Origin of the sequence: Pedobacter sp. (assembly GCF_041662865.1) — a bacterium.
In the GTDB taxonomy this organism is placed as follows: Bacteria; Bacteroidota; Bacteroidia; order Sphingobacteriales; family Sphingobacteriaceae; genus Pedobacter.
This window is the reverse complement of the sequence record NZ_JBAZRL010000018.1, coordinates 1-57671: the sequence shown is the minus strand read 5'-3', so window position 1 is coordinate 57671 and position 57671 is coordinate 1. Positions and strand designations below refer to the sequence as shown.

The window sequence follows — 57671 nt, the reverse complement described above, 5'->3', positions numbered from 1 at the left end:
GCGAGAGTACATTCATGGTAGAAATGAATGAAACGGCCAGTATTTTAAATAACATATCGGATAGAAGCTTAATTTTGTTAGATGAAATTGGTCGCGGTACAAGTACTTATGATGGTATTTCTATAGCTTGGGCAATTGCAGAGTTTTTACATGAACATCCAACTGCACGACCAAAAACTTTGTTTGCGACGCATTATCATGAGTTAAATGAGTTGGAAAATACCATGAGCCGCATTAAAAACTTTAATGTGACGATTAAAGAGATGAACAATAAAGTAATCTTCTTGCGTAAATTAGTGCCAGGTGGTAGTGAACATAGTTTTGGAATTCATGTAGCTAAAATGGCGGGAATGCCGTCGAAATTAATTAATCGCGCTAACGAAATATTAAAACGTTTAGAGATTGATAGAACTGAAGGGCAAAGTATTAAGGATAGCATTAAGAAGGTGCAAAATCAGGCATATCAGTTACAAATGTTTGCCATTGATGACCCAGTGTTAGTAAAAATACGAGATACCTTAAATAACCTAGACGTAAATTTGTTAACGCCAGTTGAAGCTTTACTGAAATTGGATGAAATACAACGGTTAATTAAAACATAGGTATGAAAAGCTGCAATTTTAAACTCTATAGCTTTATTTTAGTCTTAGTGTTGATTTTATCATCATGTGGTACTAGAAAATATACGGTTAAGCCTAGTGAAAAAGCAGCGAAAGCAGCTGATGCAATGGCTGCATTAAAAAGTAAAGATCTATATCGTTTTATTACCGATTGGACAGGTGTTAAATATCGCTTAGGTGGAATGGATAAAAGTGGAATAGATTGCTCTGGTTTTGCTTTGCTGTTAGAAAAGAATATTTATGGGCATACTTTGCCAAGGCGATCAAAAGATCAGGCAGAGGCTATAAAAAAGAAAAACAAGGGAAATTTAGAAGAAGGTGATCTTATCTTTTTCTCTTTTGGAGGCAATGAAGTAGACCATGTTGGCGTTTATTTGAATAACAATTTTTTTGTACATGCTTCTACTACCAGAGGTGTTGTAGTTGATGATCTGAATATGCCTGTTTATCAGAATGCAATTGTAAAAACAGGAACTTTAAAATAATAATATGCGTAGAATAATTAGCTCTCTTTGTTTAATAATTGGTTTAACATCGGCTGTATATGCCCAAAAAACGTTAAAAGTTGGTGAGGTATTGCCTAATCTGGCTTTGTTAAGTACCAAGGGAAATGTGTATGATTTAAAAGCCCAAAAAACTGCGAAAGGTTTTATTTTAGTTTTTATGACGCCAACCTGCGATCATTGTATAGCCTATGAGCCTAGAATTATGGCTTTAGATAAGAAATATAAAGTTAAAGGTTTTCCTGTAGTAGCAATCGGTCCTTATGGTGATGATCCGATTAAATATCCGCTAGATGCGATGGCTGAAATGAAGAAATTGGCAATAAACAAGAAGTTTACATTTCCTTACTTATCCGATGATAATTTTAAATATACTTGGTTATTGGGCATAAAAGAAACGCCAACAGCTGTGGTATTACAGAAAAAACTGAATGGATTTTTAATTAAATACATAGGCAGAATTGACGATGAACAAAATCAAAAATTAGTTCCTAAACACAAATTTGTAGAACAAGAGGTTAAGAAGTTGTTGACTAAATAAATCTAGTCTAATGAAATATTTGCTGATTTTATTTTTGCTAACATTAACTTTTGCAGTAAACGCTCAAGTTAAATTAGTATCATTAAATGAGCTAGATAAAAGATTTGCCAAGGGAAAAGATACAACCTATGTACTAAACTTTTGGGCAACTTGGTGTGGACCATGCGTTGAGGAATTGCCACATTTTGAGAATTTAAAGACCGAATATTTCAAAAAACCTATAAAAGTGATTTTGGTTAGTATGGATTTTAAATCTAAATTAAAATCTAATGTTATTCCATTTGTTAAAAAACATAAATTGAAATCGGAAGTTTATGTAATTAATGAGCCCAATCAACAAGCATTTATAGACAATGTAGATAAAAAATGGTCGGGTGCTTTACCAGCTACATTGATTGTAATAAATAATAGACGAACATTTTTCGAGAAAGAATTTACCGGTACAGAATTAGAAGATTTAGTAAAAAATATAGGTCACGGAGATTATAAACCTTAAAAAAATGAAAAAGATTTTATTTGCTTGTTTAATGATGCTAGGCATTACAATTAATAGTTAAATACCTACCTTTATCTTGAAATAAAATTCGGGATTTTTTATGGCTACTCCTAAGCACGATTATTCTTTTTGGACGAAATACAAACGTTTTGCTACGACAGAAATTCTGATGTATTTAATTATGATTATCGGTATTGGTCTCGGGATTATTTTTTTAAGTTAAATACCAATTTTAGGTGATCTGCAGTATTTACATCAGCTATAAATTTAAAAAATGCTGCATAACTCTCTGCTGGAAATGTACCATCATTCATTACAAATTTCCGATAGTATATTAATTTATTTCCCTCTAATATAGTTTTTGAAACGTACGAACCAAATTCACTAGAAATGTTTGTATTACTTGGTTCGATAAGTGGAATTACATTTTCAGGTAGGGTGTAAGCGATAGTGTCTATATCAGTGTAACCGCGATTTAAATAAACAGGTAATGTTCTGTTTTTAGAATCAGGTATAGTTGCTTTTATGTTAAAGGCATTTAATAATAGAAACATTTTTCCATTATTTATTGATGCGTAGTTTCTAATATTTAAAGCTAAATTTTCTGTGAGTTCTGGTTCAATATTTTTCTTTTGACTGTATTCAATTTTATCGAAATTGATATTATCAATGTCGTAGACCTCTTTTAAAAGCTTCAGTTGCTCTGTTAAAGGTTTGTCGACAATTTCTTCGTGATTATCATATTGTGCACCAGAAAATATTGTTTTTAAATTCCCAGTTACATTTCCATCTTTATCTATACTTAAATCTGCTTTACTTATTTGAAGATTTTTTGATGTAATTAATTTTGGTGTGCGCAATAATTTACCTCCATCTGCTGTGCAAGCTAATACATATCTATCATCTGTAAAATCACTTAAAAAACCGAAAGGAATTTTCTGACTAGTACATTCTAACCAGGTTGTATCGCCCTTAAGTGGCATACATAAAATAACATGGTTTCCTTGATTCATACTTGCATATGTAGGATCTAAACTCTTTTTCTGACTGCCAGCTTGTACAATACAATAATATGATTCGATACCAGCCACATCTAACAGGCTTTGCATATAGTTAACCAATGCTTTACAATCGCCATAACCCAATCGGTCTACATCTGCAGCGGTAACAGGCTGAAAACCTCCAATGCCTATTTGCACACTAATGTAACGTGTTTTATTTTGTAGGTATTGATATATTTTTCTAGCCTTTTCTTTATCGGTGGTTTCATTTTTAACTAAATCTGTAATGGCTTGAATAGTTGCAGGTAAAAGTGTTTTACGATTTTTTAATAAATTATCATATTCCCATTTTCCTAACTCCTGCCAATTAGTGTAATCGCCTTTATAGTTGAAATAATTAAAATTTTGAGGTGCAATTTTAACACTAGTTTGATAGTTTTCTCTATCGGGACTATAAGGTTCAGGTTTTACACCTACTAGATTATTTACAGTCCATACTAAACTTTTCTGCTTATCAGTTACAGTTTCTACAGCCTTGTTAGCTAAATTTTGAGTTTTAATACGAAATTGATCAGTTGGCTTACAAATAAAAGTATAACTGCTTATCTCTACAGAAACATCGTTTGCAGGCTTTGGCGCCCAATCCGGGATAATCAGATTTTGCTTATAACGTATTTCATACGTATAAACTATGGTATATGGATAAGTGTTTACGGAAGGTAGGTAATGTTTTACACGACTATCCTCAAACAAAGAGAAATCTTGTACAGCACTTTCATCTTTAAAATCGCTTTGCGAAAATTTACCACTTAGTTTACCAACTTCGTTATAAATTTCGCCTTTAATGCTTTTGATGGAAGTATTTTTGTCATAAAATAGAACTAAACGAGCACTATTCTCACCATTTTTATTTAAAACAGTAATGGCTTGTTTAACAGAATAAACTACATTATCTGGCATACGCATGTCTACAACAGTTTCTTCATTCCTGATGGTTGCATTTGCTCTGTTTCGAAGTGTAGCGGGTATTAATTCAGCATCATAATTGTCTTGTGCAAAACCTATAAAAAAACTTAGAAACATTATAAGAAATAGGGATGTAACTTTCATTAATCAGCTTTTTTTAATAATAAATCTGCTTTTTGATTTTGGATGATTTTGCTGTAAAACTCTTTAAGATAAAGATATTCCTCCGGACCGTAAATGGCTTTGTTAAACTGCAAAACTTGATTTAATATCAGATTATTATCTGTTAATGTAGTTTGTAATAAATAGCGACCTCCTGTTGCTGGTAAAGCTAAACCCATGTCTTGTGGTTTTTCTTGTACAACATAATTTTCTGGTAAACTGATGGTTATTGAAATTCGTTCATCAGATGCAGAACCTAAATCTACTGGATACGTTCTTTCGTTCAAATTAAAAGGGTTTTTTGAAATACGATTAATAAAGAAAGGGTTAATGTAGAGTTGATTTTTACTTGAACCATCATGAGCTGCAAATTCAACTTCATATGTTTCTACAAGAGGTTTTTCTACACTATCAATATTTAAGATCTCTTGTTTTAAGATACTTAATTTTGCCAGTCCTTCATCCAGTTTCTCCACATATTCATCAGTAGAATTATATTTTTTAATGTCTTTTCGTTTATTAAAAGCCGCATAGCCAAAGGTGGTAGTTATAATTGTACCTGTAATTTTTCCATCTGGATTTAATTTCCCAGTTAACGAATAATTTGTAACACTTTTCTGAGCTGCTTTTAAATCTATCCAATACGATGGTTTTTTAAGATTAATTACTCTACCTTGATCATTTATACAACGTAAAGGCAATAATCCGAAAGGTAATAAGGGTTCTGTAGCATCTAATAAATAACTTTTTTCTCCAATATTAACTTTAGCCACCACATAATTAAAATCACTTATAATAGGGAATAATTTATTTACATTTCCATTATCTCGTGTAGAAATAATAACTGCTTCAGCATCTAAATCTGCTGCAGACAGTGCTGCAATTAAACTTAAATTTATGCCAGCTGCATTGCCAGATCTACTTTCAAGAACAGTTTTAATATTTTCCTCACTATATTTTCCATAATAATTATTCCATTTTATTTGTTTCTTGATATAATCATAAATCGCTTTGGCTTTGCTTAAATCGTCTGTAGTTTTTTTTAAAATGGATGGCATTAAATCTTTAAAAACATCTTTACGCTTCATGTGCGAACCAAAATTCTTATCAGATGTTAATTCGAAATCAACATCCTTCCATGCTTTTGTAAAGCTCTGTTTGCTTCCATTGGTCATTTGCATATCTGAAAGCTCAAAATAAATTGCCGACTTAAAATTACTAGCAGCTGTCATATAATCTTCTTCCAAAAATGCAGGCACATTTTTCATATTATAAGTCATTTTTGAGCAGTCTATCGCAACCCCATTTAATCGTAAGCATTCTCGACTCAGTTCGGCTTTTTGATCGCTTAATTTATTAAATCCACGAAGTGTTACATTGTAATTAAAGTTTGCTGGTATATAAGCTACATATTCGCTAAAAACCTTAGGAATATCTGATTGGAATTCCCATGTTTTAAAATTAAAATAGTTTGGAGATTGCAAATGATAACTATATTCTATAATAGAGCCATCTTTAATATTTGGTAAAGTGAATTTGGTTAATGAAGTGTATTTAGATCTATTTTCTGTAAATACTGCTTTCTTGTCCATTGCAGTTTCTACAAATTTACCATCAACATAATTAAAAGTAGAAGCTTTAAGATTTTGAATTAGCTCTTCTCTTGTGTCATCTTTATAAGTAGGAATGACAATATTAGCCTGACTAAATCCTTCTTTATTGTAAATTTTAATTTTTACATGGTAATCAAACATTAACATAAGCCTTCCAGTAGCATCGTCAATTTGTAAGGTTGCAGTTCCAAATTCTTTTAAAACCACGGCATTTGCATTACTATCTAATGTTCTTTTGTTAAATTCATAATCATCGTATGTAATTGCTCCAAAGTTAAAGTTCTGGGCATGAGCAGATAAGAGTGTAAAATAAAAGCAGGTTAAGGCTAAAATTTTCTTCATAAAGAGGTCAGTTAATTTATAGCAATTTAATTTTACTAATTAACAATATGAAATAAATCTCAACTAAAATTTTAGCTGAATAGTACAGAACTAACCAAACCTTTTTAGCATTTTTGAAAAAGAAACATTTATCATACTAGCAATACCTCAATATATATTAAAATAAAATGAAATTAAATTTAAAACGGCCTTTAGCCTTTTTCGATTTAGAAGCCACAGGGATAAACGTTGGCGCAGATCGAATTGTAGAAATTGCTATACTAAAGGCGATGCCTGATGGATCTGAAGAGATTTTAACAAAGCGGATTAATCCTGAAATGGCAATTCCTTTAATTACTTCATTGATACATGGTATTTATGATGAGGATATCAAAAACGAACCTACATTTGGTGCCATTGCAAAAGAAATTGCAACCTTTATTGGTGATGCAGATTTAGCTGGATACAACTCTAATAAATTTGATATACCAATGTTGTTAGAAGAATTCTTAAGAGTTGGTGTTGATTTCGATATGAGTGATCGAAAATTTGTCGATGTGCAAAATATCTTCCATCAAATGGAACAGCGTACATTAAAAGCTGCTTATAAATTTTATTGCGAAAAAGATATCATTAATGCACATTCTGCAGAGGCTGATATTAAAGCGACTTATGAGGTTTTATTAGCGCAGCTTGATAAATATCAAGATATTGAATTTGAAGATAAGCAAGGGAACAAATCGAAGCCTGTACAAAATGATGTAGATCTATTGCACAGTTTTACCAACATGAATAAGGTGGTAGATTTTGCAGGTAGAATGGTTTATAATGAAAACGGAGAAGAGACGATTAATTTCGGTAAGCATAAAGGTAAAACTGTTGAACAAGTTTTTGATGCAGAACCAAGTTATTACGCATGGATGAAGCAGGGTGATTTTCCTTTATACACAAAAAAGAAATTAGAGGAGATTTGGGTGAGATGGAATAAAAAGAAAGAAGAACAAAAAGCCGCCAGGGCGCAAACTCACGTGCCAAAAACTGAAGTTACGGCCACAAAACCTCAACAAAAAGAAAAACCTGCTGCACCAATTAATAATGATATGTTGGAGCAGTTAAAAATGAAGTTTGGCAAATAAACTCTTTTAATACCTATAACTTAATATGAAAATAAAATTATTCTGCATTCTATTCTTGGCGAGTTTATATGCAAAAGCTCAACTTCCAATTCAACTTCCAATGGGACAAGTTTTTCAACAAACTTACCAGAAAGGAACACGTGATGTTAGTGGAGCGCCAGGAGCAAAATATTGGCAAAATACTGCTAATTATAACCTTAAAATAGATTTTAATCCTGAAACAAGAGTAGTAAAGGGAACTGTAGAAATTCAATATATCAACAATAGTCCAGATGTTTTAGAAGAAATCTGGTTTAAATTGTATCCAAACCTTTATAAAAAAGGAGTTGTTAGAAAATCTAAATTGAATGAACGAGATTTAGGTGATGGTGTTAAAATCACAAGTGTTTTGTTAAATAATCAAGCTAAAGATACCTCAACTTTAGTAATTGATGGAACGAATATGCATACTAAAGTTCCTGCATTGGCGCCAGGTAAAACGATGAATTTTAAAATTGAGTACAGCTATATGTTAAATAAAGGCTCTCACCAAAGAACGGGTCAAGTAGATGAAGGCGCACATTTTATTGCTTATTTCTTCCCTAGAATTGCAGTTTATGATGATGTAGATGGTTGGAATAAAATCCCATACAGTGGAGCTGAGGAGTTTTACAATGATTTTTGCAATTTTAAAGCAGCCATTACTGTTCCAAAAGATTATACAGTTTGGGCAACAGGCGATTTATCAAATGGTGCTGAATTATTTGCAAAAAACATTTACAAAAAATATCAATTAGCTAATAAAAGTGATGAAACAATTAATGTGATTGATAGCGCCGAATTAGCGCAAAATAAAGTAACTGCTCAGAAACCTTTCAATACTTTTAAATTCGATGCTAAAAATGTGGTAGACTTTGCCTTTGCAACCAGTAACCATTACTTGTGGAAATCTAATAGTTTGGTTGTAGATCCAAAAACAGGTAGAAGAACTAGAGTTGATGCGGTATTCAATCAAAAACATAAAGATTATTATGAAGTAATTGATTTTGCTCGTAAAACAGTTCACGCCATGAGTTATGTATTTCCAAAATGGCCTTTTCCGTATAGTCATGAAACAGTATTTGATGGATTAGATCAAATGGAATATCCAATGATGGTAAATGATAATCCAACTCAAAATAAATTTGATGCCATTACGCTAACCGATCATGAAATTTTTCATACTATGTTCCCATTTTACATGGGTATAAATGAAACCAAATACGGCTGGATGGATGAAGGTTGGGCAACAATAGGCGAGTGGTTAATTTCACCAATGATTGATAGCACAATCGTAGATGATTATGGCGTTGCACCAACAGGAAGTTCTTCGGGTACTAAAGATGATAGTCCAATTGTAACATTAACTACCGAATTAAAAGGTTCTGGTTCATTCACAAATTCTTACCCTAAGCCAGGGTTTGGTTATCTTTTTGTTAAAGATTATTTAGGTGATGAATTGTTTACTAAGGCTTTACATAATTATATTACACAGTGGAATGGTAAACATCCAATGCCTTACGATTTCTTTTATAGCATGAATACTGGCGCTGGTAAAGATATGAATTGGTTTTGGAAACGTTGGTTTTTTGATGAAGGTGTAACTGATATGGCAATTAAATCAGTAAATAAAACCAATGCTGGATATGATATTGAAATCGAAAATAAAAGCAATAAACCTTTGCCAATAGATTTAACAATTACGTATAGTGATAACTCAATCGAAAAAGTACATCATACTATTGGTGTTTGGGAAAAGGAGAATAAAACCTTTATATCATCCCTAAAAACCAACAAACAAATTAGCAAAGTAGTGATGAAAAGTGATCATGTACCAGATAAAAACAGGAGTGATAATACATTTGTTATAAGGAACTAGAAAAGTTCCAAAGGAGTTCCATTGAACAGATACAGAAGCCCGATTAATGTTAGTCGGGCTTTTTGCTTTAGTTCGTGTTCGCTTTAATCTTGTTTATTTAACAAAAGATTGAAAAAATAAATCATCATTCCCAACTTGATCCGATAGCTATCGGATGGGAATCTTAACGCATCTTGATTGCTAAACACCTTTCGATTCCCGTTTTCACGAGAATGACGATAGGATAATTATTGGTATGCTGTAATTGGGTAATATGCTTTTTCAATCACACCCTCATCACTTAATAAGTGATTTAAATTTGGATCTGCTAAAATTTTAGCTATGGTAGTTTTTTTACCGTTTACCAGTACTTTATTTTGAATTAGCCGAATTCCGTGACTATAATCTGCCCAAGTATTGGTGTGTTTATTATAAAGTGGTTGTATCGCTTTTCCATCTAATTTATGCCAGCCATAAATAACTACTTTTGGAGTTTTTTCAGTATAAATTTTATTACTGATAATAACATCTTTTTTATTTCCAGCTGTTAATTCACTGTTATTGTGCTGAATAGAATAAGGTGTCAACTGTGTTTTAACCAATTCATTATGAGTTATAAAAACAGGAACAGTTGTCATTGCTTTAGTTGGAGGAATAGGTTGTGGCTCTAGTTTTATACTTGCATTTTGATAAATTAAATCGACCATTTTTCTTGTCGGTAAGGTACATTTTAATAGATTAGCAACACGTTGAGCTAAAATTGGCGTCATTGGCATATACATATAATCATCATTACTACCAATTGCCACATAATCTGGTAATACAAAAAAATCTATCGAATATTCTTGATTATTTATTTTTGAAGTATAACTGACCTTTTTCAGTTTTCTTAAAAAATCAGGGATATTACCACTCTTAATTTCCTTGTAAATACTATTTTCTCGATCTACCAAACTTAAATTGCTATCAATAATTGTGTTGACAAAAGCTTTGGCTCCTAATGCATCGGCTTTGCGAGTTTTTAATTTTAATTCTTGTGCAGTTGCATTTTGAAAGAAAATTGAAACTACGAAGAGAATGAATATTTGCTTCATATTAGATTTGATATAAAAAATCAATATTTCGTTTTAACCCTGTAAACTTTGTTCTTTTAACTGCTGAACCTTTAAACACTTGTTTGAAGACCTCTTCTGTCATTTCAATAAGTTCAGTTTTATTCAGTTGTAATAACTCAAGAGCGGGTTTAAATGCTGGCTCTTGGTGTGGTATTGCAAATCGATTCCAAGGACAAACATCCTGACAAATGTCACATCCAAATGCCCAGTTTTCCATTTTATGCTTAAACTCGTTAGGAATTTCATTTTTCAACTCAATGGTTAAATAAGAAATGCATTTGCTACCATCAACTACATAGGGAGCCATAATTGCATCTGTGGGACAAGCATCAATGCAACGTGTGCAAGAACCACAGTGATCAGCTGCAAAAGGAGCGTCATATTCCAGCTCTAAATCGATAATCAGCTCTGCTAAAAAGAAAAATGATCCAGCATCTTTACTAATTAAATTTGAGTTTTTACCACGCCAACCCAAACCTGATTTTTGCGCCCAAGCTTTATCCATTACAGGTGCAGAATCAACAAAGCATCGCCCAGAAACTTCACCAATATTGGCTTTAATAAAAGCTAAGAGTTCTTTAAGCTTTTCTTTTATTACCGTATGATAATCAGTTCCATACGCATATTTAGAAATCTTAGGAGCATTGGTATCTAACTGTTTATCTTCTGTAAAATAATTTCAGGTAAACGAAACTACAGACTTTGCATCATCAACCAATAATGTTGGATTTAAACGTTTATCGAAATGATTTTCCATGTACGTCATTTCGCCATGGTGACTATTTTTTAACCAATTCTCTAAACGAGGTGCTTCATCTTCTAGAAATTCTGCCTTAGCAATTCCGCATGCCATAAAACCAAGTCGTAAAGCCTCGGTTTTAATCATTTGACTATATTTTGCAGAATTATTGAACATAGATTTGCAAAGATAGGCTTTTGCCTTAAAAACCTTTTATGCTTTACATTTGTTAATTGGTGGATTGGAATTATCCTTTCACAGAAAACTAAACTACAAAATCATGGAAAATTCAACGCCAAATCATACCGAAGACCCAAATAAATCAGCTCCGCCAGTTGAAACGAATTATGAAGCTCATAAAGATAATCCTGGACCAGCGCCAACAGTAAATGAACCAGATAATAAAGGTGCTGGACAAGCAATGAAATGGATTATTCCAATTATAGTTGTCGTATTGCTCATTGTCTATTTTATATTCTTTAGAAACAATGTCACAAAATAACAGAATTGCCATTCTGAGTTACTCAAATTACAGCAATTCAGAATGGTAATATTCTTTAGGATTTTAATAACCTAACTTCATATAAGTCTTTTCGTCTGTCTTTTAGTATCTTAACAGTACCAAAATGATGAAGTTCATCTAAAAGATGTAAATCAACATCAACCACCAACATCATCTCTGTATTAGGCGTAGTTTCTGCTTTAACTGCATTAGTAGGAAAGGCAAAGTCTGACGGTGTAAATACAGCAGATTGAGCAAATTGAATATCCATATTATTTACTTTTGGCAAATTTCCAACGCAACCCGCAATGGCCACATAACATTCATTTTCTATTGCTCTTGCTTGTGCACATCTTCTTACTCTAGTGTATCCATTTTGTGTGTCAGTTAAAAATGGTACGAATAAAATTTGCATTCCTTGGTCTGCATAAATTCTGCTCAGTTCAGGAAACTCAACATCATAACAGATTAAAATCCCAATTTTACCGCAATCCGTATCGAAAACACCAATTTTATCTCCACCAGACATTCCATAATATTTTTGTTCGTTAGGAGTGATATGTATTTTTCTGTAATCTTCTGTTAATCCATTCCTATGACATAAATAGGTAGCATTGTACAGCTTTCCGTTTTCTATAATTGGCATGCTGCCAGAAATGATATTTACGTTATAAGAAACAGCGTATTCTTGAATTTTTTTAACTATTTCAGCTGTGCTTTCTGCCAGTTTTCTCATAGCTTCCATTTCTGGTAAATGGTTATAAGGCTCTAGCAAAGGAGTATTGAAAAACTCTGGAAACATGATGAAATCCGATTTATAACCGCTTACTGCATCTACAAAGAATTTAACTTGCTCATAAAATGCATCAATATCAGGGAACAAACGCATTTGCCATTGAACTAAACCCAATCTAATTATTTTAGCAGACCTAGCAGAAACATTATCCTGATAATAAATATTGTTCCATTCTATAAGTGTTGCAAACTCTTTTGACTCTAAATCGCCTGGTAAATAGTTTTTTAAGACTTTCCGAACGTGAAAATCATTTGAGATTTGGAAAGTTAGTGTTGGATCATAAATTTCTTTTGACTTCACCTTATCGATGTATTGCCTTGGACTTAATTTGTCTGCAAACTCGTGATATCCAGGAATTCTACCGCCTGCAATTATACTTTCTAAGTTCAACGTTTCACACAGTTCTTTTCTAGCTTCATATAACCTTCTGGCCAAACGCAATCCACGATATTCTGGATGGACAAAAACTTCTATACCATATAATACATTACCACTGGCTGTATGAGTAGAGAATGTGTATTTACCAGTTATATCTTCGTATGTATGACTATCTCCAAAAATATCATAATCTACAATTATAGAGAGAGAACAAGCAACTACTTTATCGTCTACTGCGATACATTGTTGTCCTTCTGGAAAAATATTCAACAAATTTTGAATGTTAGCTTTACTCCAAATTCCATTTCCACTTGTATCGTAAGCTTGCACCATCGATTCGCGTAAATCCTTGTAATCCTCTATTGTGAGTTTTCTTATTTCTATATTCATAAAACAGGGTAAAAGGTAGGAAAGAAAATTTCTACCTAATGTTAGAAAAATTTATTTGTATAAATAACAGTAAGAAGACTAAAAAAGTTTGCCTGTCTGACCTATTTTAATACGATTAAGGTGTTTATATGCTGCTTCCGTTACTTCTCTACCACGTGCAGTACGCATTAAATACCCTTCCTGAATAAGGAAAGGTTCATAAACTTCTTCAATTGTTCCATCATCCTCACCAACCGCTGTTGCAATGGTTTTTAGTCCAACTGGGCCACCTTTAAATTTATCGATAATGGCCAATAGAATTTTATTGTCCATTTCATCCAAACCATGCTCATCAACATTTAAAGCTGTTAAGGCATAACGAGCAATTTCAGTATCAATGCTTCCAGTTCCTTTTATTTGAGCGAAATCTCTGGTTCGACGCAAAAGTGCATTTGCAATACGAGGTGTACCACGACTACGACGAGCTATTTCATAAGCGCCTTCATCTGTAATTGGAGTTTTTAAGATTTCTGATGAGCGTAAAACGATGGTAGTTAATATTTTAGCGTCGTAATAGGCTAAACGGGAATTTATTCCAAAACGAGCTCTTAATGGCGCAGTTAATAAACCAGAACGAGTTGTAGCGCCAACTAAAGTAAAAGGATTTAAACTGATTTGTACAGAACGAGCATTTGGACCACTTTCAAGCATAATATCAATCTTGAAATCTTCCATTGCTGAGTATAAATATTCCTCAACCAAAGGTGATAAACGATGGATTTCATCAATGAAAAGAATATCGCCAGTTTCAAGATTGGTTAGTAATCCCGCTAAATCACCTGGTTTATCTAATACAGGACCAGATGTTACTTTGATATTAACACCCATTTCGTTGGCAATAATATAAGAAAGGGTTGTTTTTCCTAATCCTGGAGGACCATGCAATAAAACATGATCTAAAGCCTCACCGCGTAATTTGGCAGCTTTAACGAAAATTTTAAGATTTTCTAAAATCTTTTCCTGTCCTGTAAAATCCTCAAATTCTTGTGGGCGTAATACTTTTTCAATATCACGTTCAATAGGAGATAAGTTATCTGAAGAAGGATCAAGATTTTCGTTCATTTGGTAAAGATAATAGTTTAACCTCTAAATCCTCTAAAAGTGATTTCCTTTTATGATGCAATATTTTTGCTCGCTTTTAGGCTCCTTTACGGGTTTTAGATAAACTTAGCTGCAACTTTAGCTTCTTTAACACCGTTACTATAATCATAAAAACCTTCGCCAGATTTTACACCTTTTTTGCCTGCCATTACCATATTTGCTAATAATGGACATGGTGCATATTTCGGATTTCCAAAACCTTGATGTAGAACATTTAATATGGCTAAACATACATCCAATCCAATAAAATCTGCTAATTGTAATGGGCCCATTGGATGAGCCATGCCTAATTTCATCACTGTATCGATTTCATTTACACCAGCTACGCCTTCATACAACGTATAAATGGCTTCGTTTATCATTGGCATTAAAATTCTATTAGCTACAAAACCTGGATAATCATTCACTTCGACAGGAGTTTTATCTAACTTTTTTGAAAGTTCCATTACCAAATTAGTGGTTTCATCGCTTGTAGCGTAACCTCTAATTACTTCAACCAATTTCATTACAGGAACTGGATTCATAAAATGCATCCCTATGACCTTATCACCACGAGTAGTGACTGAAGCAATTTTAGTAATGGAAATAGAAGAGGTATTACTCGCTAAAATCGCCTCGGGTTTAGCGAATTGATTTAAGTCTTTAAATATTTTGAGTTTTAATTCGATATTTTCAGTAGCAGCTTCTACAATTAAATCAGCATTTTCTACACCAGCTTGTAAGTCTGTAACTGTGGTAATATTAGCTAGAGTTGAATTTTTTTCCTCTTCAGTTAATGTTCCTTTAGCGATTTGCCTTTCTAAATTCTTGGTAATAGTTGCCATTGCTTTTCCTAGAGCATCTATATTAATGTCGACTAAATTTACTTGGTAACCAAACTGCGCAAATGTATGTGCAATTCCATTTCCCATGGTTCCTGAACCTATTACTGTTATGTTTTTCATTTCATCATTTTGATTAAACAAATCTAGAGGAATAAGGATGATAAAGCAAGTTTAAAAACAACAAGGTTTTACGTTTACTAATGGGTTTTATTAAATTGTTAGGCTTAAATGTTGAAAACTTTATAAAATGAAATTTAGAATAATAAAAAACGATTTAGTCAGTTTTTTTGGCAAAAAATAATTTATAACAATTACGATTATGAATTTGTTTGTAAAAAAAATGTTGCAAATATGTTGCAACATTGTTACACTACTTGTATATTGCATGTTATAACAATAATTATTTCACATTAAAATTAACGTAAATGAAACAAAAATTACTTAAATTATTTGTTTTGGCATTGCTGACCATTAGTACAGCATTTGCACAGAACAAAAATGTTACGGGTAAGGTTACAGGTGCAGACGATGGTCTCCCTATTCCTGGTGTATCTGTAAAAATTAAAGGAACAAACAATGCTGTTCAAACTAACACAAACGGTAATTTTACCATTTCTGTACCTAGTTCAACAACAGTTTTGGTTTTCTCTTCTCTAGGATTTGAGCGAGTTGAAAGAACAATAGGCACTCAATCCGTAATTAACATAATACTTACATCTTCAACAAGTACATTAAATCAGGTGGTTGTTGTAGCGTATGGTACTCAAAAAAGAGAAGCAATTACAGGTTCAGTAGCAACTATTGGCTCAGCTGACATCGAAAGACGTACAGTAACTAATGCAACTCAGTTGTTGCAAGGTTCTTCTCCAGGTATTGCTACTACTTCAGGTAATGGCCAACCAGGAGCTAGTACTACTATTCGTTTACGTGGTTTTGGATCATTTGCTGCATCTAGCAGTCCTTTAATCATCTTAGACGGCTCTCAGTATGATGGTAGTATTGGTGACATTAATGTTAACGATATTGACAACATCTCGATCTTAAAAGATGCATCTTCATCAGCACTTTATGGAGCAAGAGCTGCAAATGGTGTAATTATTATTACTACAAAACGTGGTAAAAATTTAGGTTCTTCTACGATTAATGCAACAGTTAATCAAGGATTTTCAGAAAGAGGTACACCTGAATATGATAGACTTGATGCTTATCAATATTACCCAGCATATTGGCAAGCAATCAAAAACAACTTGATGTTCTCGGCATCACCAGCCCAATCTGAGGCCGTTGCATCACAAAATGCAACAAACACAGTCGCAACCAACCTGGTTTACAATCCATTTAATGTACCTAATAATGCAATTGTTGGTACTGATGGAAAGCTTAATCCTAATGCATCTTTACTATATGATGATTTCAATTGGTATGCTCCATTACAAAGAACTGGTAAAAGACTTGATGTAAACACGAGTTTCTCTGGTAAAACAGAAAAGGCAGATTATTTTGTATCACTTGGTTATTTGAAGGACAATGGATATATCTTGAAATCTGATTTACAAAGATTCAATGCTCGTATGAATGTAAATGGTCAAATTAAACCATGGTTAAAAACGGGATTGAACTTATCTGCATCATTTAGTGATTTAACTAATGCACAAGATGCAGGAAGTGGTAGTGGAAGTAGTATTATCAATCCGTTTCTCTTTGCTAGAAATATGGGCCCTATTTACCCTGTATTTGCAAGAGATGCTGCTGGAAATAAGATCTTGAATCCTGCTACCGGTGAATTTTATTACGATTATGGGCAGCATCCAGGATCTATTAACCGTCCAACTGGAGCTTTACCAGGTCGTAATGTTGTGTATGAAACAATCTTAAATGACAACTTAGCGAGAAGAAATAATATTGGTGGTAGAACTTACTTTGAAGTTAAATTCTTAAAAGACTTCACTTTTGTTCCTGCGATTAATATTGATATTAGAAATAATGTATCTAGTACTTATCAAAATCCAACTGTTGGTGATGGTGCTTCAGTAGGAGGTGCTGCATCTAATAGTTCAACAACAATTAGATCTTATACATTTAATCAATTACTAAATTATAGGAAAACAATTGGTAACCATAATATCGCGGCAACAATTGGCCATGAGACGTATGATTTCACCACAAGAAACTTCAACGCTTCTAAAACATCTTTAATTTTACAAGGTAATACTGAGTTTGGTAACTTTGTTACACCTAATAGTGTTGGTGGTGCAAGAGATAAAGAAACAATCGAGTCTTATCTTTCTAGAGCAACTTACAATTACAAAGAAAAATATTTTGTTGAAGGATCACTTAGAAGAGACGGAAGCTCAAGATTTGCCCCTCAAAGTAGATGGGGTACATTTTTCTCTGCAGGTGCTTCATGGAGCGTTATTAAAGAAGATTTCATGAAAAGTGTTAACTGGATTAGTGATTTAAGATTGAAAGCTTCTTATGGTGAAGTTGGAAATAACTCACTGTCTAGTTATTATGATTACCAAGCATTTTATGATCTTGGATGGAACAACGGTACAGAACCTGGTGCTTTATTATCTACTGTTGCAACACCTGATTTGCAATGGGAAACTAGTAAAACTTTAAACTTAGGTTTGTCGTTTGGTTTCTTCAAAAATAGATTGACTGGTGAATTAGAGTATTTCAAAAGAGGTTCAGACAAATTACTTTTTAGTGTGCCAAGGCCATTATCTAATTCAGTAACCTCTGTGCTTCAAAATATCGGTTCGATGGAAAATAGGGGATGGGAGCTACAGATAGGTGGTGACGTGTTGAGAGCTAATGATTTTAAATGGAATTTAGTAACAAATTGGACAATTTTCAAAAATGAAATTACCAAATTACCAGCTGAAACCCCAACCATTATTTCTGGAACTAAAAGAAGAGAAGTCGGTAAAGATTTTTATGCTTTTTATTTAAGACAATATGCGGGTGTTGATCCAAGTGATGGTTCTTCATTATACATTCCTGCCGATGGAACTGCAGCAGGAAGTATGAGAACTGTTAATGGTGTACAATATGTAACTAATCAGACTTTAGCTAAATTTGATTATTCTGGAACTGCGATTCCTGATTTAGTTGGTTCATTTACTAATACATTTAGTTATAAAGATTTATCGTTATCATTCTTAGTAAATTATCAAATTGGTGGTAAGTTTTATGATAGTGTTTATCAAGGTTTAATGAGTGTTAGCTATGGTGCTTCATTACATGCAGATGCTGCTAACTCTTGGTCAACTACTAATAAGACAAGTCAAATCCCTCGTTTAGATGTTGGTAACACTACAAACATTAATGCTACTTCAAGTAGATGGTTGATTGATGCTTCTTATATTAGTTTTTCTAACGTAAATTTATCATATCGTTTGCCTAAAGCCTGGTTAAACAAAGTTGATGTTTCTGGTGCAAGAATTTTTGTTACTGGAGAAAACTTAGGAACAATTTCAAAAAGAAGAGGTTTAGATCCTAGAGAGTCATTCGATGGGGTAAATAGTACAACATATTTACCTAGCAGAATCTATAGCTTCGGTTTAAGTCTTTCACTATAACTAGTAATAATAAAAGAGATGAAAAAAATAATTATATTTTCAAGTGTGGTTGTATTATTAGCTGCTTCTAGCTGTAAAAAAGACTACCTTAACGTATCGCCAACTGATAAGATTGACGATTCAGCTGTATTTACCAGTACTTCAAATGCGAATATTGCATTAAATGGTATTTATAGATATATGTTCGAAAGAACTACAACGACTTCAAGTAATGCTCAAGGCAAACCAGGTGTTGGCGGTATTTTGCTAGCAGTTGATTTTATGGGAGAAGATTTGCATCAAGCAACTGCAACATGGTTTACCTCTACAGGTGAGGGTAATTATGTTGCTCCTAGAACTGACACTCATCCTTCTAACGTTTGGGTATTCAGAACTTTCTTCAGAATGATTGGTAATGCCAACGCAATAATTGATAATATTGATAATGCAAGCGGAACTCAATCTGAAAAAAACAGAATCAAAGCAGAGGCTCTAACATTAAGAGCATACGCATATTCTTACCTAGTACAATTCTATGGCAAAAGATATGATGCAACAGCAAAACCTAATAATCAATTAGCCGTACCTATGCCGTTAAAATCTACAGATAGCCAAATGCCTAGAGTAAGTGTTGAGACTGTTTATACACAAATCAATGCAGATCTTGATGCAGCAATTGCTTTAAATGTAACAACCAAAGTAAACAAGAGTCATGCTGACGTTTGGGTTGCTAAAGGATTGAAAGCAAGAGTTGCCTTAACTATGCAAGATTATCCAACTGCGATTACATACGCTAAGCAAGTAATTGATGGTGGTGCTTATCCATTAATGGATGCAACCGCTTACCAATCTGGTTTTAACAATGCTCCTGCCTTATCTGAGGTAATGTGGGCAATGATGCCAACGTTTGAGCAAGGTGATACTTTTGGTTCATTCTTTGCACAGATTGCTTATAATGCAAATACCTCTTACGAAAGAGGTACTCCAAAAAGAATTAACTCTGCATTATATGCACAAATTCCTGCAACAGATGTTAGAGCAAAAATGTGGGAGCCAGCACCAACAACTGCTAACTTCCCGTTGCCATTAACTTCTTTTGTTAGACAACCTTATATGAGCAGAAAATATTCCGTTAAAACTGTAGGTGACCCTTCTTTAGGAGATGTTCCATTAATGAGGTCTTCTGAAATGTATTTAATTTTAGCTGAAGCTTATGCGAAATCTGCTGTGCCACAAACAGCTTTGGCTCAAGCAACTTTATTTACATTGAATTTCAAAAGAAATCCAAGTTATGTGTTATCAACAAGTGTTGGTGCTACATTAATCAACGAGATATTATTCAGTAGAAGAATTGAGCTTTGGGGTGAAGGTTTCAGATACTTAGATTTGAAACGTTTAAACCTACCATTAGACAGAACAGTAGCAAATGTTCCTAACTATGTTGCTGCATCTGTTGCTAACTTCTTAACGCTACCAGCTGGTGATGTAAGATGGGAATGGTACATTCCAAGAGATGAGATTAATGCAAATCCAAACATTGGTCCGCAGAACCCATAATTAATTAATAAATTAACACTCAACAAAAAACCCGCATTATGCGGGTTTTTTGTTTTAAGGAGCTAAACGATTAGTTTGCCATTTGCCATTTATTAAATCGTACTTAATTCTATCGTGTAAACGGCTTGTTCTACCTTGCCAAAATTCTATAGATGTTGGTTTAACAATATATCCACCCCAATGCGCTGGTTTAGGAATTGTTTTATCTTGATAAGTTGCGGTTAATTCTTCAACCTTAGCCTCTAATAGTTGTCTATCTGTTATAACTTGACTTTGAGGAGAAACGATGGCGCCAATCTGACTTCCCTTTGGACGCGAATGGAAATACTTTTCTGAAGCTTCTTTACTTAGTTTTTCAACTTTTCCTTCAATCCGAACTTGACGTTCTAATTCCGCCCAAAAGAAAACTAAACAAGCTTGTGGGTTTTTCTTCAATTCCTTACCCTTTGTACTTAAATAGTTGGTGTAAAAACTAAACCCATTTTCATCAAATCCTTTTAGTAAAACAATACGAGCGTTTGGTTTGCCAGATTTATCAGCTGTTGCCAAAGTCATTGCATTGGGTTCAAATATTTCGGCAGTCAAAGCCTCAGAAAACCATTTCTCAAATTGTTTAATTGGACTTTTATTGATGTCATTATCGTTTAGTTGTTCAGAACGATAATCTTGCCTTAAATTTTCTAGTGTTTCTTTAGTAACCTCCATATTACAAAAATAGTGTAAACTAGTTGAAAGGTTGTAATGTTTTAATGTTTAAATGTTTTGCAACATCCATACTAAATATGATTGAACATTACAACTTTCTAACTTTGCAACATTGAAACTTTTAGCTAAATTTCGCAAATGTTAAGTAAAATTGTCCCTTCTGCTGGAAAATTGCTGATTTCTGAACCGTTTTTAAATGATCCAAATTTTAAACGTTCAGTTATACTAATGGCTGAGCATGGAGAAGAAGGCACGCTTGGTTTTATTTTAAATCAGCCCAGTAGTTTACTATTAAAAGATTTAGTACCTGATTTAGGACAAGCTGATTACCCAATTTTTATTGGTGGACCTGTTGAGGTTGATACTATTCATTTTATTCATCGCTGTTACGATAAATTAAATAGTGGGGAAGAAATTGCCAACGGAATTTATTGGGGAGGAAATTTCGAAACACTTAAGATATTGGTGAATAACAATAGCATTTCTGAAAATGAAGTGAAATTTTTCTTAGGTTATTCTGGATGGGGGCAAGAACAATTGGAAGAAGAGATTAACACCAATACATGGATTGTATCTGGTAAATATCATCAAGATATTGTCTTTTCACATAACGAAGAAGAGTTATGGAGAAAAGTAATTGTTAATCTAGGTCCAAAATACGCTCATGTTAGCAATTTCCCAAGTGATCCTAGCCTTAATTAAGCTCTAACTCGTCATTGCCAACTCGATTGGCAATCGTAATACAACAAATTAATAATTACAGCTTTTAAAGATTTCCGCCTACGCGGGAATGACGCAAACATAAGAGACTACATTTACATTTCAGCAGCGCTTTCCTCAACTTTTTTCTTTAAATCATCCTTATATGCTTGCATTTTTTGAGTGATTGAATCATCGGCAGTTGCCAGAATTTGAACAGCTAATAAACCAGCATTCTTAGCGGCATTTAAAGCAACTGTAGCTACTGGAATACCATTAGGCATTTGAAGAATTGATAAGATAGAATCCCAACCATCAATAGAGTTTGAAGATTTAACAGGAACACCAATTACAGGCAAAGTTGTGATAGAAGCAACCATTCCAGGTAAGTGAGCTGCACCACCTGCACCAGCAATTATTACTTTTAAACCTCTATTAGCTGCGTCTTTTGCGTAGGTAAACATGCGTTCTGGTGTACGATGTGCAGAAACAACGGTCATCTCAAACTCAACACCAAATTCTTTACAGATATCAGCAGCATCTTGCATCACGTTTAAATCAGATTTGCTGCCCATAATTATACCTACTTTTGCACTCATATTGTCTACTTTTAATATTTGTTTCTTAAGAAATTACTTTTAAGGTTTGTTGGATATATCTTGCTTTTTCTATTGCATTTTCTCGATTTTGATCTACAATAGTAACATGCCCCATTTTGCGGAAAGGCTTAGTATATTTTTTACCATATAAATGTACATAAACCCCATCAATAGCCATTATTTTTTCTAAACCATCGTATTTCGCTAAACCATCATGTCCTTTTTCGCCTAATAAATTTATCATTACGGCATTACTAATTGAACGAGTATCGCCCAATGGCAAATTGAAAATTGAACGTAGATGTTGTTCGAATTGTGAAACATAGTTTCCTTCAATCGTTTGGTGACCGCTATTGTGTGGACGAGGAGCTAATTCATTCACTAAAATGTTTCCATCTTTAGTCACAAACATTTCTACGGCCAATATTCCGGTAATATTCAAAGCTGATGCAATGTTTAATGCAATTTTTTCAGCTCTATTTTGAATATCCTCTGGGTAGGTTGATGGTGAAATTAGAAATTCTACCAAATTAGCTTCGGTATTAAATTCCATTTCCACCATTGGAAAAGTTTTCATGTTGCCATTGGCATTTCTAGCTACAATTACTGCTATTTCCTTATCAAAATCTACTAATTCCTCTATTAAGGATGGTACTTCAAAAGCATTTTCTATATCAGCAAGGTTGTTAATTTTCATTACACCTTTGCCATCATAGCCATCTTTACGTTGCTTTAAAATGTATGGAAAAGCAAAGTTTCCATTCGTTAAATCATCTTTCGAATTTACTAATTGAAAATGAGCTGTTGGAATATCATTCTCTTTAAAAAACTGTTTTTGTACACCTTTATCTTGAATTAATCGAATAACTCGAGATTGTGGAAATACCAATTTTCCTTCTTTTTCTAATTGTTCTAATGCCTCAATATTTACTTTTTCGATTTCAATAGTAATGATATCAGCTTTTTTGCCAAAGTTGTAAACCGTGTCAAAATCTGTAATTGAACCGCATTCAAATTTATTAGCAATGTGTTTACAAGGTGCGTCAGGATCAGGATCTAAAACCAAGGTGGTTAAATTGTAATTGATTGCCTCTTGTATCAACATTCTGCCGAGTTGTCCACCGCCTAATATCCCTAATTTTAGCTCGCTTATCTGTTTTGCCATTATCGAATATAAATTTATGCTTATTTTGCACAAAAATAACAATATAAACCAATTGATGGATGCAGATGCGATAATTATTGGAGCTGGTGCTTGCGGATTGATGTGTGCTGTGCAGGCTGGTTTCTTAGGAAAAAAAGTTATTGTACTCGAAAAGAACAGTAAGCCAGGAGCTAAAATCTTAATTTCTGGAGGCGGCAGATGTAATTTTACCAATCAATGGGCAACTACAGAACAGTTTATTTCTGCAAATCCACATTTCTTAAAATCTTCCTTTAATCAATGGACAGTTGAAGATACGATTAGCTTTTTCGAAACTTATGGCATTGTAGGAAAAGAAAAAACATTAGGTCAATTATTTCCTCATCAAAAAAATGCAAGAGATGTTGTCGAAGTTTTTACATCGCTTTGCGAAGAAATGGACCAAGAAATTTCGTGCAATATTGAGGTGAAAGATATTGAGCAAACAGCGAGCGGATTTATCGTAAATTATGCCATATGCGATAAAATTAAAACTATCTCTGCACCAAAGGTTGTAATTGCAAGTGGCGGATTGCCAATTCCGAAAATGGGGGCAACTGATTTCGCCTTGCGTTTTGCACGTAAAAATGGATTGAAAATTATAGAAACTGCACCTGCATTGGTTCCTTTAACCATTACTGGAAAAGATGAAGATTGGTACGCACAACTTTCGGGAAATTCTGTTTTTTGTGAAGTAAGTAACGATGAAATTTCTTTTGAAGAAAATATGCTATTCACCCATTGGGGGTTAAGTGGACCAGCAATTTTGCAAATTTCATCGTATTGGCGTAGAGGCGAGGTTTTCAATGTTAATTTATTGCCTTATCAAAATATAAGAGAATTGATTGAAGAGGAGCGTAAAGCGAATGGTAAAACACTGCTATCAACGTTGTTGAACCGTTTTTATGCAAAGAAATTTACAGATGCATTAGGCAAATTTCTACCATTAACTAAAACAGTAGCAGATTTAAGCAAAGCTGAAATGGAGTTGATTTATCAGACTATTCACGAGTTTAAAGTTAAGCCAGCGGGTGATAAGGGCTACGATAAAGCAGAGGTAATGCGTGGTGGAATTGATACCAATGAAATTTCTTCTAAAACATTAGAATGCAAAAAGATACCAGGCTTGTATTTTGGGGGAGAATGTATGGATGTAACAGGCTGGCTTGGTGGTTACAACTTTCAGTGGGCTTGGGCAAGTGGTTTTGTAATTGCACAGAATTTGTAGCTTTTTACTTGCGTCATTGCGAGGCACGAAGCAATCTTAAAGCGATAGAAAGGAAACCAACCCTTATTTAAAGTTATTGCTCGGTGCTTGCATAAATACTATTAAGACGTAAGATAAACGAAGGATGAACGTAATATGAACGAAGGATGACAATAACTTACTTAGTGTATGACACTACTAATTCATAATCTTAATTGTATTTTTGTAAAAACAATCCTTTGAAAAGCGACCTTCTTTTAATTACCCCACCATTTACACAACTGAATACTCCGTATCCTGCAACTGCGTATATAAAAGGTTTTCTAAATACGAAGAACATTTCTTCAACTCAAGCCGATTTAGGGATCGAAGTGATTTTGGAATTGTTCTCTAAAAAAGGATTATATGATTTATTTATTCACGCTGAGCTAAACAAAAGAGAATTATCTTTTAATGTGCAACGCATCCTTGCTTTAAAAGAAGACTATCTCAAAACCATTGATGCTGTAATTGCTTTTTTGCAAGGAAAAAATCCGACATTAGCTTTACAGGTTTGTCAGGAAGATTTTTTGCCAGAAGCTTCTCGTGTAGCACAATTAGAAGTACTAGACTGGGCTTTTGGCGCCATGGGAACGCAAGATAAAGCGAAACATTTAGCCACACTTTATTTAGAAGATATCTCTGATTTTATTGTAGAATGCATCGATCCAAATTTTGGATTTAGTCGATACGCAGAGCGATTAGGACGAAGTGCTAATTCATTTGATGAATTGTATGAGGCTTTAAGTCAAGAACCTACATATGTAGATAAAATTTTAATCAATATTCTTAAAAAAAGATTAGAAGAAGTTCAACCCAAACTATTTCTAATTTCTGTTCCTTTCCCTGGTAATTTATATTCAGCTTTCCGCTGTGCGCAATATGTAAAACAGAACTATCCGAATATTAAAATATCAATGGGTGGTGGTTTTCCAAATACAGAACTACGTTCATTATCTGATAAAAGGGTATTCGAATTTTTCGATTATATCACACTAGACGATGGAGAATTGCCAATTGAATTATTATGTAGTGCACTTATAAAAGGTGGTGAATTTAATCTATATAAAAGAACATTTTTACTAGAGAACGGAGAAGTTACTTATAGAAATGACTCCTTAAGAAGCGATTATAAACAAGCTGATGTAGGTACTCCTGATTATGCTGATTTACAATTAGACAACTATATTTCTGTGATTGAAATTGTAAATCCAATGCATAGAATGTGGAGCGATGGTAGATGGAATAAACTAACAATGGCGCATGGCTGTTATTGGGGAAAATGTACATTTTGCGATATATCATTAGATTATATTAAAGTTTATGAACCTGTTGCAGCAAAGTTAATTGTAGATCGGATTGAAGAATTGTCCAAAAAAACGGGTGAAAATGGTTTTCACTTTGTGGATGAGGCTGCACCGCCAGCATTAATGCGTGAGGTAGCCCTAGAGATTTTAAGAAGAAAAATTTCAGTTACGTGGTGGACGAATATCCGCTTTGAAAAGAGTTTTACACAAGATTTATGCTTGTTGTTAAAAGCATCGGGTTGTATTGCCGTTTCTGGTGGATTAGAAGTTGCATCTGATAGACTATTAAAGCTAATTGATAAAGGTGTAACGGTTGAACAAGTGGCTAAAGTCACCCGAAATTTTACTGAAGCTGGAATTATGGTTCATGCCTATTTAATGTATGGTTATCCAACGCAAACTATTCAAGAAACAGTTGATAGTTTAGAAATGGTTCGCCAATTATTTGAAGCTGGGGTTTTACAATCTGGCTTTTGGCACCAATTTGCAATGACAGCACATAGTCCAGTTGGTTTATATCCTGAGAAATTCGGTGTGGTAAAAGAAACCGAAGCGATTGGAACTTTTGCCAATAACGATATCAATTACACCGATAAAACTGGAATTGATCATACTAAATTTAGTTTCGGGCTGAAAAAATCACTTTTCAATTTTATGCATGGCATTTGCTTTGATTACAAGCTACAAGATTGGTTTGATTTCAAAATCCCTAGAACTACAATTCCATCTAATTTTATTAATAGGGCATTAAATAACGATGATAGTTTTACTATTAAGCCAACTGCCAAAATAGTTTGGTTAGGAGGGAAGCCCACAATGGAAACCTTTACTAAATCTAAAAAGGGCAATTCGTGGGAAATAATGACTTTAAATTTCCATAGTAAAAAGGAGAGTTTTACTATCCAAACCAAAAAAAAAGAAGGAGAGTGGTTGGTTTCTATATTAGAGAAAATTTCAGTTTCAAATGAAAAAAAGTACACTTTTCAAGAAATCAAAACTGATTTCGAAAACACAATAGAACATTTCGAGTTGTTCTGGTATTCTAAACCAATACATACTTTAAGGGAATTTGGTTTATTGGTGCTTTAGACAGTTTTGTCATTCAGGGCGAAGCGAAGAATCTAAAAGTTAAATTCAACTCCTAGATTCCTCCAAAGTCGGAATGACACTCAAGTATTGATTACAAATTCTTTTTCAGCAATTTTTTTAACTACTCTATTTCTCTCAGTTAACAAAGCAATCATATAATTCTTAAGGATAATTCTATTGAACAACTTTCCAAATATTCCATACGGAACGCCATAAGCAAATACATCCTTCATTTCTGTTACACCGTTGGTTTCTTCAAAAAAATGGTCGCGCTTAATGAAACTAAAAGCCCCTTTTAACATACAATCCTGAAAATAATAAGGAGCTTTTAGTTTGGTTATTTTGGAACTTAAAGTTTGATAAATTCCAAAATGTTTGGCTTTCCAAGTTACTTCATCGCCCAATTCGCACAAACCACTTGTTCTACCCGAAATTGCCTTTTCATTAGTTTTTGCAGTAGATAATTGATGTATATCTATACTTCTAGCGCAATCGAAAACAATTTGAATTGGAGCATTGATAGAAGTTAAAAGAACTATTTCAGTTCCATCTTCTCTTTTACCTTTTCCATCATCCATTTATTCTAGTCGCAGTTTGGTACTGTAAAAGTCCAAGTATCTGATAGTCTATAAGGAATTGTAAATGCTACGCCTTTATCTAATTCAAACCATAATTTAGACCGTACTTTTTCTCTAGTTCCAGTTTCATTCATGGTCATGCTATCGTATAATCTACCATTTATCATCACATATTTTATCTTTTCAGAATTTCTAATGTCATCTAAAGGGTTTGAATCCAGTACGACTAAATCACCTAATTTTCCAACTTCTAAAGAACCAATTTCTTTATCCATTCCTAAATAGCTTGCACCGTTTAAGGTAGCGTTACGAATAGCTTGCAATGGTGTTGCACCGCCTTGTACAAACATCCATAATTCCCAATGTGCGCCTAAACCCTGTATTTGTCCGTGAGCACCTAAATTGATTTTTGTTCCGCCATCTGCTAATTGTTTTACAGCTTTAGATACTTCAATGTGATTATAATCTCCATATTCTGAAGTAGTTCTCCTTCTAGAACGTGAATCAATAATCGCCCTTGGCGTAAAGTTCAATAAACGTTCATTTTCCCAAACATTTGTTCTGTCGTACCAATAATTCTCACCCCACTGACCTCCATAAGCAACAATTAAAGTAGGGGTATAAGCCACACTGGTATTATTCCAGAAGTTAACTACATCTTTATAGATTGGTGTTACAGGAATACTATGTTCAATCCCTGTATGGCCATCGGCAACCATATTCATATTGGTGAAAAACGTTGAACCCCCTTCAGGAACAACTTCCATATGTAGCTGTCTTGCAGCCTCTAATATTTGCTGACGCTGATCTCTGCGTGGCTGATTATAGGATTTTACCGAAAATGCACCAACTGCCTTTAATCGTCTTAAATGAGATAAAGCATCATCTAAACTATTAATTACTACTTTGAAATCGCCGTCTGCTCCATATAAAATAGAACCCGTAGAGTATACACGTGGGCCAATCATGCGACCAGCTTTTAGCATTTCACTCTGACTGAAAACCATTTCTGTATTGCTACTTGGATCATGAGAAGTCGTTACCCCAAAAGATAAGTTAGCCAAGTATGACCAATCTTGTTGTGGACTAATACCATCTGGACTTGTACGTAAATGCGCATGTACATCAACTATTCCAGGCATAATTGTTTTGCCAGTTACATCAACAACTTTAGCATTTGCTGGAATGCTTACATCTTTCCCAACAGCGATAATTTTATTGTTTTCTACTAAAATAGTTCCCTCTTCAATTACTTCATCACCTTTCATGGTAATAATTCTAGCACCTTTTAAGGCTAAAATTCCAGTTGGAACATCTGTTTTAAGTTTCAACCCAATCGCAATACCAGCGGTATCTGGCTCTGGTAAAACTTGTGGTGCACCTTCAATAAAATTGAAAGTATTTTTAATTTCTCTACTATAATATTGCTCTCCCAATGTCCAAAGTAACTTTTTGCTATCTGTACTCCAATGCAAAAAGGTTCCAGCATCTTTTGTAACTCTTGCCAAAGGGATAGCTTTGTTATTTGCAGATAAATCTAATGCTATACCAGTGGTCACCATTGGAGTAATGTAAGCGTTGAATAATTCTGTAAACGCCATCCATTTTCCATCCGGGCTTGGTGTAAACTGTGTTGCGTATTGAGAAGTATAATGCGTTCTTTCATTGCCTCCATTCAAATCCATGCTTTTAAAAGCTTTTTTACCAGCTTCATATCCTTGGAAATAAATTCGACTATCATCTGCATTAAAAATTGGTTTAATTCCGCTTTCGCTAATTAACGTTTTTGCTCCACCATTTGCTGGCATAATAAAAATACCAGTATTTTTTCCATAGGTTAAGCCTAAAGTTTCATTTCCAACACCTTTTCTGAAAACTATTTTATCACCTTTATTTGAGTAGGATGGAGAATAGTAATACCCTTTTTCATCAGTTAATGTGATAGTTTTGCCGGTTTTAAGATCAGTTCTTTTTATAGCACCTTTAAATTCATCGCTCCATGTGGTATAAATTACAAACTTGCCATCGTTGCTAAATTCTGGTTCAAACTCAAAATCAATACCATTGGTTACACGCTCTGGTATCCCGTTAGGTAATTCTTTTTTGTATAAATAACCTGCGGCATTAAAAACTACTAATTTGCCATCTGGCGATGTGGTTAATTGTCGAATCATTTTAACCGTAAACTCAGGATTAAAAACATCATGCTCAAAATGTAAGGATTGTTGAACAGTTTGTGAACTGTTAACTTCGAAAGGAATATCGCTTACTTGTAGATTGTTTAAGTCAATTTGTTTGATTTTTCCTTTGGCATAAAATACAATACCTTTCGAATCTGGTGTCCATGCAAAGTTTGGATAAACCCCAAAAATAGCCCATGTTTCTTGTTGATCGTGAGATAAATCATCATATAAAGGCCATTCTTCACCAGTTTTTATATTCTGAATATATAAAGCTGATTTTAAACGTACTCTTTTTACATAAGCCATTAATTTGCCATCTGGCGATATTTGTGGACGAGCAGAACCACCTTGTTCTGCAATTAAATTGGTTAATTTTCCAGTCGTTAAATCTAATTGTCTAATCGCATAAATTAATCCATTTGGATCCTTGCTATATTCAAAATTCGGACCTGGAGAAACATCTTCACTAAAATATAAGAATTTGCCATCTGGCGATACATTAGGTTCTCCAGCATCTTGCTGATCATTTTTTCTTTTTGTTAGCTGTACACCATCCCCGCCGTAAATACTGTACATCCACATTTCACCTGCACCTAAAGAACGTGAGGCAGTAAAGTGTTTTCTAGCTACTAGATATTCACTATTCGGCATCCAAGTTGCATTATTCAATAGGCGAAAAGTTTCTTTCGTAATTTGTTTTTTATTGCCGCCATCCATATCCATAATCCAAACATTATCGCCACCGCTTTTATCGCTGGTGTACGAAATATATTTCCCATTTGGACTAAAACGCGGTTGAACATCCCAAGCAACTCCGCCACTTAATAACTTTGCTGGACCCCCACTTATAGGCATTTTATAAATATCACCTAATAAATCAAAAACAATTTCTTTTCCATCCGGACTAACATCTAAATTCATCCAAGTGCCTTCATCTGTAGTAATTGTGAAGTTTTTGGTTTGGCCTTTGTATTTTTCTACATCCCATTTTGCGGCCTCTTTTTTCTCTTGTGCAGAAGCAGAAATTAGCAGGAATAAACAGCTAGCGAATAAAGAAATTTTTTTCATCTTAGTTAATTGTAATTATTTAAGTTGCGCAATTTAATAATATCAGTCCGTTTTTATTAGTTTTGAAAACATCTTTTTATGACAGAAGCGGAGATATTAAAGAAATATTGGGGTTTTGATAACTTTAGACCTTTACAGGATGAAATTATCCAATCGGTATTAAATGGAAATGATACTTTAGCTTTATTGCCAACTGGCGGTGGAAAATCATTATGTTTTCAAGTGCCAGCAATGGTAATGGATGGAATTTGCATTGTAGTTTCGCCTTTAGTTGCCTTGATGAAAGATCAAGTGGAGAACTTAAAGGCAAAAGGAATTGAAGCTATCGCGATTTATGCTGGAATGGGCAAAAGAGAGATCGACATTCTGTTAGATAATTGCATTTACGGCAAAATTAAATTCCTTTATTTATCACCAGAAAGATTGCTTTCTGAGATAGTTCGCGAACGCATTTCATATATGAATGTGAATTTGATTGCTGTCGATGAAGCACATTGTATTTCTCAATGGGGTTATGATTTTCGACCACCATATTTAAAACTAAAAGAACTTCGAGAAATTCACCCTGATAAGCCAATTTTAGCCTTAACTGCTACTGCAACGGCTTTTGTGAAGGAAGATATTTTGCAGAAACTAGAGTTGAAAAACCCTCAGATCTTTGTGAAAAGCTTTGCTCGTACTAATTTAAGCTATGTAGTTTTCGATTTAGAAGACAAACATAAAAAGTTGTTAGAAATTGCTAAAAACGTAAAAGGATGCGGCTTGGTTTATGTTAGAAATAGGAGAGAAACCGCTGAAGTTGCTCATTTTTTACAACGAAATGGAATTGCGGCAGATTTTTATCACGCAGGAATTGAAAAAGATCTTCGTTTTAAAAAACAAGAAGATTGGAAGAAAGATGTAATTAGAATTATGGTTGCCACCAATGCTTTTGGGATGGGAATTGATAAACCGAATGTTCGTTTTGTAATCCATTTAGATTTACCAGATAGCCTAGAAGCGTATTATCAGGAAGCTGGTAGGGCAGGACGAGATGAAAAACGTGCTTTTGCTGTATTATTGGCTAATAAATCAGATCAATTGATATTAAATGCGAAATATGCAGATAGTTATCCAACAGTTGAGGATATTAAAAAAACATACCATTATTTAGGAAGCTATTTTCAATTGGCTTTTGGCGCTGGAGAGGGTTTAAGTTTTGAATTTGATTTAGCTGATTTTTGTAAAAAGTTCAATCTTGGCGTAATTAAAACCTTAGCGTCGTTAAAGTTTTTGGAACATGATGGTTATTTAGCTTTATCAGAAAACATATTTTTACAATCTAGAATTATGTTTACGGCTAGTCATGAAGATGTTTACCGGTTTCAAATCGAAAACTCTGGTTATGACCCACTCATTAAAACCATTCAACGTTCTTATGGTGGTGCTTTTGATGGCTATGTTAAAATCAAAGAAGCAGATTTATCCAATAGATTAAAAATTTCTTTTAATGAAGTTGTTGGACATTTAAATCGTTTACAACAATTAGAAATTTTATCGTATTTACCACAAACCGATAAGCCACAATTACAATTTATAGTACCACGAGCAGATCAATTGCATCTCGATATTGATGTAAAATACATTAAACTAAGACAACAAATACAAATAGATCAACTTAAAGCAGTTTTAACTTATGCATCTACACCATTATGTAGAAGTAAACAATTACTTCATTACTTTGGAGAGACGAATGCTGATAAATGTGGTTTTTGTGATATTTGCCTTGCAGAAAGGAAAATAGAAGAACTAGCTCAATTAAAAGATAAAATAGATTTTGAAATAATTACGGTATTGCAAAGTGAACATTATAGTTTAGATGAGTTGGTAACTAAGCTAAATACAGGTATGGAAAACGATAAAATCGAAAGAATTAGGGAGTTATTAGATGCTGGAAAAATTAAAACAGATGGGAAAAAGTATTATTTGTAAAAGGCAAGATTGCACAATTCTCTTCTTTATTATTATTTTATTTACATTTAGTTTCTCATAAATATATGCAACAGAAAAACGATAAAAAAGTCATTCGCTCTTGGGCCTTTTTCGATTGGGCTAACTCTGCTTATAACTTGGTTATAACCTCAACTATATTTCCTGCGTATTACACCATTATTACTTCGGATAAGAATGACAATACGATAGACTACGTAACCTTTTTAGGTAGAAAGTTTGTGAATTCTGCATTATATAGCTATGCTATGGCTTTTGCTTTTTTGGTTATTGCAGTAATTTCTCCAATATTATCTTCCATTGCAGATACAAGAGGGAATAAAAAGATATTCATGCAAATGTTCACTTACATTGGCTCTTTAGCCTGTTGTGGACTATTCTTTTTTAAACTGGAAACATTAGAAATCAGCGTTGTTTTATTTGTTTTAGCGGCTATTGGTTTTTGGGGAAGTTTAGTTTTTTATAATTCTTATTTACCGGAAATTGCTAGTATAGACCAACAAGATAAAGTAAGTGCAAAAGGTTTTACTTACGGCTATATTGGAAGTATAATTCTACAATTAATTTGTTTTGTTTTTGTTTTTAAACCTGATTGGTTTGGTATTACAGATAGTTCTATTCCAGCAAGATTATCGTTTTTTATGGTGGGTATATGGTGGATGGTTTTCGCACAAATTCCATTTAAAAATCTACCAAAAGGAAGTCCCAATTTTAAAAGCGAGAAACAAAATGTGATGACTAGTGGCTTTAAAGAGTTGAAAAAAGTTTGGGGTCAAGTAAAACAAATGGCGTATTTAAAACGCTTTTTGTACGCATTCTTTTTTTACTCGATGGGTGTACAAACTGTAATGTTAGTCGCAACCATTTTTGGCGAAAAAGAATTACATCTTCCAACATCAAAATTAATTGCTACTATTTTATTATTACAAATTGTAGCCATTCCTGGTGCAATGCTGATGTCGTATTTATCTACTAAAAAATACGGAAATGTAAATGTTTTAATAGGAGTAGTGCTCATATGGATTGGAGCTTGCATTGCAGCTTACTTTATTCATACAGAATATCAATTTTATGCTTTAGCTGCTGTAATTGGGTTAATTATGGGTGGTATTCAATCCTTATCACGATCTACATATTCTAAATTTTTGCCTCAAGAAAGCCCCGATCATACTTCTTTTTTCAGTTTTTATGATGTAACCGAGAAAGTTGCTTTAGTATTTGGGATGTTTAGTTTTGGTTATATTGAAGAATTAAGTGGTAGCATGCGAAATTCTGTTATCGCATTAGCCATCTTTTTTGTTTTAGGATTACTATTTTTGCTGTTCCTGAAAAAAGTACAACCTAAATCAGTTGCTGTTATTGAAAAATAGGAGCCTTAATTTTTAATATTTCCCGATGAAGATAGAATTATTTGTTCCTTGTTTTGTAGATCAATTATACCCAGAAACTGCTTTTAATACCATTAAAGTTTTAGAAAAAGCCGGTTGCGAAGTAAGTTACAATTCAAAACAAACATGTTGCGGACAACCAGCTTATAATGCGGGTTATTGGGAACAAGCAAAAGAAATAGGTAGCAAATTTTTAAACGATTTTTCTGAAAGCGATTATATTGTAGCGCCATCTGCTTCATGCGTTGGTATGGTTAAAAATGGTTTTAATGACTTGTTTACCAACACAATAGTTCATAATAAATGTAGAAATATACAAGGTAATATTTTCGAATTATCTGATTTTTTAATCAATGTGTTAAAGAAAGATTATTTTGGAGCGGAGCTAGATGGAAAAGCAGTTTACCATGATTCTTGTAGTGGTCTTCGCGAATGCAAAATAAAAGAAGAACCTCGTCGGTTACTTTCTAAAGTGCATGGTTTGGAATTGGTAGAAATGAAAGATACGGATATGTGTTGTGGTTTTGGTGGTACTTTCGCCGTTAAATTTGATGCAATTTCATCTGCAATGGCAGAACAAAAAGTAAATAATGCTTTAGAAATGGAAGCGGAATATATTATATCTACAGATTTATCATGCTTAATGCACTTAGAAGGTTATATCAAAAAGAACAACATCCCTTTAAAGACTATGCACATTGCTGATGTGCTAGCAAATGGTTGGTTAGAAAGCACAGAATACTAATTTAATGTAAAAGAAAGGTTATACTTCTATAAATTAACCTTTTTTAACACTTGAAGTCTAAAAACTACAATAAATTTGTAGTATCAAAACAATAGATATATTATCCATGAAAAAAATTCTTATTGCCTTTGTTGGTTTATTTACATTAACCTTAACGGCTCAGGCACAAAAAAAATCTGGAGCAATCCAGTTTGAAACTACAATAGACCCAGCTGCAATGGCTGCTGCAAATGGCATTAAACTATCTGATGAAATGATAGCAAGAATGCCTAAATCATCAAAATTGAATTTCGAATTATTGTATACTCCAACAAATGCGAGCTATATGCCAGTTGAAGAAACTGAAGATAGTAATGGTGGTGGCGGCGGTGGCGGTATGGCCCGTATGATGATGCGCTTTGGCGGCGGCGGCGGTGCAAGAGAATACTTTTACACTTTTGCAGATCAAAAATTAGTTGAAGTTTTCGATTTAAACGATACAACCTATGCAATGTCTAGCAAATTAACCGTTGCATTACCTGCTCCTTCAGTTAATATGAATATGGGCAGACAAGGTCAGCAACAAGGAGCGCCTGCAACAACTGCAGCACCAGCAGAAACTAGTGCGGTAGTTTTTTTACCTGGCCCTCCAACACTAGAAGTAGTAAAAAGCGATGAAACAAAAAAAATCCTTGGTTTCAATTGCAATAAAGTGATTGTGAAATCTATTCGTAAAGCAAAAGTTTTAGGAATGGATAAAGATGTTGTTGATGAAACAGCTCTTTGGTATACTAATGATCTTGGTTTTAATTTTTCTCCAAATCCTAACTTATGGACTGACGGAACAGTTTTAGCTATTGAAAACAAAGGAAATAGTACAGTTGCAAAAAGCATTGAATATAGAAATGTAGGTGCTAAAGATGTAACTGCTCCAAAAAAAGCTGTACCAATTACTGCTGATGAATATAAAGCTAAAATGGAAGCAATGATGAAAAGATTCAGTGGCGGCAACAGACAAGGTGGTGCACCAACTGGTAACGTTAGAAGTGTTATTATTAATTAATTTTCCCTAAATATAGTTTTAAGCCCTCGTTATATATCGAGGGCTTTTTTGTTGACCACATTTTATGAAGAATTTAAATCCTTTGGGTTCTTCACATAAAAACTAATAATGTATTTATTTCTTTGTGCATAATTCTCAAATGGTTATTATTGAACCATACAAAACATTGAGACTTGGATGAATACCACACAAAGCAATGTCGATCTATTAAAAACAAAACAACATTTCGAAATATTAGATGGCCTAAGAGGGGTGGCCGCTATAGTTGTGGTCATCTTTCATTTTATGGAGATTGCCATTACCGATTACAGTAAAAATTTTATTGGTCATGGTTACTTGGCAGTTGATTTCTTTTTCTGTTTATCGGGCTTTGTAATAGCTTATGCCTACGATAATAGAATAGCGAAAATGACCACTTGGCAGTTTATTAAACTAAGGCTTATTCGTTTACAGCCATTGGTTATAATTGGTTCTATATTAGGTTTATTAACTTTTCTTTTTGATCCATTTAGCAGTTTTTATGCTGTTTACGGATTTGGTAAAACCGCATTAATTTTCTTGTCTTCTGTTTTCTTGATTCCATATCCAGTTATGGCAGAGCGATATACCAACCTTTTCAGTTTAAATGCGCCAGCTTGGTCGCTTTTTTGGGAGTATATTGCAAATATTTTTTATGCTTTACTACTTTTCAAAGCACCCAAAAAGATATTAGTAGCTTTAGCTTTCGTTGGAGCGGTTATTCTTTGTTATGTAGCCATCCATTCCACAAATATAAGTGGAGGCTGGGGTGGACAAAACTTTTGGGATGGAGGAGCAAGAGTGCTTTTTTCGTTTGTAGCTGGTATGTTAGTATATCGCTCCAATTGGATTATTAAAAATAAATTAGGCTTTTTAGGTTTAAGCGTCCTTTTGCTCTTTGCATTTTTAACACCGTATAGAGATGAATACAACTGGATTGTTGAACCAATTATCGTTATATTTTATTTTCCATTATTAGTTTCTTTGGGTGCTGGATCGATTTTAAAATTATCTCATACAAAAATCACTAAACTATCTGGAGAAATATCGTATCCTTTGTACATGACGCATTATCCATTTGTCTGGATATTCTTAACATATGTTCTAGTAGTTAAACCGCCGCTTTCGTTATTAGCAATCGTTATTCCCATTTCGGTAATATCATTAATCATTTTAGCCTATTTAGTTATGAAATTTATAGATATTCCAATACGTGAATATTTGAAAAATAAGCTAAAAAAAGCTGTTTAAAAATTCCGAAAGAAGCATTTATACTTTGAAATCTACTATAAAATCGGCATCTTTGCATTTCGAAAATCACTTTGTATGTGATTTTATTAAGCAATTTTATTAACCTTTAAATCATAGTTGTAGATGATTAACATTACTTTACCTGATGGTTCTAGCCGTCAGTATGAAAAGGGCACAACTGCCCATCAAATTGCCTTATCTATCTCAGAAGGCTTAGCAAGAAACGTTTTAGCAGCAGAAGTTAACGGAGAAATCTGGGACTCTTCTCGTGCAATCGAAGCTGATTCTACCGTTAAATTATTAACTTGGAATGATACTGCTGGTAAAGCAACATTTTGGCATTCATCAGCTCACTTAATGGCTGAAGCTTTAGAAGCACTTTATCCAGGTACAAAATTTGGTATTGGCCCAGCCATTGAGACTGGTTTTTATTACGATGTAGACTTTGGAGATAGAGAATTTTCTTCAGACGATTTCAAAGCAATCGAAACCAAAATGCTAGAACTGGCCAAGCAAAAAGAAGAGTTTAGCAGAAAAAGCGTGAGCAAAGCTGATGCAATTCAATATTTTACGGAAAAAGGAGATGAGTATAAGCTAGATCTTTTACAAGGTTTAGACGATGGAAAAATCACTTTTTATACTCAAGGTGAATTTACAGACTTATGCCGTGGACCACATATTCCAAATACTGGTTTTATTAAAGCCATAAAGTTGATGAATGTTGCTGGTGCATATTGGCGTGGAGACGAAACTAAAAAACAATTAACTCGTATTTATGGTGTAACTTTTCCAAAGGCTAGTGAATTAACAGAGTACTTGTTAATGATCGAAGAGGCTAAAAAACGTGATCACCGTAAGCTTGGTAAAGAATTAGAACTGTTTATGTTCTCTGATAAAGTTGGTGCAGGTTTACCAATGTGGTTGCCGAAAGGAACTGCTTTACGTGAACGTTTAGTTCAATTTTTAACCAAAGCACAGGTTAAATCTGGTTATGAACAAGTAATTACGCCACATATCGGACATAAAAATTTATACGTGACTTCTGGTCATTACGATAAATATGGCAAGGATAGTTTTCAGCCTATAAAAACTCCACAAGAAGGAGAGGAGTTTTTCTTAAAACCAATGAATTGTCCGCATCACTGCGAAATGTATAAATTCAAACCTCGCTCTTACAAAGATTTACCAGTTCGTTTTGCGGAGTTTGGTACAGTTTATCGCTACGAGCAAAGTGGGGAATTACACGGTTTAACTCGTGTACGTGGTTTTACTCAAGATGATGCGCATTTATTCTGTCGACCTGATCAAGTTAAAGAAGAGTTTAAAAAAGTAATCGACCTTGTATTATATGTTTTCAAATCATTAGGATTTGACAATTATATTGCTCAAATATCTTTACGTGATCCAGAAAATAAAGCAAAATATATTGGCTCTGATGAGAATTGGAAATTAGCTGAGACTGCGATTATTGAGGCTGCAGAAGAAATGGGTTTACCAACTGTTGTTGAACTTGGAGAAGCTGCTTTTTACGGGCCCAAACTAGATTTTATGGTGAAGGATGCTTTGGGTAGAAAATGGCAATTGGGCACTATTCAGGTAGATTACAATTTGCCTGAACGTTTTGAATTGGAATATACAGGGAGCGATAATTTAAAACATCGTCCTGTCATGATTCATCGTGCACCATTTGGTTCATTGGAGCGTTTTGTAGCAGTATTAATAGAACATTGTGCTGGAAACTTCCCATTATGGCTTTCTCCAGAACAATATATTATTCTTCCTATCTCAGAAAAGTATGAAGAATATGCAAAAAAAGTTTCAGATGAACTAAATAATTCCGATATTCGCGGGCTGATAGACTTTCGAGATGAGAAGATTGGAAGGAAAATCAGAGATGCTGAGGTTAAAAAATTACCCTATATGCTCATAATCGGTGAAAAGGAAGCAGAAGAAGGAAAAGTTTCTGTTCGCAAACACGGAGAAGGAGATTTAGGTAGTATGACATTAGCAGAGTTTAGCGCATTAATTAGTAAAGAAATAACAGTTTAACAGGATTTACATTTGGCATTAGGAAGACCAGGATTTAATAGGGGACCACGTCCTCCTTTTAAGAAAAAAGAAGCAGAACATAATATTAATCAGTATATCAGAGCTCAAGAGGTGAGATTAGCTGGAGATAATGTTGAGCCAGGAATTTACCCTTTGGCAAAAGCTTTGGCACTTGCTGATGAATTGGAGCTTGATTTAGTTGAGATTTCTCCAAACGCAGTACCACCTGTTTGCCGCATTATCGATTATAGCAAATTTGTTTACGAACAAAAGAAAAAGCAAAAAGAGATAAAGGCGAATGCTAAACAAACTGTTATTAAAGAAATTCGTTTCGGACCTAATACGAACGATCACGATTTTCAATTTAAACTAAAACATGCGGTTAGCTTTTTAGAAAACGGTGAAAAAGTAAGAGCTTATGTTCACTTTAAAGGTAGAGCTATTGTTTACAAAGAACAAGGTGAAATCTTATTGTTAAAGTTTGCTCAAGCACTAGAAGATATAGGTAAAGTAGAATTATTGCCTAAATTAGAAGGGAAGCGTATGTTTTTAACATTAGCACCTAAAGTAGCAAAGAAGTAATAAATTATATAAATTAAAACAGGGTTATGCCAAAAATGAAAACCAATTCCAGTGCTAAAAAGCGTTTTTCGCTTACTGGAACAGGGAAAATCTCAAGAAAGAACGCATACAAAAGTCACATTTTAACAAAAATGAGTACTAAACGTAAGCGTAATTTAGGCCAGACAAGTCTGGTAAGTAACGCTGATATGGGCAACGTTAAACGTATGCTTGCAATCGGTAAATAATTAATTTTTAACCAGATACTCGGTACCTAAGATTGCTAACGCAACACCGCTTATCAAAAACAACACATTATGCCACGTTCGGTAAACGCAGTAGCTGCTAGACGCAGAAGAAAAAAAGTCCTAAATATGGCCAAAGGCTATTGGGGATCAAGAAGCAAGGTATTTACCATTGCTAAAAACACGGTAGAAAAAGGTTTGCAATATGCATACCGTGACCGTAAAGTTAAGAAAAGAGAATTCCGCGGATTGTGGATCCAACGTATTAACGCTGGAGCACGTGAGCACGGTGTATCTTACTCTCAATTAATTGGTAAATTGGCTGCAAAAAACATCGGCTTAAATCGTAAAGTTTTAGCAGATTTAGCAATGAACCATAAAGATGCTTTCAAAGCTATTATTGATGCAGTAAAATAAGAATACAGTTTAAAAGAAAAAGGCGAGCTTAATGTTCGCCTTTTTTTATGTTTAATTTTCTGACATTCAAGGTTTAGCAAACAATTTCTAATAATTCACATCGTCATTGGGAGAAGTGAATTGACATGATAATCTCCTTAGGGCTAATTATTTTTCAAACGTTAAATAATTTCCAGCTTCGATAATTGCTTGCTTATTGACATTTTTTAACAAAGGGATTTTGCCCAAGCAAGAAACTTGTGCATACTTTAAAATATAATTCTCAGTTTCGAAGTTTGGCTCTCCATTAAAAATTATTCCTTTTATTCGAATGTTATGTTGGTTTAATGCATTGACAGTAAGTAATGTGTGATTTATACTCCCTAAGTAATTTTGTGAAACTACAATAACTTGAACATTTAGATGCTTGATTAAATCTAAAATTAACTCGTAATCATTTAGTGGAACCAGTAAGCCGCCGGCACCTTCAATTATTAAAGAGTTCTCAATTTTTGGAAGATGAAATTCATTTAATTCAATTTGTATTCCATCTAATCTTGCGGATAGGTGAGGGGAAAGAGGATTGTTTAATCGATAAGTTTCTGGATGAATTTTGGTCTTAGAATTGCTAATCAAGTTTTCTATAGCTAAACTATCACTTTGCTCTAAATCGCCAGATTGAATTGGTTTCCAATAATCTGCTTTTAATTTTTCGGTTAAAATTGCACTTACAATTGTTTTTCCAATTCCGGTTCCAATTCCGGTAATGAAATAATTTTCAGCCATGCTTATTGTAATTCTTTTAAATGATTTGCTAAATAGATGATTTCTTCATCACTGTTATACGTGTGCAAACAAATTCTCAAACGTTCTTTTCCTTCTGGTACAGTCGGACTTAAAATGGCCTTCACATCATACCCTTTATCTTGAAGATTTTTAGCGGCAGTTCTGGCTCTTTCATTACTATTAAACAGAATAGTTTGAATTGCGCTTTGACTTGGGATAATGGATAAGTCCAAATCCTTAATTAAATGATTATAAAGATTTATTTTTTTTGTGATCTCATTGGTTTCATCACCTTTGGTTAATAGCTGATAAGCACAATTTATAGCTGCAATATTGTGTAAAGGTGCAGCAGTGGTGTAAATAAACGAACGGGCGAAATTAGTCAAGTAATTACGTAAATTTTCACTGCCTAAAACTATGGCACCGTGAGTACCAAGAGCTTTGCCGAAAGTTACGATACGAGCAAAAACATCATTTTCTAGACTTAATTTTACAACTAGCCCTTTTCCTTGCTCACCAATAACACCTGTCGCATGTGCTTCATCTACAATTAAGTGAGCATTATATAGTTTACATAAATTACTTATTTCTTGGAGTGGAGCTAAATCTCCATCCATAGAATATACACTTTCTACGACAACGTAAATTAAACCTTTGGCAGCTTTCAGTTTCTGTTCGAGATCTGCTAAATCATTGTGCTTGAATTTATATCGTTCTGCATAACTTAATCTTGCGCCATCAATTAAACTTGCATGAATTAGTTCATCAGTAATAATTGTATCTCCACGTTGTGGGATAGAAGACAACAAGCCAACATTCGCATCGTAACCGGAGTTGAAAATTAAACCAGTTTCTGCCTGATGAAAATCGGCAATAAATTGTTCTGTTTTTTCTGTATATGGATGATTTCCACTCAATAATCGAGAACCACCAGATCCATTTTGATAAGGTTTTATATTTGATATTTGCTCTTCAATTAGTTTTTTTAATGCTGCAGAACGAGCGAAACCTAAATAATCATTTGAGCAGAAATCTACTGGTAGAAAGAGATTTGTTAGTTTTCTTAACAATCCTTTATCTGTTCTTTCTTTTAACTTTTGTTGAAGAAAATTTTCTGCTTGGGTCATCTTCTCAAAAATAAAGAAAGCCCCGATATTATCGAGGCTTTCTAGTATATTTAATTAGCTTATTTTAGTGCTAAAAAAGCGAGCGCTGCTAATGAGGAACCTATGATTGGCCCTAAAATAGGTACCCACGCGTAAGCCCAATCACTGCTGCCTTTCCCTTTCATAGGAATAATTGCATGTATAATTCTTGGGCCTAAGTCTCTAGCTGGATTAATTGCATAACCCGTAGTTCCACCTAAGGCTAAACCAATTACCCACACCAGAAAGGCAACAGGAATTGCACCAAGAGAACCTAGTCCAACTGGTGTTGGTTCTTCTTTTGTACCCATACTAGCATCTGTAAAATAGAAAATAACGAAAATTAACACAAAAGTCCCTATTATTTCTGAGAGTAAATTAGATGTATAATTTCTAATTGCTGGAGCAGTAGCAAAAGGTGCTGCTTTTAGGCCTTGATCGTCTGTTGCATTGAAATGGTCTTTGTAAATTAGCCAAACTAATAGAGCGCCAGTCATTGCGCCACCAATTTGAGCTGCCATATAACCTGGAACTAAAGCCCATTCAAATTTATGAGCAATCGCTAAACCTAAACTTACAATGGGATTTAAATGAGCTCCACTATGTGGTCCTGCAACCACCACGCCAACAAATACAGCAAGTGCCCAAGCTGTGGTAATTACAATCCAACCGCTATTGTTACCTTTTGTTCCTTTTAGTACAACATTAGCTACAACGCCATTGCCTAATAAGATCATTAGCGCTGTGCCAATGAATTCTGCAAGATATACGTTCATATAAATTTGTTTATTTGGTTTAATTTTGATCTTCTGCGTTAACTCTAGCTGCTTTTATAGCTCTGTTCCAACCTTTTACACGTTCAGTGTTATCAATGCCCTCTTCAGCTACAAATGTTCTATTAATTTTCCATTGTGATCTAATTTGATCTACACTATCCCAAAAACCAGTGGCTAAACCAGCTAAATAAGCGGCTCCGATAGCAGTAACTTCTGTAACTTCTGGTCTGATTACTTTACAGTTTAATAAATCAGCCTGAAATTGCATTAACAAATTGTTTGCTGTTGCACCACCATCTACCCTTAACTCGGCTATGGCAACACCAGCATCTGCTTCCATGGCTTTTAAAACATCCATAGTTTGATAAGCTATACTTTCTAAAGCAGCTCTTGCAATATGTGATTTGTTAGTTCCTCTTGTTAAACCTGTTATGGTTCCACGAGCATGTTGATCCCAATGTGGAGCGCCTAATCCAGCAAATGCTGGAACAATGTAAACACCTTGTGTATCTTTTACTTTAGCTGCTAAAGTTTCAACATCAGCAGATTTAGAAATCATACCCAATTCATCTCTTAACCATTGTACTACAGCTCCGCCGATAAAAATACTTCCTTCCAATGCATAAAAAACCTCATTATTAATTTTCCAAGCAATGGTGGTAAGCAGATTATTTGCTGATATTTTTGGTGTTTTACCAATGTTCATTAACATAAAACATCCAGTGCCATATGTGTTTTTCACCATACCTGGTTCAGTACACATTTGCCCAAATAAAGCGGATTGCTGATCACCAGCTATTCCAGCTATAGGCAATTTTGCCGCTAATATATTTCCTGCAGTTTCACCATACACCTCACTAGATGATTTTACTTCTGGTAACATTGATGTTGGAATACCAAACAATTCCAACAATTCTTCATCCCATTTTAACGTATGGATGTTGTACATCATGGTACGAGAAGCATTACTCACATCGGTAACATGAGTAGCGCCATTAGTTAATTTCCATATAAGCCAAGTGTCAATTGTGCCAAACGCCAATTTCCTAGCATCAGCTTTTTCTTTTGCACCTGGCACGTTTTCTAAAATCCATTTCGCTTTGGTTGCTGAAAAATAGGAATCTATAATTAACCCTGTTTTGTCTTGAATTTTTTTAGCTAAACCTTGTTTTCTAATTTCATCGCAATAGGCGGATGTACGTCTATCTTGCCAAACAATAGCATTATAAATAGGTTGCCCAGTTTCTCTATCCCAAACCACGGTGGTTTCTCTCTGGTTAGTAATTCCGATCGAATTAATATCTTTTGCAGATAAACCAGCTTTTACAATTGCTTCTGCCGCAACAGATAATTGTGTAGACCATATTTCCAAAGGATCGTGTTCTACCCAACCAGCATGAGGATAAAATTGTTTAAATTCTTTTTGCGCAATGGCGACTATTTCACCATCATGGTTAAAAATAATAGCTCTCGAACTTGTGGTTCCCTGATCGAGAGATAAGATATAATTGCTCATAATTTATTTTGGTTAGGTTTTTAGCTCGCCAAAGCCTCTTTTTCTCTAGGTTTTTCTGCGTGATAAATATATCCAGAAGCTAATTTATTAAATATTTCTATTTGATTTTCTTCCCACTCTTTATTTGCTCCTAATTCTGTTGCTAAAATTGATGCTACCTTAGCGCTCATTTCAATTGCAGCTGTTGCATCAATAAAAAGAACTCTTAATCTTCTACTTAAAATATCTTCAACCGTTTCAGCCATTTCATTTCTGATAGACCAAACTACTTCAGCTTCTGTGTACGGAAAATTAGGATGTAGTTTTTTATTTAATTCAGGATGCTGTTTGCATAAATCTTCAATGAACTGCCTATCTGAACCATAAATATTCAAATATTGATCATCATTTGCCAATACAGAGCCATGAATTTTCAAATTCTTGGTTGCACATACTTTGGGTGCAAAACCACTATGTTGAATAGCCAAATCAATAGTTTCTTCTGCCATTCTTCGGTAAGTGGTCCATTTACCGCCAGTAATTGTGATTAAGCCTTTTGCTGAAACGATTAGCTTATGATCGCGGCTAATCTCTTTTGTACTATTGCTATTTGCGTCCGTAGGGGCGGCAAGAGGTCTTAAGCCAGAAAATACACTTAAAATATCTTTCTCTCCTGGTTTCTTTTTAAAATAAGCACCTGCTGTATTTAAAATAAAATCAGTTTCTTCTTTTAATGCTCTAGGTTCTAAGCTATGTTCGCCTAGTGGTGTGTCGGTAGTGCCAACTAATAAATGCTCATGCCATGGAACTGCAAAAAGCACACGACCATCTGCGGTTTTTGGAATCATTAAAGCTGATTCACTATTTAGAAATTCTTTTCTTAATACAATATGAACTCCCTGACTTGGACGAACCATTTTTTTAGCTGTTGGATTGTTCATTTGTAAAATCTCATCAACAAAAACGCCAGTTGCATTAATTATAACTTTAGCATTCAACTTAAATTTTGCATTTGTTAATGTGTCTTCAGTTTCAACACCAACAACATCATTGCCTTTTTTAATTAAGTTTACTACTTTCATATAATTGATTAATGTAGCACCTAACTCTACAGCTGTTTGTGCAATATTAATAGCTAGTCTAGCATCATCAAATTTCCCATCGTAATAACTAATCGCACCCTTAAGTCCTTTTTCTTTTATGCCAGGCATTAAGTTTAAGGTTTCTTTTTTCGAAAGATATTTAGATGCTCCAAAGCTAAATTTTCCTGCAAGCCAATCGTAAAGTGTAAGTCCAGTTAAATATTTAGCAATAGAAAACCAATCGTAGCATGGAATGATGAATTTTTCTTTATGTACTAAATGAGCGGCATTTTGAGCTAGTAATCCTCTTTCTCTTAAAGCATGTTTTACAAGTCCGATATCACCTTGTGCTAAATACCTTACCCCGCCATGTACCAATTTGGTACTTCTACTTGAAGTTCCTTTAGCAAAATCTGATTGCTCTACTAATAAAGTTTTTAAACCTCTACTTGCCGCATCAAGTGCAGTACCCAAACCTGTGGCACCGCCGCCAATGATGATTATATCCCAATTTGAGTTATCTTCTATACTATAGTTATGTAGCCTTTTCATTAAAAAGAAATAAAACGAAACAATAAGCAATTATAAGTAATAGTTATGGAAATAATATATAATGTGTATTAAAAAATTATTATTTTTATAATTCGTAAACAAATTGACTGCTTATTTTTATTATTTTGCAGAAATTGATAATCTCATAATTATGATGAATTTAGCTGAAAGGCACCAGTTTATACTAAACCGCATTCAAAAAGATCAGTATATTAATGTTGTGGAATTGTGCAAAGAGTTAAAGGTCTCGTCTGTAACTATAAGAAAAGATTTAAAATTATTAGAGGATAAGAATCTTCTTTTTAGAACGCATGGTGGTGCCACAGTTAATAATCCATACACAGTAGATCGTCCTGTAAACGAGAAGGAAAAAATACAATCTGCCGAAAAGAATAAAATCGGAATTGCGGCAGTACAACTTTTGAAAGAAAATGATTCAATTGTAATTGCATCAGGTACAACATTACTTTATTTTGTAAAGAATATTCCTTCAGGACTAAATTTAACAGTGGTAACATCCGCTTTAAATATTGCACTAGAATTAGTAAGCGAGCCGGGTGTAGAAGTGATACAATTGGGTGGTTTAATGCGTAAAAGTTCCTCTTCAGTTATGGGTGCCTATGCGGAGCAGATATTACAGGATTTTTATTTCAATACATTGTTTTTAGGGGTAGATGGCATTGATTTGGACTATGGTTTAACTACAACTAACGCGATGGAAGCGCATTTAAACCGTAAAATGATTAACGTTTCTCAAAAAACAATTGTATTAGCTGATTCTACAAAATTTGGAAAAAGAGGTTTCGGAAAAATTTGTGGACTAGAAGATATTGATCATATCATAACTGATAAAGGAATTTCTCAACAAATCGTAAATCATTTAGAAGGACTGGGTGTTACAGTTACAATTGTATAAACTTTTTTAAAAGTTCTTATTTCTTGATAAGTGTTTCATTCGAAATACATATCAGCTATTTTCTTTTTAGTTAATTTTAATAGATGCAAAGCATAAAACCTAAAAGTTAAATCTTACTCCTTATAGTTTTTGTAAGCGAAATGTTACAGTATGTTTATTATCTAATTGCAAAACATTCTCTCTTGTCTTTATTTAAGCTTTTTTCAAAAATAAACATGTATTTAATATTGTATTTTCATTAATTACATCATAAATATTTGGTGTTTATATGTCCTTTAAAAAGAAATCTTCAATACCAATTTAAAAAATATTACTAGTTTCAATTTGTTTTTATATTTTTATATCGAAATGTTTGATAACATTAAATTAAACAAATCGTAATAATAATAACCTGGTATTAACCATTAGTTAATATTAGATTAATGAGAGCTATTTACTTTTGCGACTTCGGTAGCAAGACGAATTGTTTGCATAAACTAACCGGATATATCAATAAATTATGAACAAAACATTTACTCAACATTTTGCCTTGCTTTGGCATCAATTGCGTAGTGAAACTAAGGACGCAGAAAAGCATTACAAGAAACAAAGTAGTTTCAATTTGATGTACAGCAGCATATTTTGCTGTAAACTTATTTTGCTTAGTACTTTAATACTAACAATTTCTTCCGAAAAATCTTTTGCACAGCAAATAGCTGTACAAAATATTACGGTAAAAGGAACTGTTGTAGATGATGCTGATGGGCAAGGAATACCCGGTATCACAATTATTGATAACGCTAAAAAAGTTTGGGGCGTTACCAATGAAAATGGAGGTTTTTCTATTAGTGTTCCAAAAGGTACAACCGTAAACTTTACTATGATTGGTTATACTACAGCTACAAGAACACTTAACGAGGCCCAAAGTAATTTAACTATACGTGTAAAATCCTCTTCAAGTCAACTTAATGAGGTTGTAGTTACTGCTTTAGGTATCAAACGTGAAGAAAAATCTTTAGGGTATGCAACTACTAAATTAGATAGTAGCAGTTTCACAAATGCGGTATCCAGTAACTGGACAGATGCTTTATCTGGAAAAGTTGCAGGTTTAAACCTTGTTCGTAATGGCGGTCCAGCTGGATCAAACAAAATTATTCTACGTGGAGAAAATAACTTAACTGGAGATAACGAAGCTCTGATTGTCATTGATGGAGTTGTAGCTAGTAGCTCTGCAAGGCGTACTGCTTCTACTGGTGGTGGTGTTTATGGAACATCGGGAGATATTATGCCAGCAGATTTTGGAAGTGCATTGAATGATTTAAATCCAGATGATATTGAAAGCGTTAACGTACTTAAAGGACCAGGCGCTTCTGCACTTTATGGACAAAGAGGAGCTAATGGAGCTATTATTATTACTACAAAATCTGGAAATAAAAATCAAAAGAAATTAGGTATAACTTTTACTTCTAATACAACTTGGGAGCAAGTAAATCGTAGTCCAGATATTCAGCAAGAATATGGGCAAGGTCAATTTGGTGTTTCATATTTCTCTTACGGTGCAACAGATGATGGGGCAAGTACCAATGCAACTAGTGCAAGTTGGGGCGCACCATTTTCTGCTGGAGGTAATTTCTTTCAATATGATCCAGCCACGAAGACTAGGGGATTAACAAGAACTCCTTGGGTAGCTTATGAAAATCCAATCGATGCATTTTTCAAAACTGGTTTAGAAACAACAAATTCTGTAAGTTTATCTGGTAGTGTAAAAAATGTTTCGCTTCGTTTTTCTGCAAGCCATGGAAGTAACGAGTGGATTGTTCCTAATACAGGCTTAGAACGTACGTCAGCTTCATTATCTGCAAATAGTGATATTACAAAAAAATTAAGCTTATCATTAAAAGTTGCTTATAATAATAGAAATAGTGATAATCTTCCCGCAACTGGATACGGAAATCAATCATTAATGTATTGGTTTATGTTTGCACAACCAAATGTAAATACAGATTGGTATAGAGATTATTGGGCTCCAGGTTTAGTTAATCGACAGTTTGTTAATATTACAACTACCAATCCGGAAAGTCCTTATGCTATTTCAGAACAATATTTAAATAAGCAGAGAAGAAACGGATGGTTAGGAAGCTTACAAGCAAATTATAAATTTACAAATGAATTAAGCTTATTGGTGCGTTCATCAATAGATTATAACAAAGAGAACCGTGAAACTTTGCGTCCTTATGATGCATCTGGTAACAAATTTGCTCAAGGTTCTTATCGTACAACAGATATTAACTCTTACGAAATTAATGCGGATTTCTTACTAAAATATGATAAGAAAATTACTCAAGATTTTCGTGTTTCTGCAACTGCTGGAGGAAGTATGATGAGAAATCAATATGGTAAAGGAGAACTTCGTGCAGATGGGCTAGTTGTACCTGGTGTTTATAGATTAGATAATAATGCAAATCCATTAATTTCTGTTCCTGATACAGCTAAATATAGAATTAATAGTTTTTATGGAGCTTTTTCATTTACTTACAAAAACTATTTATACTTAGATTTAACTGGTCGCCAAGATTGGAGCAGTACATTAGCTACTCCAACACGTACTGATAATGTTGGTTTCTTCTATCCATCTGCTAGTTTATCTTTTGTTGCTTCCGACTTATGGAAAATGCCAAAAGCAATAAATTTTGCTAAACTTAGGGCATCAATTTCTCAAGTTGGTAGCGGAGGTACAACACCTTACCGCACAGCTTATAACTATGTATTAGCTTCAAATGGTATCTACCCAGATAGCGCAATGACTAATCCAAATGTTTTACCAAATCCAAACTTGAAACCGCTTAAAACAACAACAATTGAGTTAGGTGCTGAACTTAAGTTCTTTAATAGCAGATTAAATTTTGATATTGCAGTTTATGCTGGTAATACCAAAAATCAAATTCTAAACCGTCTTGTTGATCGTTCAACTGGTTATAATGTAGCTGTTTTCAATGTTGGTCGTGTTGATAACAAAGGAATTGAGCTTTCATTAAACGGTACAGTATTAAAATCAAAAGAATTTAGCTGGACCTTAAACGGTACTTTCACAGCTAATAGAAACACGATTAAAGAATTAGCAGATAGCTCTGTTGTATTACGCACCGGTCCTTTAGGTGGTGGCCAAGTTGTAGCAAATGTTGGTGGTAGTATGGGTGATTTATTTGGCCGTGGTTTTCTTCGCTCTCCAGATGGTCAGATTGTGTACGATGCGGCTACAGGAAATGCAAAAAGCACTACAGACTTAGTTTATCTAGGTAATACCATGCCTAAATTTAGATTTAGCTTTGGAACTGGTGTTACTTACAGACAATTTAATGTAAGTGCATTATTTGATGCGCAATTAGGTGCAGTTGGTCACTCTTTAACATTCTCTAGAATGGCAGCCTTAGGTAAGCTTAAAATTACTTTACCTGGCAGATATAATGGTGTTGTTGGAGAAGGAGTTGTACAAAACCCAGATGGCTCTTATCGTACCAATGATGTTATTGCAACTAATTTTGAGAGTTATTATACTTCGCTTTATGGTTCTGATCAAGCAGAAGGAAGTGTTTTTAGAACAGATTATCTTAAATTTAGAGAAGCAAATTTAAATTATATGTTTAAGACAAGTTTTGTTAAAAGCCTTGGCTTAAATAAAGTAACAATTGGTGTATATGGTCGTAACTTATTTATATGGTCGCCATGGCCAGCATTCGATCCAGAATTTGGAACATTATCGGGTTCTGATATTGTGCAAGGTTTTGAAACCGGACAATTGCCATCAACTAGAACTTATGGTGTACGTTTAGTGGTAGGTCTATAATTTTAAAGGAAATGAAAAATATTAAGAAAATAACCAGTTATATATTGCTGTCGGTACTAGGTGTTTCATCGTTCTCTTGTAAAAAAGATTTTAACGAAGTAAATACAGATCCAATCGGAAAAAATAAAACAACAGCAAATCAATTATTGGCACCGGCTTTAGTAAATGTTTTATATGCAAACATGGTGCGCAATCGAAGCTTTAATAATGAGTTAATGCAAGTTACAGTTGATCTTGGTGACTCTGAAGGTAAAGTGTTTAGGTATGATATTAGACTTAATGTTGCTGATTATACATGGAACACTTGGTTTAATGAGCTTACTAACCTAAGAGATATTAAAACTATTGCAAGCAAACCAGAAAGCTTAAATAAATCTTACCAAGCTATTTCTATGATTACAGAAGCTTGGGTTTTTCAATTGCTTACAGATACTTATGGCGATGTTCCATATCTTCAAGCTAACCAAGGTAAAGAGGGGGTTTTAGAACCAGTTTTTGATAAACAGAAAGATATCTATTTAGATTTATTTAAGAAATTGGAAGACGCAAATACGTTATTAGCAGACGGTGTGGCAATAACACCTACGGGAGATCCTGTATATCAAGGAGATGTTGCTAAATGGCGTAGATTGGGTAACTCTTTATACCTAAGATTATTAATGCGAGTTTCTGGCAAAGCGGATGTTAATGCGCAAGTAGTTGCCAAACTTAAAGAAATGATTGATACTAATCCTGCTAAGTATCCTATTATGCAGAACAACACGCATACTGCTAAAATACTTTGGAATGGCACAAATAGTAGTACCGCAGTATTTTCATCTCCATTTATGATAAGTGTTCGCCCTGTTGATTTTAGAACACCTGCAATTGCAGAATTTTTCATCAATAATTTAACAACATGGAATGATCCAAGGATTAATCAGTCACTAGGAAAGAATAATGTGAATAGATGGGGTATAGCTCCAGGCCCTAATGGTTTTGCAGGTGTACCAAGTGGTTATTCTAGCGGAAGCACAATCATTAAACAAGCTTATTTTTATTCAGATGCACAAACAAATAATCCAACTACGCTGCAAACAGATCCTTATACAGGTATTGTAATGAATGTTGCGGAAGTTGATTTTATTTTAGCAGAAGCAGCCGCAAAAGGATGGATTAACACTACAGGCGAAACTTATTATTATAAAGGAATAGCAGATGCTATCAATTATTGGTTGCCAACTTTGTTAATTAATCCAAATGATCCGGCGGTTAAAGCTTACGCTGTAGCTGCAGATATTGATTGGAAAGATTCATATCCATTAAATACAACTACTCGTGGTACTCAAAGTAAAATGGAGTTAATCCAATTGCAAAAATATTACGCTAATTTCTTAGTAGATTTTCAACAATGGTTCGAGTTTAGAAGAACAGGACATCCTTTCTTAAACCCAGCCACTGGTTTGGCAAATGGAGGAAAAATGCCTGCTAGATTAAATTATCCAACTATAAGTCAATCTACAAATCCAACAAATTATAAAAACGTAGTGGCCTCACAAGGTACAGATAATATTAATACTTTAGTTTGGTGGCAAAAACCTTAAAATAATTATCAGATATGAAAATGACATTTAAATATATTCTTTTACTAACGGTAGTTGTTGGTATTTGGACAGGTTGTAAACGTGATGACGATTACGTTAAGAGTACACCGAGTGCTTTTATTTCTAACTTCGATTTAAAAAAACTATATAAGAATACCGATTTAGTACTAAACGCAAAATTATTAGGTGGAGCTACTGCGATAAAAGGAATAGTAATATCAGATTTTAGTGCTGGAAATTCTCCTACTGGTTTATTAATTCTACAGAATAGTAGGATGGCTGGTAATGGTATTGATTCATTAAGGGGTATGGCATTTAACATTGGAGCCGATGCTTCAAAATATGCGCCTGGAGATTCTGTCCACATTAATGTAGATGGTGCCACATTAAAAAGAGTAAATGGTATTCTGCAAATTGTAGGTGTAACCAATGCATCTGTAAAAAAAGTAGCTAGCGGTAGAACTTTAAGAACACAAGCAGTAAACACTGGGAAAATTTTAGCAAATCCATCTTTTTACGAAAGTACATTAGTAACAATTAGCAGTGCATTATATGATCCAGAACCTGCAGCTGATGCAACTTATTCAGGTGATCACGTGATTGATGATGGCTTCGGAAATGCAACAATACATACTGAAACAACTGCTACTTTTGCCTCAAATACTGTATTGCCAACGGGTAATTTTACTGGTATACCTTTTATTTCTGGCTCTGGCGCTTCAGCTAAAATTAATTTATGGATGCGTAATGCAGATGATTTTTTCTTTGTTGTATTACCTAAACTTTCACCTGTAATTATTACAGGATATATGGTAGATCCAAATGGCGGTGATGGTAATAATGAATATATCCAATTTATAGCAACAAGGGATATTAATTTTGCAACTACTCCATTTGCTGTTTATACTACTAATAATGCAGGTGCAAGTGTTACTCCTGCATTAGGTTGGAATACAGGTGGAAGCAGGACATATAAATTCAATTTAACTTCTGGAACTGTGTCAAAAGGCCAATATTTCTATGTTGGTGGAACCAATAAAAATATAGATGGATCCTCTTCAGTTGTATCAACTGATATAAGTTCTTCTAAATGGATTGTAAGTTTAGATTATTCAAACTTAAATGGAGCAGACGGAATAGGAACCAAAACATCAAACCTTTTAGCTAATAGTGGTAACGTAGCTGGGATTGCTGTGTTTTCTGGAACAACGGTGGGTATTAATAGTATCCCATTAGATGTAATTTTCTTCGGTGGTGCAGGAGGAGTATTTTATAGCGCTGGCCCACCAGAAGTAGGTTATAGAATTACAAACACTGATTATTATAGTACAATTAATCCACTTACACGTTTACCTCAGAATTTTTATGGAGCAGGCACTAATACTAGTCGTTTAAGCTTTCCATCTGCTGCAACCAGTTTTTCTAAACTAGGTGGTGTTTACGACGCAACTTCAGGTAGATGGGTTTCTGGTAGAACTTTAACCTCTGTTAAATTGACTCCAACATCTCAATTATCTGAAATAGAGGGCGATGGAACAAGTCTAGTTAATTAAATCAAATAAAAAGTCAGCTAGTAAATAGCTGGCTTTTTTAAAATAGCTTTAAGTCAAAATAATCATCTACAAATACTATGAATAGAAGATCATTTATACAGAAATCAAGTTTATTAGCCACTACATTATTCGTAAGTTTAAAAGCACATTCTTTTTCTTTCCTTGATTTAGATCAGAAAATTTCAGGACGCATAACGAGTAAAGGTAAAGGCATTTCTAATGTTGTAGTTTCAGATGGATTTAATGTGGTAAAGACTGATGCCCAAGGAAATTATACCATTGAAATTAATCCTTTGGCCAAATTTGTTTGGTTAAGTACTCCATCCGGATACGAATTTAAGACAGAAAGCTATTTAGCTAAACATTATGAAGCTTTAGCTACAACTTCAAAGTTAAACTTCGAGTTAAAAGCATTGTCTCAAAAAGATGATAGACACAATTTTATTATTTGGGCAGATCCTCAAGTTAAGAATAAAAAAGATGTAGAGAAAATGATGAATACATCTGTTCCGGATACAAAGAAAATCATAAGATCACTCGGAAATGCGCCAATTCATGGTATTTGTGTAGGAGATATCGTATGGGATAATCATGAGCTATTTGTTGACTATAACAAAGCCGTAACTGAAATGGGTATTCCATTTTTTCAAGCTTTAGGGAATCATGATATGGATTACCGAATGGGCGGAGATGAAACATCTGATAAAACTTTTCAAGAACATTACGGACCAACTTATTATTCATTTAATCGAGGGAAAGCACATTATATTGTTTTAGATGATGTAAGGTATTTAGGTGTTGAGCGTACTTACGATGGTTTTATCACTCAAGCTCAATTGGACTGGATGGCAAAGGATTTAAAATATGTACCAAAGGATGCTTTACTTATTATTTGTGCACATATTCCAATTCATAATGCTGTGAAAAACAATGAAGATTTATATAAAGTATTAGATGGCTTTACAAATGTTCATTTCATGTCTGGGCATACACATTACAATAAAAACACCTTAAAGAATAATATTTATGAGCACAATCATGGTACAGTTTGTGGTGCTTGGTGGACTGGTCCAATTTGTGAGGATGGAACGCCAAATGGATATGGTGTTTATGAAGTTAATGGAACTGAACTAAAATGGTATTACCAAGGAACTGGACTAGACAGGAAAGAGCAAGTTCATATTTATGTAGACGAATTAACTGGACAGAAACGTTTAATTGCTAATATTTGGAATTGGGATGCGATGTGGAAAGTTGAATATTTTTTAGACGGTAAAGCCATGGGAAATATGGAGCAACAAAAGGGCTTTGATCCATTATCTGTAACCTTGTTTAAAGGAGACAAATTACCAATGGGAAGAACTTTTGCAGAACCTAGAATGACAGAACATTTGTTTATGGCACATTTTGATCCATCTGTTAAAAAAGTAAAAGTATTAGCAACAGATCGTTTTGGCGAACAATTTATAGCAGAAGCATAATATGAATAAATCAACTATATTTTTCAGTTTTTTGAGTGTAGCTTTAATAGTTGGATGTAGTAAATCGATCCAACAAAAGAATATGCAAAATGTAAGTTTCCCTTCTTTTAGCGCAGAAGCTCATCGTGGTGGTAGAGGATTAATGCCCGAAAATACCATCATCGCTATGCAAAATGCAATGACTTTTGATGCAGTAACCACACTTGAAATGGATACGCATATTACAAAGGATGGCAAAGTTGTAGTGACACACGATGATTATTTAAGTCCGGGTTTTATGCTTACGCCAGATGGAAAAGATATTCCTAAAACGGATGCGAAAAAATATCCTATATATCAAATGGACTATGATTTATTAAAGACTTTTGATATCGGAACTAAAGCAAATACAGGTTTTCCTCAACAAAAAAGAATTAAAACTCACATTTCCTTATTGGCAGATTTAATTGATTCTGTTCAAAAAGAAATCAAGTTAAAAAACAAAAAACAACTGTTTTATAATATCGAAACAAAATGTGATGTTAAAGGAGATAATGTAGTTAATCCTGAACCTGCAGTTTTTGTAAAATTGTTAATGGATGTGATTGAAAAAAAGAAAATCACACCTTATGTTGTTATCCAATCATTTGATAAAAGGACAATCCAAATTATTCATAAAGAATATCCTGGTGTAAGAACATCATTTTTGGTAAGCAACAAAAAAACTTACGAAGAAAATATGGCCGATTTAGGATTTAAACCATTTATTTTAAGTCCAATCAATACAATGGTTGACGCTGATTTAGTGAAAAAGGCACATGCAGATGGTGTTAAAGTTGTGCCATGGACAGTAAATACTCCAGAAGAAATTAATCGGCTAAAATCATTAAAAGTGGATGGCATAATTTCAGATTATCCAAACTTGTTATAATGAATAAAGTCTTTTGCATTTTCATAATTCTTACTTCATTAAAGTCATTAGCACAAGAAGTTACAACAATAAAAATTTCTGGCAAAGACACGGAATTGATCTATAAAGTTGGTAACAACAAAAGGATTTACCAAAGTTATTTTGGTGTTAAACTTTCTGATGATAGCTATTCGGATAAAAGATTTGAAGCTTATCCAGCAGGTGGGATGGAGTTTGAATTTGAACCTGCAATAAGAGCTGTTCATGCAGATGGAAATCCATCATTAGAATTAAGGTATGTTAAACATAAAGTGTTAAAAAAGGCAGATAATTCTATAGAAACTGATATTTTTTTAATAGATCAGGTTTATAACACAGAAGTAACTCTTCATTATTTGGCTTATGCTGAGCAAAATGTTTTTAAAAGCTGGGTGACTATTAAAAATGCAGAGAAGAAAGATATTGTGCTAACAAACTATGCTTCCTCTATGCTACATTTTAATGCTGACAAATATTTTCTAACTCAATTTCATGGAGATTGGGCGAAAGAGATGACAATGCAAGAGCAAGAATTAACCAGTGGTATAAAAATTATAGATAGTAAATTAGGAACAAGAGCTAATAAATATCAAGCACCTCATTTTTTTCTAACTACGGGTAATAAACCATCCACGGAAGATACAGGCGAATTAATTGCAGGTACTTTAGCGTGGACTGGTAATTTTAAGTTTTCTTTTGAAATTGATAATAGAAATAACCTGCACATCGCAACTGGAATAAATAATTATGCATCAGAATATCATTTAAAACCGAATGAAATTTTTGAAACCCCCGCTTTTATTTTTACTTACAGCAATAGTGGTAAGGGCTTGGCAAGTAGAAATTTACATGCTTGGGCACGTAAGTTTGCTGTTTTGGATGGCGAAAAAGGAAGATACACTTTGTTAAATAATTGGGAAGCAACAGGATTTAAATTCAATCAGCAAAAATTAGTTAATCTTTTTGATGGT

44 protein-coding genes and 1 pseudogene (1 of these 45 running past the window's edge) are annotated in these 57671 nt (G+C 33.9%); 28 read left to right on the top strand and 17 right to left on the bottom strand.

What is annotated here, in order from left to right:
* The 4 genes in view from mutS to WC622_RS08295 are tightly spaced (at most 10 nt apart) and all read left to right on the top strand, a layout consistent with a single transcriptional unit that may run on beyond the window.
* Nucleotides 1–602: the 3' portion of a DNA mismatch repair protein MutS gene (gene mutS / locus WC622_RS08310; RefSeq protein WP_372819075.1), read on the top strand. It extends 1975 nt beyond the left edge of the window; only the last 602 of its 2577 coding nucleotides appear in the window; its start codon lies off the left edge, out of view; it ends in the stop codon at nt 600–602.
* Between the two features lie 2 nt (nt 603–604).
* The gene (locus tag WC622_RS08305) at nt 605–1105 is read left to right on the top strand and encodes a C40 family peptidase (protein ID WP_372819071.1); all 501 of its coding nucleotides are present in this window, start codon (nt 605–607) and stop codon (nt 1103–1105) included.
* Between the two features lie 4 nt (nt 1106–1109).
* A complete protein-coding gene (locus WC622_RS08300) occupies nt 1110–1664 on the top strand; it encodes a redoxin family protein (protein WP_372819069.1) in 555 nt (184 codons plus the stop codon).
* A 10-nt stretch (nt 1665–1674) separates the two neighbouring features.
* Nucleotides 1675–2160: a TlpA disulfide reductase family protein gene (locus WC622_RS08295; RefSeq protein ID WP_372819067.1), complete on the top strand. Its 486-nt coding sequence runs from the start codon at nt 1675–1677 to the stop codon at nt 2158–2160.
* Nucleotides 2161–2366: 206 nt separating this feature from the next.
* Here the strand turns inward: WC622_RS08295 and WC622_RS08290 are convergent, their stop codons facing one another.
* Together WC622_RS08290 and WC622_RS08285 are read right to left on the bottom strand one after the other, a co-directional pair.
* Complete coding sequence (locus WC622_RS08290) at nt 2367–4244, bottom strand: DUF3857 domain-containing protein (protein ID WP_372819065.1); 1878 nt, start codon at nt 4242–4244, stop codon at nt 2367–2369.
* A gap of 26 nt (nt 4245–4270) precedes the next feature.
* Complete coding sequence (locus tag WC622_RS08285) at nt 4271–6244, bottom strand: transglutaminase domain-containing protein (RefSeq protein ID WP_372819063.1); 1974 nt, start codon at nt 6242–6244, stop codon at nt 4271–4273.
* A gap of 167 nt (nt 6245–6411) precedes the next feature.
* On the opposite strand from WC622_RS08285, the gene WC622_RS08280 reads away from it, so the two are divergent.
* Both WC622_RS08280 and WC622_RS08275 read left to right on the top strand, forming a co-directional pair.
* A complete protein-coding gene (locus WC622_RS08280; protein WP_372819061.1) occupies nt 6412–7359 on the top strand; it encodes an exonuclease domain-containing protein in 948 nt (315 codons plus the stop codon).
* 25 nt (nt 7360–7384) lie between these two features.
* Complete coding sequence (locus WC622_RS08275; protein ID WP_372819059.1) at nt 7385–9256, top strand: M1 family metallopeptidase; 1872 nt, start codon at nt 7385–7387, stop codon at nt 9254–9256.
* A 227-nt stretch (nt 9257–9483) separates the two neighbouring features.
* Here WC622_RS08275 and WC622_RS08270 read toward each other — a convergent pair whose 3' ends face one another.
* Both WC622_RS08270 and queG read right to left on the bottom strand, forming a co-directional pair.
* Nucleotides 9484–10329 (bottom strand): hypothetical protein, encoded by an 846-nt coding sequence (locus WC622_RS08270; protein WP_372819057.1) that lies wholly within the window; start codon nt 10327–10329, stop codon nt 9484–9486.
* 1 nt (nt 10330) lies between these two features.
* Nucleotides 10331–11266, bottom strand: a pseudogene (gene queG / locus WC622_RS08265) (tRNA epoxyqueuosine(34) reductase QueG).
* 103 nt (nt 11267–11369) lie between these two features.
* Between queG and WC622_RS08260 the strand changes: the two are divergent.
* A complete protein-coding gene (locus tag WC622_RS08260) occupies nt 11370–11591 on the top strand; it encodes a hypothetical protein (protein ID WP_372819056.1) in 222 nt (73 codons plus the stop codon).
* A gap of 55 nt (nt 11592–11646) precedes the next feature.
* Here WC622_RS08260 and WC622_RS08255 read toward each other — a convergent pair whose 3' ends face one another.
* The 3 genes from WC622_RS08255 to WC622_RS08245 all read right to left on the bottom strand — a co-directional run bounded on the left by WC622_RS08255 (nt 11647) and on the right by WC622_RS08245 (nt 15239).
* The gene (locus tag WC622_RS08255) at nt 11647–13155 is read right to left on the bottom strand and encodes a GNAT family N-acetyltransferase (protein ID WP_372819054.1); all 1509 of its coding nucleotides are present in this window, start codon (nt 13153–13155) and stop codon (nt 11647–11649) included.
* Between the two features lie 78 nt (nt 13156–13233).
* Nucleotides 13234–14256: a Holliday junction branch migration DNA helicase RuvB gene (ruvB, locus tag WC622_RS08250; protein WP_372819052.1), complete on the bottom strand. Its 1023-nt coding sequence runs from the start codon at nt 14254–14256 to the stop codon at nt 13234–13236.
* Nucleotides 14257–14351: 95 nt separating this feature from the next.
* Entirely contained in the window at nt 14352–15239 is an 888-nt protein-coding gene (locus tag WC622_RS08245; RefSeq protein WP_372819050.1) for a 3-hydroxyacyl-CoA dehydrogenase family protein, read from the bottom strand.
* A gap of 305 nt (nt 15240–15544) precedes the next feature.
* On the opposite strand from WC622_RS08245, the gene WC622_RS08240 reads away from it, so the two are divergent.
* Together WC622_RS08240 and WC622_RS08235 are read left to right on the top strand one after the other, a co-directional pair.
* The gene (locus WC622_RS08240; protein ID WP_372819048.1) at nt 15545–18703 is read left to right on the top strand and encodes a SusC/RagA family TonB-linked outer membrane protein; all 3159 of its coding nucleotides are present in this window, start codon (nt 15545–15547) and stop codon (nt 18701–18703) included.
* An 18-nt stretch (nt 18704–18721) separates the two neighbouring features.
* The gene (locus WC622_RS08235) at nt 18722–20239 is read left to right on the top strand and encodes a RagB/SusD family nutrient uptake outer membrane protein (protein WP_372819047.1); all 1518 of its coding nucleotides are present in this window, start codon (nt 18722–18724) and stop codon (nt 20237–20239) included.
* Nucleotides 20240–20293: 54 nt separating this feature from the next.
* Here WC622_RS08235 and pdxH read toward each other — a convergent pair whose 3' ends face one another.
* Nucleotides 20294–20944 (bottom strand): pyridoxamine 5'-phosphate oxidase, encoded by a 651-nt coding sequence (gene pdxH / locus WC622_RS08230; RefSeq protein ID WP_372819046.1) that lies wholly within the window; start codon nt 20942–20944, stop codon nt 20294–20296.
* A gap of 138 nt (nt 20945–21082) precedes the next feature.
* On the opposite strand from pdxH, the gene WC622_RS08225 reads away from it, so the two are divergent.
* Entirely contained in the window at nt 21083–21646 is a 564-nt protein-coding gene (locus tag WC622_RS08225) for a YqgE/AlgH family protein (RefSeq protein WP_372819044.1), read from the top strand.
* A 113-nt stretch (nt 21647–21759) separates the two neighbouring features.
* Here WC622_RS08225 and purE read toward each other — a convergent pair whose 3' ends face one another.
* Nucleotides 21760–22242, bottom strand: a complete 483-nt coding sequence (gene purE, locus WC622_RS08220) for a 5-(carboxyamino)imidazole ribonucleotide mutase (RefSeq protein WP_372819042.1) — start codon at nt 22240–22242, stop codon at nt 21760–21762.
* 25 nt (nt 22243–22267) lie between these two features.
* Entirely contained in the window at nt 22268–23407 is a 1140-nt protein-coding gene (locus WC622_RS08215) for a 5-(carboxyamino)imidazole ribonucleotide synthase (protein ID WP_372819041.1), read from the bottom strand.
* Nucleotides 23408–23423: 16 nt separating this feature from the next.
* Between WC622_RS08215 and WC622_RS08210 the strand changes: the two genes are divergently transcribed.
* Together WC622_RS08210 and WC622_RS08205 are read left to right on the top strand one after the other, a co-directional pair.
* The gene (locus tag WC622_RS08210; RefSeq protein WP_372819039.1) at nt 23424–24653 is read left to right on the top strand and encodes an NAD(P)/FAD-dependent oxidoreductase; all 1230 of its coding nucleotides are present in this window, start codon (nt 23424–23426) and stop codon (nt 24651–24653) included.
* Nucleotides 24654–24871: 218 nt separating this feature from the next.
* Nucleotides 24872–27067, top strand: coding sequence for a radical SAM protein (locus WC622_RS08205; RefSeq protein ID WP_372819037.1), 2196 nt, complete (start codon nt 24872–24874; stop codon nt 27065–27067).
* 80 nt (nt 27068–27147) lie between these two features.
* On the opposite strand, the gene WC622_RS08200 is transcribed toward WC622_RS08205, so the two are convergent.
* Nucleotides 27148–27645: a cell division protein gene (locus WC622_RS08200; protein WP_372819035.1), complete on the bottom strand. Its 498-nt coding sequence runs from the start codon at nt 27643–27645 to the stop codon at nt 27148–27150.
* 5 nt (nt 27646–27650) lie between these two features.
* Nucleotides 27651–30896, bottom strand: a complete 3246-nt coding sequence (locus tag WC622_RS08195) for an amidohydrolase family protein (RefSeq protein ID WP_372819033.1) — start codon at nt 30894–30896, stop codon at nt 27651–27653.
* A 78-nt stretch (nt 30897–30974) separates the two neighbouring features.
* Between WC622_RS08195 and WC622_RS08190 the strand changes: the two genes are divergently transcribed.
* The 9 genes from WC622_RS08190 (at nt 30975) to rplT (ending at nt 40601) form a co-directional block, all read left to right on the top strand.
* Nucleotides 30975–32867, top strand: coding sequence for an ATP-dependent DNA helicase RecQ (locus WC622_RS08190; protein WP_372819031.1), 1893 nt, complete (start codon nt 30975–30977; stop codon nt 32865–32867).
* 65 nt (nt 32868–32932) lie between these two features.
* Nucleotides 32933–34255: an MFS transporter gene (locus tag WC622_RS08185; RefSeq protein WP_372819029.1), complete on the top strand. Its 1323-nt coding sequence runs from the start codon at nt 32933–32935 to the stop codon at nt 34253–34255.
* Nucleotides 34256–34280: 25 nt separating this feature from the next.
* Entirely contained in the window at nt 34281–35018 is a 738-nt protein-coding gene (locus WC622_RS08180; protein WP_372819027.1) for a (Fe-S)-binding protein, read from the top strand.
* Nucleotides 35019–35124: 106 nt separating this feature from the next.
* Nucleotides 35125–36060, top strand: coding sequence for a hypothetical protein (locus tag WC622_RS08175; protein ID WP_372819025.1), 936 nt, complete (start codon nt 35125–35127; stop codon nt 36058–36060).
* Nucleotides 36061–36237: 177 nt separating this feature from the next.
* Nucleotides 36238–37329, top strand: a complete 1092-nt coding sequence (locus tag WC622_RS08170; RefSeq protein ID WP_372819023.1) for an acyltransferase family protein — start codon at nt 36238–36240, stop codon at nt 37327–37329.
* 123 nt (nt 37330–37452) lie between these two features.
* Nucleotides 37453–39378, top strand: a complete 1926-nt coding sequence (gene thrS / locus WC622_RS08165; protein WP_372819021.1) for a threonine--tRNA ligase — start codon at nt 37453–37455, stop codon at nt 39376–39378.
* A 12-nt stretch (nt 39379–39390) separates the two neighbouring features.
* Nucleotides 39391–39960 (top strand): translation initiation factor IF-3, encoded by a 570-nt coding sequence (gene infC / locus WC622_RS08160; RefSeq protein ID WP_055131820.1) that lies wholly within the window; start codon nt 39391–39393, stop codon nt 39958–39960.
* A gap of 26 nt (nt 39961–39986) precedes the next feature.
* Complete coding sequence (gene rpmI / locus WC622_RS08155) at nt 39987–40187, top strand: 50S ribosomal protein L35 (RefSeq protein WP_173269083.1); 201 nt, start codon at nt 39987–39989, stop codon at nt 40185–40187.
* Nucleotides 40188–40256: 69 nt separating this feature from the next.
* Entirely contained in the window at nt 40257–40601 is a 345-nt protein-coding gene (gene rplT, locus WC622_RS08150) for a 50S ribosomal protein L20 (RefSeq protein WP_055131818.1), read from the top strand.
* Nucleotides 40602–40748: 147 nt separating this feature from the next.
* Here rplT and bioD read toward each other — a convergent pair whose 3' ends face one another.
* The 5 genes from bioD to WC622_RS08125 are packed head-to-tail and all read right to left on the bottom strand — an operon-like array spanning nt 40749 to nt 46416.
* Nucleotides 40749–41366 carry a dethiobiotin synthase gene (gene bioD / locus WC622_RS08145; RefSeq protein ID WP_372819018.1) on the bottom strand — a complete coding sequence of 206 codons (618 nt, stop codon included), beginning with the start codon at nt 41364–41366 and terminating at the stop codon, nt 40749–40751.
* 2 nt (nt 41367–41368) lie between these two features.
* Nucleotides 41369–42493: an aminotransferase class I/II-fold pyridoxal phosphate-dependent enzyme gene (locus tag WC622_RS08140; protein WP_372819016.1), complete on the bottom strand. Its 1125-nt coding sequence runs from the start codon at nt 42491–42493 to the stop codon at nt 41369–41371.
* 59 nt (nt 42494–42552) lie between these two features.
* Nucleotides 42553–43287 (bottom strand): MIP/aquaporin family protein, encoded by a 735-nt coding sequence (locus WC622_RS08135; RefSeq protein WP_372819014.1) that lies wholly within the window; start codon nt 43285–43287, stop codon nt 42553–42555.
* A 19-nt stretch (nt 43288–43306) separates the two neighbouring features.
* Nucleotides 43307–44803, bottom strand: a complete 1497-nt coding sequence (glpK, locus tag WC622_RS08130; protein WP_372819012.1) for a glycerol kinase GlpK — start codon at nt 44801–44803, stop codon at nt 43307–43309.
* 20 nt (nt 44804–44823) lie between these two features.
* On the bottom strand, nt 44824–46416 hold the full coding sequence (locus tag WC622_RS08125; protein ID WP_372819010.1) for a glycerol-3-phosphate dehydrogenase/oxidase: 1593 nt from the start codon (nt 46414–46416) through the stop codon (nt 44824–44826).
* A gap of 151 nt (nt 46417–46567) precedes the next feature.
* Between WC622_RS08125 and WC622_RS08120 the strand changes: the two genes are divergently transcribed.
* The 7 genes from WC622_RS08120 to WC622_RS08090 form a co-directional block, all read left to right on the top strand.
* Nucleotides 46568–47332: a DeoR/GlpR family DNA-binding transcription regulator gene (locus WC622_RS08120; RefSeq protein ID WP_372819008.1), complete on the top strand. Its 765-nt coding sequence runs from the start codon at nt 46568–46570 to the stop codon at nt 47330–47332.
* A 499-nt stretch (nt 47333–47831) separates the two neighbouring features.
* Complete coding sequence (locus WC622_RS08115) at nt 47832–51155, top strand: SusC/RagA family TonB-linked outer membrane protein (protein WP_372819006.1); 3324 nt, start codon at nt 47832–47834, stop codon at nt 51153–51155.
* An 11-nt stretch (nt 51156–51166) separates the two neighbouring features.
* Nucleotides 51167–52738 carry a SusD/RagB family nutrient-binding outer membrane lipoprotein gene (locus WC622_RS08110; protein WP_372819004.1) on the top strand — a complete coding sequence of 524 codons (1572 nt, stop codon included), beginning with the start codon at nt 51167–51169 and terminating at the stop codon, nt 52736–52738.
* A 14-nt stretch (nt 52739–52752) separates the two neighbouring features.
* On the top strand, nt 52753–54291 hold the full coding sequence (locus WC622_RS08105) for a DUF5689 domain-containing protein (protein ID WP_372819002.1): 1539 nt from the start codon (nt 52753–52755) through the stop codon (nt 54289–54291).
* 77 nt (nt 54292–54368) lie between these two features.
* On the top strand, nt 54369–55772 hold the full coding sequence (locus WC622_RS08100) for a calcineurin-like phosphoesterase C-terminal domain-containing protein (RefSeq protein WP_372819000.1): 1404 nt from the start codon (nt 54369–54371) through the stop codon (nt 55770–55772).
* 1 nt (nt 55773) lies between these two features.
* The gene (locus WC622_RS08095) at nt 55774–56682 is read left to right on the top strand and encodes a glycerophosphodiester phosphodiesterase family protein (RefSeq protein WP_372818998.1); all 909 of its coding nucleotides are present in this window, start codon (nt 55774–55776) and stop codon (nt 56680–56682) included.
* Nucleotides 56682–57671, top strand: a 990-nt coding sequence (locus WC622_RS08090) for a glycoside hydrolase family 36 N-terminal domain-containing protein (protein ID WP_372818996.1), incomplete at its 3' end; no start/stop codon positions are given. The genes WC622_RS08095 and WC622_RS08090, both read left to right, overlap by 1 nt.

Excerpts from the sequence above, each read along its gene's own strand:
- WC622_RS08305 (WP_372819071.1), top strand. The coding sequence starts at position 605 with ATGAAAAGCTGCAATTTTAAACTCTATAGCTTTATTTTAGTCTTAGTG.
- WC622_RS08300 (WP_372819069.1), top strand. The coding sequence starts at position 1,110 with ATGCGTAGAATAATTAGCTCTCTTTGTTTAATAATTGGTTTAACATCG.
- WC622_RS08295 (WP_372819067.1), top strand. The coding sequence starts at position 1,675 with ATGAAATATTTGCTGATTTTATTTTTGCTAACATTAACTTTTGCAGTA.
- WC622_RS08290 (WP_372819065.1), bottom strand. The coding sequence starts at position 4,244 with ATGTTTCTAAGTTTTTTTATAGGTTTTGCACAAGACAATTATGATGCT.
- WC622_RS08285 (WP_372819063.1), bottom strand. The coding sequence starts at position 6,244 with ATGAAGAAAATTTTAGCCTTAACCTGCTTTTATTTTACACTCTTATCT.
- WC622_RS08280 (WP_372819061.1), top strand. The coding sequence starts at position 6,412 with ATGAAATTAAATTTAAAACGGCCTTTAGCCTTTTTCGATTTAGAAGCC.
- WC622_RS08275 (WP_372819059.1), top strand. The coding sequence starts at position 7,385 with ATGAAAATAAAATTATTCTGCATTCTATTCTTGGCGAGTTTATATGCA.
- WC622_RS08270 (WP_372819057.1), bottom strand. The coding sequence starts at position 10,329 with ATGAAGCAAATATTCATTCTCTTCGTAGTTTCAATTTTCTTTCAAAAT.
- WC622_RS08260 (WP_372819056.1), top strand. The coding sequence starts at position 11,370 with ATGGAAAATTCAACGCCAAATCATACCGAAGACCCAAATAAATCAGCT.
- WC622_RS08255 (WP_372819054.1), bottom strand. The coding sequence starts at position 13,155 with ATGAATATAGAAATAAGAAAACTCACAATAGAGGATTACAAGGATTTA.
- ruvB (WP_372819052.1), bottom strand. The coding sequence starts at position 14,256 with ATGAACGAAAATCTTGATCCTTCTTCAGATAACTTATCTCCTATTGAA.
- WC622_RS08245 (WP_372819050.1), bottom strand. The coding sequence starts at position 15,239 with ATGAAAAACATAACAGTAATAGGTTCAGGAACCATGGGAAATGGAATT.
- WC622_RS08240 (WP_372819048.1), top strand. The coding sequence starts at position 15,545 with ATGAAACAAAAATTACTTAAATTATTTGTTTTGGCATTGCTGACCATT.
- WC622_RS08235 (WP_372819047.1), top strand. The coding sequence starts at position 18,722 with ATGAAAAAAATAATTATATTTTCAAGTGTGGTTGTATTATTAGCTGCT.
- pdxH (WP_372819046.1), bottom strand. The coding sequence starts at position 20,944 with ATGGAGGTTACTAAAGAAACACTAGAAAATTTAAGGCAAGATTATCGT.
- WC622_RS08225 (WP_372819044.1), top strand. The coding sequence starts at position 21,083 with ATGTTAAGTAAAATTGTCCCTTCTGCTGGAAAATTGCTGATTTCTGAA.
- purE (WP_372819042.1), bottom strand. The coding sequence starts at position 22,242 with ATGAGTGCAAAAGTAGGTATAATTATGGGCAGCAAATCTGATTTAAAC.
- WC622_RS08215 (WP_372819041.1), bottom strand. The coding sequence starts at position 23,407 with ATGGCAAAACAGATAAGCGAGCTAAAATTAGGGATATTAGGCGGTGGA.
- WC622_RS08210 (WP_372819039.1), top strand. The coding sequence starts at position 23,424 with ATGCTTATTTTGCACAAAAATAACAATATAAACCAATTGATGGATGCA.
- WC622_RS08200 (WP_372819035.1), bottom strand. The coding sequence starts at position 27,645 with ATGGATGATGGAAAAGGTAAAAGAGAAGATGGAACTGAAATAGTTCTT.
- WC622_RS08195 (WP_372819033.1), bottom strand. The coding sequence starts at position 30,896 with ATGAAAAAAATTTCTTTATTCGCTAGCTGTTTATTCCTGCTAATTTCT.
- WC622_RS08190 (WP_372819031.1), top strand. The coding sequence starts at position 30,975 with ATGACAGAAGCGGAGATATTAAAGAAATATTGGGGTTTTGATAACTTT.
- WC622_RS08185 (WP_372819029.1), top strand. The coding sequence starts at position 32,933 with ATGCAACAGAAAAACGATAAAAAAGTCATTCGCTCTTGGGCCTTTTTC.
- WC622_RS08180 (WP_372819027.1), top strand. The coding sequence starts at position 34,281 with ATGAAGATAGAATTATTTGTTCCTTGTTTTGTAGATCAATTATACCCA.
- WC622_RS08175 (WP_372819025.1), top strand. The coding sequence starts at position 35,125 with ATGAAAAAAATTCTTATTGCCTTTGTTGGTTTATTTACATTAACCTTA.
- WC622_RS08170 (WP_372819023.1), top strand. The coding sequence starts at position 36,238 with ATGAATACCACACAAAGCAATGTCGATCTATTAAAAACAAAACAACAT.
- thrS (WP_372819021.1), top strand. The coding sequence starts at position 37,453 with ATGATTAACATTACTTTACCTGATGGTTCTAGCCGTCAGTATGAAAAG.
- rpmI (WP_173269083.1), top strand. The coding sequence starts at position 39,987 with ATGCCAAAAATGAAAACCAATTCCAGTGCTAAAAAGCGTTTTTCGCTT.
- rplT (WP_055131818.1), top strand. The coding sequence starts at position 40,257 with ATGCCACGTTCGGTAAACGCAGTAGCTGCTAGACGCAGAAGAAAAAAA.
- bioD (WP_372819018.1), bottom strand. The coding sequence starts at position 41,366 with ATGGCTGAAAATTATTTCATTACCGGAATTGGAACCGGAATTGGAAAA.
- WC622_RS08140 (WP_372819016.1), bottom strand. The coding sequence starts at position 42,493 with ATGACCCAAGCAGAAAATTTTCTTCAACAAAAGTTAAAAGAAAGAACA.
- WC622_RS08135 (WP_372819014.1), bottom strand. The coding sequence starts at position 43,287 with ATGAACGTATATCTTGCAGAATTCATTGGCACAGCGCTAATGATCTTA.
- glpK (WP_372819012.1), bottom strand. The coding sequence starts at position 44,803 with ATGAGCAATTATATCTTATCTCTCGATCAGGGAACCACAAGTTCGAGA.
- WC622_RS08125 (WP_372819010.1), bottom strand. The coding sequence starts at position 46,416 with ATGAAAAGGCTACATAACTATAGTATAGAAGATAACTCAAATTGGGAT.
- WC622_RS08120 (WP_372819008.1), top strand. The coding sequence starts at position 46,568 with ATGATGAATTTAGCTGAAAGGCACCAGTTTATACTAAACCGCATTCAA.
- WC622_RS08115 (WP_372819006.1), top strand. The coding sequence starts at position 47,832 with ATGAACAAAACATTTACTCAACATTTTGCCTTGCTTTGGCATCAATTG.
- WC622_RS08110 (WP_372819004.1), top strand. The coding sequence starts at position 51,167 with ATGAAAAATATTAAGAAAATAACCAGTTATATATTGCTGTCGGTACTA.
- WC622_RS08105 (WP_372819002.1), top strand. The coding sequence starts at position 52,753 with ATGAAAATGACATTTAAATATATTCTTTTACTAACGGTAGTTGTTGGT.
- WC622_RS08100 (WP_372819000.1), top strand. The coding sequence starts at position 54,369 with ATGAATAGAAGATCATTTATACAGAAATCAAGTTTATTAGCCACTACA.
- WC622_RS08095 (WP_372818998.1), top strand. The coding sequence starts at position 55,774 with ATGAATAAATCAACTATATTTTTCAGTTTTTTGAGTGTAGCTTTAATA.